We start from the raw sequence: 57671 nt of genomic DNA on the forward strand, positions 1-57671 counted from the left end.
GTCGCAATGACATAACACCTTCAGGGCATTCAGATTTCTTGACACCAAGACGTGTTCCCGATCACAGCAGGCCGCATTGAAACTGGTAGTATCGGATTTAAGCCCATGAAGTGCCCATATTGCGGATTTGCCCAGGATCGCGTCGTGGATTCCCGCGAAAGCAAAGAAGCGGATTCCATTCGAAGACGGCGTGAATGCGAGCGCTGCAACAAGCGCTTCACCACGTATGAGCGCATCGACGAAATTCCCTACATGGTGGTGAAAAAAGATGGCCGCCGCGAGAAGTTTGACCGGCACAAAGTGCTCTCCGGCCTCTTGCGCGCCTGCGAGAAGCGCCCCATCTCGGCGACGAAACTCGAGAACCTGGTGGATGAGACCGAGGCTTACCTGATGGACTCGGCGGAGCGCGAGCGCAGCACCACCGAGATTGGCCTGCTGCTGATGGAAAAGCTCAAGCAGCTTGATACGGTCTCTTATATCCGCTTCGCCAGCGTCTATCGCGACTTCAAAGACGTCAACGAATTCAAGGAAGAGCTGGAACAGCTCCTGACCTCAAAAGAACCCCTCAGCCGCAGAAGAACCGGCAAAGCAGGCAGCGCACAAGATGAATAATCAGAAAACACATGCAGTAACTCTTATTCCGGGCGATGGCATTGGCCCGGAAGTGACCGGGGCAGTCATCCGGATTCTGGAAGCAACGGGCCTCAAGTTTGCCTGGGAGCGCTATGCGGCGGGAGCTGAAGCGTTTGAGAAGTTCAAGACCTACATTCCCAATGACCTTTATGAGTCGGTGGAGCGCACCCGCGTCGCGCTGAAGGGCCCCGTGACCACGCCGGTGGGCGGCGGCTTTGCCTCGATCAACGTGACGCTGCGTAAAAAGTTTGACCTGTATGCGAACTTTCGCCCCATCAAGAATCTGCCGGGGATCAAGACGAACTATCCCGGTGTGGATCTGATCATCATTCGCGAAAACACCGAGGGGCTCTATGTGGGCCTGGAGCAGGAGATTGTTCCCGGCGTGGCGACGGCCCTGAAAGTCGTCACGGAAAAAGGCTCCACGCGCATTGCGCGCTTTGCCTTTGACTACGCGCGCAAGCATGGGCGCAAGAAGATTCACTGCATCCACAAGGCCAACATCATGAAGCTCACCGACGGCCTGATTCTGCGTTGCACCCGCAAAATCGCCGAGGAGTATCCGGAAGTCGCCTACGGGGAGCACATCGTCGACAACACCTGCATGCAACTGGTCACCAATCCTTACCAGTACGACATGCTGCTGCTCGAGAATCTTTACGGCGACATTGTGAGCGACCTCTGCTCGGCCTTTGTGGGCGGCCTTGGACTGGTGCCCGGAGCCAACCTGGGCGAGCACGCAGCCATCTTTGAGGCAGTGCATGGATCCGCGCCCGACATTGCCGGCAAGGACATCGCAAATCCGACCGCGCTGTTGCAGTCGGCGATCCTGATGCTGCGGCATCTGGACGAGGACCAGGCGGCCGACCGCGTGCACGCGGCGCTGGAAAAGGTCTACACCGAACAGAAGACACTCACGCGCGATGTAGGCGGAAACGCCAGCACGAATGCCTTTGCCGACGCTGTGATCGCGGCGCTGGAAATCGCCGGCAACTAAAGACAGACCGGAAAATCAACCGGGAGAGGTCTCGCCGAGTGCGGGACCTTTCTCTTTTTGGCACCTTTCTGCGCTTGCGGTGGAAGGATCGCAAGAATCGCGGGTCACAGAAAAGGCATCGCCGATTACACTATTAGCCATAGATAGCCCACAAGCGCTCGTTGTCTCCGTCGATGGCGTGGCGAAGCTGTCAAGTAACAGCGGTGCAATTCTCTTCAGGCAGGACCCTACACTCGATGCGGCAAAAGATTGGCATTCTTGGCGCGACCGGCATGGTCGGGCAGCGGTTCATTCAACTCCTGGAACATCACCCCTGGTTTGAGGTGGCGTGGCTGGCCGCCAGCGACCGCTCCAGCGGCAAACGCTATGGCGATGCCGTGCGCTGGAAGCTCGATACGCCCATTCCCGAGCGCATTGCCGCGATGGAGATTTCGCCCGCACAGCCCGAGGGCGCGCCCCAGGTGATTTTTGCAGCGCTTGACGCCGATATTGCGCGCGAGATGGAGCCGAAGTTTGCCGCCGCAGGATGCGCCGTGATTTCGAACTCCAGCGCCTTCCGCATGCAGGCCGATGTGCCGCTGGTGATTCCCGAGGTCAATGCCGATCATCTTGCCCTGCTGGAGCAGCAGGAATGGCGCAAGCAGTCGGGTGGCTACATTGTGACCAATCCCAACTGCTCGGCAATTGGGCTGGTGCTGGCGCTCAAGCCGCTCGAAGAGCGCTTCGGCATCGAGAGCATTTTTGTGAGCACCATGCAGGCCGTGAGCGGCGCCGGATACCCCGGCGTGGCCTCGCTCGACATTATGGGCAACGTGGTGCCCTTCATCAAGAACGAAGAAGAAAAGCTGCAGGAAGAGACGCTGCGGCTGCTCGGCAAGCTGCAGTCGAATCTGGTGCATCCGCTGGATGCGAAGATTACCGCTCACTGCAATCGCGTGGCCGTGGAAGATGGCCACACCGAGAGCGTAAGCGTGAAGCTGAAACGTAAAGCGACGCGCGAAGATCTGCTGGCCGCATGGCAGGAGTTTGCTCCGCTGGCCGGGCGCGATCTGCCGACGGCTCCCGCGCAGCCCGTGGAGACCATCGAGGCAGTGGATCGTCCCCAGCCACGGCTGGACCGCATGCGCGGCGCAGGCATGGCGGCGACCGTGGGCCGTGTGCGCCCCTGCTCGCTGCTGGACTGGAAGTTTACCGTGCTCTCGCACAACACCATTCGCGGCGCGGCCGGCGCGGCCCTGCTGAATGCTGAACTGCTGGTGTCTCTGGGCAAATTGAATCCGTCGGCGGTCCCCGCATGAAGCCTTTGGTCGTGATGAAGTTTGGCGGCACCTCAGTCGAGGACGCCGTTGCCATTGATCGCACCGCCGGCATTGTGCGCGGACGAGTCGAGCGGGGCCTGCAGCCCATCGTGGTGGTGAGCGCGATGGCCAAGGTCACCGATCAACTGATTGCCGCGGCGCAAGCTGCGGCGCGCGGCGACCGCAATGGCGCGCTGGCCATCACGGCGCGGCTGCGCAACCGGCATCTCGAAACCGCGGGCAAGCTGGTGCCGGCCGAGGCCATTGGCGAAGTCGAAGGCTGGATGGAGACCGAGTTTGCCGCGCTCGATGAGATTCTGCGCGGGCTATCGGCCGTGGGCGAATTAACGCCGCGCATTCATGACATGGTGGTCTCTTATGGTGAGCGCATCTCCAGCCGCATGATTGCCGCTGGCTTTGCGCATCGCGGGCTCAGCTCGGCGCACGTGGACGCGCGCCGCTGCATCATCACGGATGCGCAGCACGGACGCGGCATTCCCCAGGATGCACTGATTGAGGAGCGGCTGCGTGAGCATGTGCTGCCGCATGCGCAGGAAGGCCGTGTGGTGGTGATGGGTGGCTTTATCGGCTCCACAGTGGAAGGCGTGACGACAACGCTCGGCCGGGGCGGCTCTGACTTCACGGCGGCGCTGGTCGGCGGCGGCCTGGAGGCCGAGTCCATTGAAATCTGGACCGATGTGAACGGCATCATGACAACCGACCCGCGGATGTGCCCGGATGCGCTGCGCGTGAAGACCATCAGCTTTGAAGAGGCCGCCGAGCTGGCTTACTTCGGGGCGAAGGTGTTGCATCCGGCCACGATTCTGCCTGCCGTGAAGAAGAACATTCCCGTGCTGGTGCTCAATTCGCGCAACCCGCAGAATGAGGGCACACGCATCACGGCTGTGGCGCCGCACTGCCGCAGCCCCTTCAAGTCCATCGCGGTGAAGAAGAAACTGACCATCATCGACGTGGTGGCAAGCCGCATGCTGATGTCGCACGGCTATCTGAAGGCGATCTTTGACATCTTTGACAAGCACAAGTGCGCGGTCGATATGGTCTCGACCTCTGAAGTCAGCGTATCGCTCACCGTGGACTCAAACGAGAAACTACCCGAGATTGCCGCGGACCTGAGCAAGCTGGCCGACGTGAAATATGAGGGCAAGAAGGCGCTGGTCTGCCTGGTTGGCGAGAACGTGCGCGGCCACAATGGAATTGCCGGCCGCGTCTTCACGGCGGTCAAGGATGTAAATCTGCGCATGATTTCGCAGGGAGCCTCGGAGATCAACATGAGCTTCATGATCGAAGAGGATGATGTAGAAGAAGCCGTGCGCGCGCTGCATGCGGAGTTCTTTGCCGATGCCGACCCGGAGATTTTTGACCTGGACACGGTCAGCAAGACACAGGCCTGAGGCTCATAGAGAAGCAGAAAGGAAACTCCATGCTGTTGCTGGTGCTGGGACGCGGAAAGACGGGCAGTCTGGTGGCGAGCGTGGCGCATGAACGCGGCCACAGCGTGCGCGTGGTGGGCGAGGAAGAAAACCGCAACGCCGCAGCCCTGACGGCGCCGTTTCTGGCGGGCTTTGACGCGGTGATTGACTTCACGACTCCAGAAGCCGTGGTAGCCAACATGCGGGCCTGCCTGGCCAACGGCGCGCGGATGGTCGTTGGCACCACGGGCTGGTACCAACACCTGTACGACATGCGCTCCCTTGCGCTTCGCAAGAATGCAGCGCTGCTCTATGGCACGAATTATTCCGTAGGCGTGCAGACGCTCTTCCGGCTGACACGCGAGTTGGCCAAAGCGCTGCCGCAGTACCAGTACTCGATCACCGAGACGCATCACATCGACAAAAAAGATGCGCCCTCCGGCACGGCCTTGACGCTCAAGCAGATTCTCGAGAGCGAAAACCCTGAGCTCAAGGTGGAGATCACCTCGCATCGCGAGGGCGACGCCTCTGGCCTGCATGTGGTGCAGGCACGCTCAGAGAGCGACTGCCTGGAACTGCATCATGAAGCCTTCTCGCGCCGCGGGTTCGCCGAAGGCGCTGTGCGTGCGGCCGAGTGGATTGCCGACAAGCATGGCGTGTGGGAGTTTCAGGAAATTGCCGCGCAGCTCGGCTAATTTCCGGTTTTCTGCCGTGCTTGTGTCTCCTGCGAGCCTCGCATAATCTCCTGCGTCTTGAGCACGATGGTGTACTCATATATCGCCTGCAGATTGGCGTAAGTGATGCCGGCGGCGCCATCGAGAACCGCGCCGCGCACAAACATCATGTAGCACCACTTGATGAGCGGGCGGCCCGGCATTCCATAAAAGATCGCCTTTTGCGCGCGCCGCCGCTCATGAAAATCCCTGCCGAAGAGGGCTGTCTTCCACGAGGCTTCAGTACGGCTGACGCCTGCGGCGACTACCTGCGCCTCCATGGTGGAGTAGGTATTGTGCTTCTGCGTCCAGTGCGTGATGCCCTTTGAGAAAGGGAAATGGTCGAGCATCTCGCGCAGGTCGCCCACTTCCCCATCGATTTCAAGGATTTCATTTACATCGCGCACGTAGCGGGCTCGGCCCCGGCGCACCAGACGGATGTAGAACGGAGAAAGCTGGGCGTGCTTGAGCCAGGTTCCATTCAGAAAGTCACGGCGGCGCATGCGAAAACCGCCGATGGATTCCGGCGCCTGGGCAGCTATCTGCCGCATCTCCTCGGCCAGAGCGGGAGTGGGCCGTTCATCGGCATCCAGTATAAAGACCCAGGCATGGCGAAAGGGCAGAGTTTCGAGCGCCGCATTGCGCTGGCGGGCGTAGTTGTCAAAAGCGCGCTGCGTGAAATGGGCTCCGTGTTCGCGAGCGATCTCTGCCGTGCGATCCGTGCTCATGGAGTCAAAGACATGCACATCGTCTGACCAGGCGACGGAGGCGAGGCATCCGGGCAGGTCCTGCTCTTCATTGCGGGTAAGAATCAGCACTGAGATCATGGCGACTTAAAAGGTATCTTACCCTTCATCGCTTGCATTGCTATGAAGATTGGCCGCGGAAGCCGCTGCAAGCTTCTCTCGGCTGCGATAGACTCGTTTCGTGATGGACCTCTCTGGTTGCGGCACCGCACTGATCACTCCGTTTCGCGCGGACGAAAGTATCGATGAACCGGCGCTGCGCGCGCTGGTGGACTGGCAGATTGCCAGCGGAATTGATTGGCTGGTGGCCTGCGGCACCACTGCGGAAACACCTACGCTGACCCATGATGAGTGGCTGCGGGTGATTCGCATCATTGCCGAACAAGCCGCCGGACGCGTGCCGGTGTGGGCCGGATGCACCCACAACGCAACGCGCCAGGCCGTCGAAAATGCGCGGCAGGCAGCGCAGATTCCCGGCGTCACCGCCATTCTGGTAGCCAACCCCTACTACAACAAGCCCACGCAGCAGGGTTTGTATGAGCACTTTCTGGCCGTGGCCCGCGCTGTTGAACTGCCCGTGGTGCTCTACAACATTCCGAGCCGCACCGGCTGTAACCTTGAGCCGGAGACGGTGCTGCGCCTGGTGGGTGCCGCACCAAACATCGCAGCCATCAAAGAGTCGAGTAGCAATCTGCCGCAGATTGGCGAACTGCTAACGCGCGCGCCAGAGTCGTTTCGGGTCTACTCCGGCGATGACAACATGGCGCTCGGCACCATTGCGCTGGGGGGCGCCGGCCTGGTTTCCGTAGCGTCGAATGAGATTCCCCGCGAGATGGCCGAGATGGTGCGGGCAGCCGTACAGAATGACTGGGCGCTGGCCCGGCAACTGCATCGCAAGTACTTCCCCCTGCTGCAGGCTAACTTTCTGGAGACCAGCCCCGGACCGGTAAAGGCTGTGCTGGCCATGATGGGCAGGATTGAGGAGCGTTACCGGCTGCCGATGACTCCAGTCTCCTCTGCCACGCGCGCGCGGCTTGAGCGGCTGGCAGGTGAGCTTGGGCTGCTGGTGGAGACTCCCGTACCGCAGCGCTAGCAGCACCCGCACGAAAAGCTTCACGGCTGCCTGCCTCGCAAATTGATAAACTTCAAGGTGTGACCGAGAACCATCTTTACTCCCGCATTGAGAAGTATTTTGCCGCCGGTGCCGATGCCGTAGGCAACGCTGAGGCCATGGCGGCCTTTGAAGACCTGCGCAGCGCGCTCGAAGCCGGCACGGTGCGTGCGGCGCAGCCAGACGCGGCGGCTCCTTCCTGCTGGCGCGTGAATGCGTGGGTGAAGCGCGGCATTCTGCTGGGCTTTCGCCTGGGGCAGATGACGGCGTCCGGCAATGATCTTTCCTTCGTGGACAAGAACACTTTTCCTGCTCGCAGATTTGCGGCGCAGGATCAGGTGCGCGTCGTGCCCGGTGGATCTTCGGTGCGCAGCGGTGCTTATCTTGCGCCCGGCGTGGTCTGCATGCCGCCCATGTATGTGAATGTGGGCGCCTACGTAGACGAGGGCACCATGATTGACTCGCATGCGCTGGTGGGCAGTTGCGCCCAGATTGGCAAGCGCGTGCACTTGAGCGCGGCGGCCCAGGTAGGCGGGGTGCTTGAGCCGGTAAATGCTAACCCGGTGATTCTGGAAGACGATGTACTCGTGGGCGGCAACTGCGGCGTGTATGAGGGCACCATCGTGCGCAAGCGCGCGGTACTGGCCGCGGGAACGATTCTGACGCGCGGCACTCCGGTCTATGACGTGGTGAACGGTACGGTGATTCGCGCGGAAGGCGACAAGCCTCTCATCATCCCTGAGGATGCGGTCGTGGTTCCCGGCGGCCGCGCCGTCGGCAAAGGCATGGGGGCGGAGTGGGGCCTGAGCGTCTACACGCCGGTGATTGTGAAGTATCGCGATGAAAAGACAGAACTGAGCCTGGCACTCGAGGATTTGCTGCGATAGCGCGATTCGGAGCGGCACTCCCTGAATGGATATGGGAGAACTCCCTTCCACTTGCGACCGGATGCCCCAGGGTGCGGAGATTCATACGATACGGGCAAAAGTGCCGGTTGGGCACTGCTTGGTCGAAAGGAGGGGGATTCGCTGCCACGAAACGCATTTTGGCTCGCGAAGCGGCGGCGGAACCCTGCTAGCATCGAAGATAATTCATGACTAACGGAAAATTACAGATCATTCCTCTGGGCGGGTTGGGCGAGTTCGGCATGAACTGCATGGCCCTCCGCTGGCAGGACGATATCGTCGTTATTGACGCGGGGTTGATGTTCCCCGAGTCAGAACTGCTGGGCGTCGACATTGTGGTGCCCGACATTACCTACCTGATTGAGAACAAAGAGCACGTGCGCGGCATTCTGCTCACGCACGGCCACGAAGACCATATTGGCGGCCTGCCCTGGATTCTCTCAGAGCTGAACGTTCCGGTTTACGGCACCGAGTTCACACTGGCTTATGTGGAAGGCAAGCTCGAAGAGCACAAGATGCTCGACGAGACGGAACTGATTGAGATGATGCCCGGCGGCCGCTTTACGCTGGGGCCTTTCACCATTGAGCCGATTCGCGTCACCCACAGCCTGGTGGATTGCGTGGCCCTGGCCATTGAAACGCCGGTGGGCGTCGTGGTGCATACGGGCGACTTCAAGATCGACCTTTCGCCGCCCGACGGCAAGGCCTTTGACCTGCACAAGTTTGCCGAGTACGGCAAGCGCGGCGTGCTGCTGCTTTTGCAGGACTCGACCAATGTGGACCGGCAGGGATATACGCCGAGCGAATGGTCAGTGAAGCCGCGGCTGGATGAGATATTCTCGCGCACGAAGAAGAAGCTTTTCTTCAGTTGCTTTTCATCGTCGATCTACCGCATGCGCATCGCCATGGACCTTGCGTTTCATCACGGCCGCAAGGTGGCGGTGATCGGGCGGTCGATGGTGGAGTCTTCAGAGATTGCGCAGGACCTCGGCTATCTCGACATCCCTAACGGATTGCTGATCCACCCTGGGCAGATCGCTGATCACGCGCCGGAAAACGTAATGGTGCTGATCAGCGGCACGCAGGGCGAACCGATGAGCGCGCTGAGCCGGGCCGCCGTGGACAACCACAAGCACGCCCGCATTGCGCCCGGCGACACCGTGTTGCTTAGCTCGCGCGTGATTCCCGGCAACGAGAAGAGCATTTATCGCGTGATTGACCATCTCTACCGGCGCGATGCGCACGTCATCTTTGACGATGGCCACGCGGGATTGATTCACGTGAGCGGCCATGCCAGCCAGGAAGAACAGCGGCTCATGATCAACCTGCTGCGGCCGAAGTTCTTCATCCCCGTGCATGGCGACTACCGGCACCTGAAGAAGCATGCGGAAATCGCGCAGAGCATGGGCGTGGTGGATCTCGCCATGGTGATCGAAGACGGCGATGTGGTGGAGTTGACCAGGGACGACATTCGCAAAACCGGCACGGTCACGGCGGGGCGCGTCTGCATTGATTCCGGCTCTACCGCCGATGTGGTGGAAGATCTGGTCATTCGTGACCGCCGTCATCTGAGCGAAGACGGCTTCGTGATTCCCATTCTCACCATCAACAAGCTGACAGGCATGGTCGAGCGGCAGCCCGAGGTGATTTCGCGCGGGTTCGTCGGCGGCGACCCGGAACTGATCGAGACAGCGCGGCAGGTCGTGGCGCGCACGCTCGAAGAGTCCAGCGCGGAAGAAAAGGCTGATTACGGCGTCATCAAGGAAAAGATCCGCATCGATCTCAAGCGCTATATCCAGAAGAACACCAGCCGGCGGCCGCTGATCATGCCGGTGATTCTGGAGATTTAGGCGCAGGCACCGTTGTGGGCCGAGGATAACAACGTGTTGGTCACGCTCAGCGAGATTCAGGAGGCGCAGACACGCATACGCGGCGTGGCTGCGCACACGCCGCTGGTGCGGCTCACCGGGCCGGAGTTTACCGGAGATGTCTGGATCAAGGCTGAGGGGCTGCAGCCGATTGGCAGCTTCAAGCTGCGCGGGGCCTACAACAAAATTGCGCAGCTCAGCGAGGAAGAACGCCGGCGCGGCGTCATCACTTACTCCAGCGGCAATCATGCGCAGGGCGTCGCCTATGCGGCGCGAGCGGTCGGCACCAAAGCCGTCATCGTGATGCCCTCGAATGCGCCCGAGATCAAAAGGCGCGCGACCGCAGCGCTGGGCGCGCAGATCGTCATAGTTGGCCCGGCCAGCTCAGAACGCAAGCTCAAGGCCGAGGAGCTCTCCGCGCGCGAGGGCTACGTTGTGATTCCGCCTTATGATGACGCAGCCATCATTGCCGGGCAGGGCACCTGCGGACTCGAAATTCTGGAAGATCTGCCGGGCGTGGATCTGATACTGGCTCCGGTGAGCGGTGGCGGCTTGTTGAGCGGTGTGGCGGCCGCGGTGAAGCATACACGGCCTGAGGTGCGGGTGATTGGCGTTGAGCCCGCGCTTGCCGCGGACGCGCAAGAGAGCTTTCGCACGGGCACGCTGGTTGCGTGGCCCGCGGAGAAGACCACACGCACCCTCGCCGATGGCCTGCGCACGCAGAGCCTGGGCGAGCGCAACTTTGAGCATGTGCGTGCATTCGTGGACGACATTATCACCGTCACCGAAGAGGAGATTCGCGCGGCCATGCGCCGGCTTCTCTTTGAGGCTCGGCTCACGCCGGAGCCGAGCGGCGCGGTCACCACGGCGGCACTGCTCTTCCACGGCACAGAGCTGATTCCCTACCGCAAGGCTGCGGCCATCATGAGCGGTGGCAATGTCGAAGCGGCATTACTGAAGGAACTCATCGCAGACTGAGCGGCAGAGTTATGCTGAAGGCACTCGTGAGAGGCCCCATGCACAGGAGTCTGCTTTCGCTGCTCGCCCTTGCCCCATTGGCGCTTGCGCCCTGTGCACAGGCAAGGCGCCGGCCTGCGCCTCCTGCTCCGAACGGCGCGCTCGCCACGCTCATTGAGCCATTGAATCTTTACCTGCAGCCGGACTCCTCGTCGAGCAAGCTGACCACGGTGTCGCCGGGGCGAGAGGTCGTGATCAATGACGAGAACGGCTCATGGGTGCGCATCTTCGCCAAGGTGGACCAGCAGGAGTCCATCGCAATCGATGAACCAGAGTTGCCAGCGCAGACCCAGACCGTGCCGCTCTCCGGATGGATACGAAATCAGGGGCTCGTGACCGCAGCGACCCCGCAGGGCGACCAGATTCTCTTCGGAGCGGCGCAGGCTGAGGATGATGCCGCCTCGCACTTGGACCCTCCGCCCGGCGCGGCGATGGAAGCGCGGCTGCTCTACCAGCGCGTTTACCAGATGTTTCCAAAGTCGCCGCTGACACCAGAGGCCATGTGGCGCGCGGCGGATATCCGCTGGCAATTGCAGAAGGCCGATGCGGCCACGCTGCCCTCCGCGCACACGCAGCAGCCCTACATGCGCGAGTTGATGGACGAAAACGAGATGCGCGCCGTGATGCATATGTTTCCGCATACGCAATGGGCCTACGATGCGGCCTACGCACTGCTCGCTAACCAGCTTTGCGGCGACTGGCAAGGCTCAGAGAAATGTCCGGAAAGAGAGGCGCAAGTCTATCTGCATTATGCGGACAAGTACCCGGACTCGCCCCGTGCGGCCCGGGCGCTGTATGAAGCCGCATGGCGCGAGGCCGCTGCCGGAGACATGAGGGAGACCGACGGCAACGCAAAGCGCGCCGCTGAAGACCGCAAATATGCCAACGGCATCGCCGCCCGTCTGGACGCAAAATACCCAAAATCGAGCTATGCCACACGCGCGGCGGCGCTGCTGTTTGAGGTGAGCCAGGGCATGCCGGTCTACGGCAGTTCCCAACCTTAGACTTTCCCCTGCTGTTCTCTCTACGGATACCCTCCCGGCTTTTTTCGCAGAACCTTCGCCTATCTTTGGGATAATGAACTTGCTCTGGGGTTCTGGCATATTGCCTTTTCGGTGCGTTTATCAGAGCGCCGGAAGGAGATATGTTCGTGTGCCTATCCAAATGAAGCCCATACGCATTGTCATCACTCCGACGCGCAACCGCCGGCTCAATGAGCTGATCGGCTTCCTGATCCTCGTCACCGCCACGCTGCTGCTGCTGGCGCTGGTTTCCTACCATCCCACAGATCCCTCATTCGATACGGTGCGCGGCGCGGTACACGGCGCGGAAAAAGCCGCTCCCATCCATAACTGGATCGGAGTCACCGGCGCCTATCTGAGCGATTTGCTGCTGCAACTGGAGGGTCTCGCCTCCTTTCTGCTGCCGCTTTTGCTGGGGGGCCTTGGCTTTGCCTGGCTGCGTTCGCGGCCGATTGCCTCGCCAAAATCAAAGCTGCTGGGCGCGGCGCTGGCCTTGTTGTTTGTGCCGGCCATCTTTGGGCTCTTCCCTCACCCGGTGCCGGGGCTGCGCGGGCTGCCCGCCAGCGGCCTGACCGGCCGAATCGTTGCGGATGCGCTGGTCCGCCTGCTCAACGCAACCGGTGCGTGGATTGTGACGCTGGCGCTGACCGCCGCCTCCATTTACCTCTGCACCACCTTTAGCCTGAACACCGCCCGCGAATGGCTCGCCGTGCGCCTGGCCTTTGTGCTGGCCTGGCGCGACCGGATGAAGAACTGGCGTGAGGCACGCGCACGCCCCAAACAGGAAAAGATCGCAGCAAAACTCGCGAAAAAGCAGGAGCGTGCGCTCGCCCGGCAGAGGAAAGCTGGGGCCAAATCCTCAGGCCAGGAGCTTTCGCCCGAAGAAGACAGCAGCGCAGTTGAAAATCTGCCTGTTTATACCCGCCAGGCAAGATTCTCAGAGTTTGAAGAAGCAGCTTCTGCGCAACAGCAGCAAGCCGTGGCTCCCGCCCGCCCCTTTGCCATGCCGGATCTTCCAGCGGAGCCTGCCTGGGAGTCAGAAGCCGAACCGGAACCCGTGCCCGAGCTGCGCGTGGAACCACGTCCCCGCGCCGTTCGCCGGGAGCCCATGGAGGAAGTACCGGTAGAGCCGGTCTGGCAACAGGAACCCGAACCCGAGCCAATCCCTGTACCGGCTGCGCACATTGCCGTCGGCGAGCGCGCCGATGCCAGCCTGCGCACGGTGACCGTGGCTCCAAAGTCGGTGAGCGGATACCGGCTGCCGCCGAGCACGCTGCTGCACAAGAGCAATGACACGCAGGTGGTGCGCGAGGAGGAACTGCGCGCCGAGGCCCAGGTGCTCGTGGAAAAGTGCGCGGAGTTTGATGTGCGCGGGCAGGTGGTGCGCATCAATCCCGGCCCGGTGGTCACCACCTTTGAATTTCGCCCCGAACCGGGGGTGAAGTACAGCCGCGTCACCGGCCTTGCTGACGATCTCTGCCTGGCGATGCGGGCCGAGAGCATTCTGATTGAGCGCATGGCCGGCAAGAGTACGGTCGGCATCCAGGTGCCCAATGAGACGCGGGAGACGATCTGGCTGCGCGAGATCATTGAGGCCGAAAACTTTGCCAACGCCAAGAGCAAGTTGACGCTGGCCCTCGGCAAAGACATCAATGGGCAACTGGTGACCAGCGATCTGGCCACGATGCCGCACGTGCTGATTGCCGGCTCGACCGGCAGCGGTAAATCCGTGGCCATCAACGCCATGATCATGTCGGTGCTCTTCAAAGCCACGCCCGATCAGGTGCGCCTGATTCTTGTGGACCCGAAGCGCGTGGAACTGGGGATGTATGAGGGCATTCCGCACCTCTTCACGCCGATCATCACCGAGCCGAAGATGGCCGCGAACGCGCTCCGCAACGCAGTGCGCGAAATGGAGCGCCGCCTGAAGCTGCTGGCCTCGCGCAGCGTGCGCAATCTCGATCAGTACAACAAGCTCTTCGACAATCCGTCGCTCTTTGAGGACGATCCCGAGCAGAAGCCACTGCCCTACATCATGATCATCATCGACGAGCTGGCCGACCTCATGATGCTCGACAAGGCCAACGTCGAAGAAGCCATTACGCGGCTGGCGCAAATGGCGCGCGCCGTCGGCATTCACCTGGTGCTGGCCACGCAGCGGCCCTCGGTGGATGTGATCACCGGCCTCATCAAAGCCAATGTGCCGTCGCGCCTTTCGTTCCGGCTGGCGACCAAGGTGGACTCGCGCACCATTCTCGACTCCAACGGCGCGGAATCGCTGCTGGGCCGCGGCGACTCGCTCTTTCTGCCGCCGGGCACTTCGCGCCTGCAACGCGTGCATGCTCCTTTCGTTACGGAAAAAGAGATCTCTGCCGTCACGGAATTCTGGAAGAAGCAGGGTGAAGCCGAGTATGTGCAGGGCTTCCTCGATGCGCCCAAGGATGACCGGGGCCGCGAGCTGGATGGCGACGGCGGCGGTGATGATGACAACGACGAGCTGTTTGAGGATGCCGTGCGGCTGGTGCTGGAGTTCGGCAAGGCATCGACTTCGCTGCTGCAGCGGCGGCTGCGCATTGGCTATGGCCGCGCCGCGCACCTGATCGACATGATGGAGCGCGATGGCATCGTGGGCCCGGCTGATGGTTCGCGGCCGCGCGAGATTCTCAAGTCGCCCGACTGGCTCAATGAAGTCGATCAGGCGATACGCTGACACAAACGGGCGGCTGGCTCAACTGCTGCGCAGCTTGAGCCAGTCCCGCTGGTAAACAAAGCTCACCACCAGCAGCAGCAAGCCGAGCCCCAGAAAGCTGAAGACGCGCGACGTCTCGCTGAGCAGGCGAATGTCAAAGAGAAAGACCTTGGCCATGCTTAGAAACAGCAGGACCAGCCCCTGCCAGCGCAGGGCAGTGTTCCGGCGGCGAAATCCAACCGCCACCAGCACTGCGCCAAACCCCATGAACCAGAAGGAATAGCTGAGCTGTTCTCCAGTGTGCGTACCCGGCGATGAGGCTGCGCCGTGCCACAGCCGGTGAATGGCGAAGCTGACGGCGGACAGGAGCGCGCCATTTGCATTCAGATCAGTGACCCACGCGGGCATCGGATCGGCTTCGCGGCCTAAGTGCGTACGCGCCCATGCAAAATAAAACGTAGCGAGCAGCAGTATCACCATGACACGGGGCCAGCCGGTGAACAGCTCCGCCGCCATGACGATGCCGGCCAGCGCATTCAGACACGAAAGAGCCGTGAGGCTGGTACTGCGCTCTGGACGACCAGCCAGAAGGATCGGCAACCCGCTGAAGAGTGCAAATGCGAGCGCGCCAAATGCAAGAGTTACAGAGAACTCGGCCGGCCGATAATAGGTCCACGCCCAGCAGATGCCATAGAGCGTAGTGCCAACAAATGCGGTGAGCAGCAACGCATGCCAGCCGCGCAGCAGCGCCAGCACAGCCGCCCCCGCGGCCATCATCAGCAGATAGGCAAAGAGCGCGACTTCATGATTGTGATGATCGGCCACCAGTAGCGGAGTCAGCAGGCCGCCCAGCAGCGCATAATATGCCAGCACCCGCGAGTTCTGCCGCCAGGCGAGCAGGCCGTTGGCCGCCGTCACCAGCAACATGCCAGCGGCCACCAGCGGCGCGGACAATAGATGCAGCAGCGTAAAGGCAGCCCAGAGCGAGAGATAGAACACGCCAGAGCCGATGCCCTTCAGTGAAAACGAAAAGCCTGCATAGTTGCGCCGCCGGAAGAGTTCTGAGAGCAAATACAGCACCACTCCGCCAGCGAGCCCTACGGCCACGCGCGCTGCCGGCCCGAGCCAGTGGTTGTCAATCGCGAGTTTGAGAAAGAGCGCTACGCCGACCAGCACGGCCAGGATTCCGGCGCGATTGAGCCACTGCGAACCGATTCTGCTCTCCAGCGAAGGCTCCGCGAGCACGGCAGCAGGCTCTCCCGCGCGTGCTGCGGGCGCGGATGACGATTGCGCCGCCAATACCTCTTCCAAATGCGAAACACGGCGGCGAAGCTCGGCAATCTGCGCCTGAAGGTCGCTCTCTTCCGGATTCGGCGTTGCGGGATCGGCTGTCATAGTCTTCTCGCCACTTTAATGCAATTCGCCGTGGCCTGTTGGCTGTGGGATGCTGCTGCGAGCTTCGGAGAGCCCGATGAGAGAATTCCAGTTCACTTGCGCAGGGGACCATAGGGTGTGAAAGAATGCTCCTCGAATTCCTCGGGGCCAGGCATGCTGCCTTCTGTCACACCAAAGATCGAGACTCTGCGGCGCGTTCTGGTGATCGATGACGATCCGGTGAGCCTTTCATTGACTACGCTGCTGCTGGAGTCGGAAGGCGTTGAGGTGGAGCAGCGGGCCAGCGGCGAAAGCGCATGTCACGATCCATTGCCGGCCGGATGGCATCCCGACCTGATCCTCACGGACTTGCAGATGCCAGGAGTGCAAGGATCGGCTCTGGCCCGGCAATTGGCGCTGCGCTGGCCCGAAGCGCCTCGCATTGCCATGTCCGCCGCCACCCCCAGGGCGGTAGAAGGCTACATCGCGGTGTTACAAAAGCCATTGCCGCTGGAGGGCCTGCGAACCACGCTCGAAAACCTGTGCCGTTCTGCGCAAAACACGCTGAAGGACGCATCGCACGCCGAGATAAAGCCTGCCCGCAACCATCCGTTGGCCCCTCTTGATAAAAGCGTCTTTCTGAAGCTCAAAAGCAGCATGCAGATTGCGGCATTACAGGAATTTCTCGATGCCATGCTGGCCGACGCGGGCAAGCGCATTGAGCTGATCCAGCACGCGATGGACGCCGGCGACATGGCCGCCGCCAAACGCGAGGCGCACACCCTGCGGGGAGCGGCGGGCATGGCGGGCGCGCTGGCATTGAAAGAAGCAGCCCGCAACCTTGAAGTTGAGGTTGACTCTTTGGATGATCTCAAACACGGGTTGGCCAGATTGAAAGCAGAGTATGAGCGGGTATCCGTTATCCTTGCGAGTAAGTTGCTATGAAAACAAAACAGACATCTCCAACGACTTCCCCTTTGCGCCGCGGCGGCGCTTCTGCGATTCGCATTGTGCTGGCGGACGATCACCCGGTGGTCCGGATTGGCGTGCGGAACATGCTCGCCGGCGAAGAGCAGGTGGAGGTGGTGGGCGAGGCTGGCGACGGCGATGAGGCCATTACCCAGACACTCGAACTGCTGCCGGACATTCTGCTGCTTGACCTTGCCATGCCGCGCCTGCCCGGCCTGGAAGCCATGCGCTCCATTATGAGCGGCTCGCCTTCGGTGAAGATCATTCTGCTCACCAGCCAGATCAGCACACAGCAGATCATTGAAGCACTGCAGATTGGCGCGCGCGGCATCGTTCTCAAAGACGCGCTGGCCGATCATCTGACTGAGGCCATCTTCTCGGTGGCGTCCGGCGACTACTGGATCGGCGGCAAGCGCGTCGTCAACCTGGTAGGCGCGCTCCATGACCTCATGCAGAAGGCCGCCACGCCTGAGCGCAAGACCTATGGCCTTACTCCCCGCGAAATGGAAGTGGTGGGATGCATCGTCGAAGGCTGCAGCAATCGCGACATCGCCAAGCAGTTCACGCTCAGCGAGGAAACGGTCAAGCGCCACCTCTCCAACATTTTTGACAAGACGGGCGTCTCGACGAGGCTGGAACTCGCCATGTTTGCCATTGCCCATCATCTTGTCGATCCCAGCGCCTGAGATTGGCTCGCTGCGGCTCCGGGCTTACCCATCCGGCGGGAGATCCCCCTTCTCCCCTTCCAATTTCCCCCTATCCGACTGAAAACAGGCACCCTTCCCGGTAGTTCCGGCATCCATCTTGGATGGGCCGGGTCATGGCATGTAGCCTTATCATGTCCGCAGTTGGATCCGTGAAAGGAACAAAAATCGCAGATGCGAACCCTTTTGGCAACAGGTCTTCTGGCTTTGGTTTCTACGGTGGCCGCGACGGCGCAATCCGGGCCGGCCATTCCGCTTTATCAGGCAAAACAGGTCACACGCACCATTCCGGCAATGAACTATCTCATCCGGCGCTCCGTCAAGGTTCCCATGGAGAATACGACGCTGTTGCCCGGCGCGAGCGGCGAGGCAATTGTGAATGTGCGTGGCGGCCTCACCTCCATTCACGTAAAGCTCGATGGCCTCGTCCCGGCCTATAGCTTCGGCCCTGAATACCTGACCTACGTACTGTGGGCCATCACCCCCGACGGACGTCCCCAAAACCTGACCGAGGTGATCCCTGACCACAAAGGCCGCAGCAACTTCAAGGTGACCACCAGCCTGCAATCCTTTGGCTTGATGGTGAGCGCCGAACCCTATTTTGCCGTGAACATTCCCAGCGACGTGGTGGTGATGCAAAATGCATCCGCAAATGGTCAGCCGGGAACCACGCAATACTCCGTGCTGCCGCGCGGCGCTTATGTGCAAAGCGAAGGCAGTCATCTGGTGACTTATCCCATTGGCAGCGGCAACCAGTCTCCGCTTGAGCTTTATGAGGCCCGCAACGCTGTGCAGATTGCCCGCTCCGCCAAGGCAGGCCTTTACGCTGCCGGAGCTCTGGCCCGCGCCGAGCAAAACCTGAAGCAGGCCCTCGCGCTCGATAACGACCACGGTCAGCGCTCCGCTGAAGTCACCTTTGCCCGGGAAGCGGTGCAAGCCGCCGAGGATGCACGTCTCACAGCCGAGCGGCGCGCGCGGGAAGCCTTTGAGGCTCGCCAACGGCAGAATGCTCTCGAAGCGCAAAAGCAGGCCGCCGCAGCCTCGCTGGCAGCCAAAGAGGCGGCCGCCCAGCAGCAACAGGCCGAGGCAGAGGCGCAGGCGGCGCAACAGGCCGCGCAGCATGCACAGCAGCAACAGCAAGCCGCCGAGCAGCAGGCCGAGCAAGCCCAGGCACAGGCCGCGGCCGCCCAGCGGCAGACCGCTGAAATGCGCAACCGGCTGGAGCAGCAGTTGAACGCTGTGCTGGCCACGCGCGAAAGCGCGCGCGGGCTCATCGTGAATATGTCTGACGTGGTTTTTGCCACGGGCAGTTACCAGATCAAGACCAGCGCGCAGATCAAGCTGGCCCGCATCGCCGGCATTCTGATGACCTACCCCGGCCTGAAGGTGCAGGTGGAGGGCTACACCGACAATGTGGGCTCGGCAGCCTTCAATCAGAAGCTCTCAAATCAACGCGCGAATGCCGTGATGAAGTTTCTCATCTCGCAGGGCGTGAAGGCGAACAGCATCTCAGCCAAAGGCTATGGCGAGGCCGACCCGGTGGCCAGCAACAACACCGTTGCCGGACGCGCCAAAAACCGCCGCGTACAACTGGTGGTGAGCGGCGCCGCCATCGGAACGAAGCAACAGGCCCCACCGCCTGCGACCCCGCCGCCACCGGCAAACCCCACGGGAGTCTCTAATCCGCCGCAGCCGTACTGAGCGGCGACAACACCTCTTTCGGGCCGCAACAGCATTGCTGAGGCGGCCCGATGTTTTTATGAGGTCGGGATGAATTCTCCCGGCTTGATTCCTGCAAAGATTTCGATTCATCCAAAATAGCAGGCAAGTCTCGTTTCACTTCAAGACGAAGGAGCTTTATGCGCATCGCATTTCTGGGATTAGGCAAGATGGGGGTGGCCATCCTCAAACATCTGCTGCCGGGCAATGAAATCACTGTGTGGAATCGAACCCTGTCCACAGCGGAAGCCCTTCGCAGTGAAGGCGTAAAGGTCGCCGCAACTCCTCAGGAAGCGGTGAAGGAAGCGGAAGCGGTCTTCAGCATTTTGCTGAACGATGCCGCCGTGGAAGATGTTTTTCTTGAGCAAGGCGCTCTGAAAGCGATGCCCTCAGGAGCCATCCATGCCTGCCTCAGTACCATCAGCGTCGCCTCATCGCAACGCTTGACAGAAGCTCACCAGCAAGCAGGCAGGCCTTTCGTCGGCGCGCCGGTTTTTGGGCGTCCGCATGTGGCCGAGGCGGGCAAGCTCTGGAGCGTGCTTGCCGGTGAAGATGCCTCGCTCGCCAAACTGCGGCCACTGGTAGAACGCTACAGCCGCGGCGTGACGGTCGTCGGCGAGCAGCCCTGGAGCGCGCACGCCATGAAGGTTGGCGGCAATTTCATGATTACGGCCATGATCGCCTCGCTGACCGAGGGATTTGTCTTTGCCGAAGCGAATGGCATCGAACCGGCGACTTATTTGCAGGTGGTGAATCAAGGGCTTTTCCAATCGCCGTTTGTCGAGATGTATGGCGGACTCATGCTGCATCCGCCGGAGACACCCGGCGGCACCATCGCTCTTGGCGAAAAGGATGCGCGCCTGTTTCTTGAGGCCGCGCGGGGCGCGCATGTGCCCGCCCCATTGGCACATCAGTTTCATGAGCATCTGAAACAGGCGATGACGGAAGGAATGCAGGATGCGGACTGGGCGGGCGGCTATTACCAGCTCGCCAAAACGGTTGCGGGCCGCAAGCGTGGAAACAACTAAGTGCCCCCAGGAACTAAGCTAGGATGAATGCCATGAACAAATTGCAAGACACTGTCGTCTTCATTACCGGCGCCAGCGCTGGCATTGGTGAGGCCTGCGCGCACGCCTTCGCGGCCGAGGGTGCGCGGCTTCTGCTGGCCGCACGCCGCATGGAACGCCTCAAGGAAATGGAGCCGAAGCTCCGCGAGGCCGGTGCGGCCGATGTGCGCACCATCGAGCTGGACGTGCGTCATTCCGATGCAGTCGGAGCGGCCATCGGTGCGCTGCCTGAGCCATGGAGCAATATCGGCGTCCTGGTCAACAATGCCGGCCTGAGCCGCGGTCTCGACAAGCTTTACACCGGCAAGCTGCAGGACTGGGAAGAGATGATCGACACCAACATCAAGGGCGTGCTCTATGTTACGCGCTGTGTGACGCCCGGCATGGTGGCGCGCGGACGAGGCCACATCATTAACCTCGGCTCAACTGCCGGCGAAATGACCTACCCGAACGGCGCGGTCTACTGCGCGACCAAGGCGGCCCTTAAATCCATCAATGACGGCCTGCGCATGGACCTGCTTGGCACTCCGGTGCGCGTGACCAGTGTGGATCCGGGCATGGTCGAGACCGAGTTCAGCGAAGTGCGCTTTCGTGGCGACAAGGAGCGCGCGGGCAAGGTGTACCAGGGGCTCACGCCGCTCACCGCGGCCGATGTGGCGGATGCGATTGTGTGGGCGGCCACCCGGCCGGCCCACGTGAACGTGGCACACGTGCTGCTGACCTCCATTCACCAGGCCAATTCCCTGCTCTTTCACCGGGAGTAAAACGGCGATGGGCGCGCGGACCTCAGTCGAGCGTTTTGAGCTGATCTTCGATCTGCTGCAACGCCGCCTCGAGCGCCGCGCGCCGGTCAGCATGCGAGGTGCGCTGGTTGAGAATGTACTCCCGCTGCATCTCCAGATCGCGCCGCTTGCGTTCGCGTGCCGGGTCTTTGACCGCAGGCTTCACGGGGCTGACCGCCTGCTCCGCCATCTGCTCTTCCACCGATTTGCTTTCCCATCCTCGTGCCATGACTCCATGCTACGCCGCACGGCACTTTTCTGGTAACCAGCTTCGTTACGAATAAGGAGAACCCCTCATGCAAGCCTGGACAATCCCCGCTTTTGGCATTGAGAATCTGGCACTCACAGACCACCGCACGCCGCAGCCAGGGCCCGGACAGGTTCTGGTGGAAGTGAAGGCGGCCTCATTGAACTACCGTGACCTCATGGTCACGCTTGGCCTTTACAACCCGAAGATGCATTTGCCGCGCATTCCCGCATCCGACGGAGCCGGTATTGTTGCCGCCGTGGGCGAAGGCGTCACCCGCGTGCAGCCGGGGGATCGCGTCTGCGGCATCTTCATGCAGAACTGGCTCGACGGCCGTCCCACTCCAGAAAAAGTGCGCGGCGCGCTCGGCGGCGACATCGACGGCATGCTCGCCACCCATGTGCTGCTCAACGCCGAGGGCGTTGTCCATTTCCCCGAGTATCTCTCATTTGAAGAGGCCGCCACCCTGCCCTGCGCCGCGCTGACGGCCTGGAACGCACTGGTGACGGCAGGCCATCTCACGGCCGGAGAAACTGTGCTGATTCAGGGTACGGGCGGCGTCTCCATTTTTGCGCTGCAATTGGCTAAGGCCATGGGAGCGCGGGTGATCGGCACCTCCGGCAGCGATGAGAAGCTGGCCCGCGCCCAAACGCTGGGGCTCGATGCGGGCGTCAACTATCGAACCACGCCGGACTGGGCGAAATGGGTTCTGGAACAGACCGGCGGCCTGGGGGCCGATGTGGTGGTGGAAGTGGGCGGTGCGGGCACCTTTGCACAATCGCTGACGGCTGTGCGCATGGGCGGCACAGTCGCGCAGATTGGCGTCCTCAGCCAGTCGAAGGAACCCGTGCATATTCCGGCCATCCTGCACAAGCAGGTTCATTTGCAGGGCATTTACGTGGGCTCGCGCGCGAATTTTGAGGCCATGAATCGCGCGCTCGCGCAGAATCACATTCGTCCTGTGGTCGACAAAGTCTTTGGTTTCCGCGAACTTCCCGACGCTCTGCGGCGCATGCAGGCCGGCGAGCACTTCGGCAAGATCGTCCTACAGACCACGGACTAAGCCCCGTGAGCGACTTTATGAGCCCGGCCAGCATCTTATATCTGCAACAGTGCCCTCGGATATTTCGAGGGCGCGCAGAAAGTGAGGCTGGGCATGCAATTTCTGGCAGACGTCCTGGCAAAGATCGTAAGCTTCTTTTTTGGATGCCATCATGAGCGTCTGACCCGCATGTTTACACTCGAGCAGGAGACCTACAAGGTCTGCCTGGACTGCGGCTCCCACATTTATTACTCCCTCGAAACCCTGCGGCCCTTGAGCCCTCGCGAGTTGCGGCGCATGCGTGCTGCCCATGCCGGTGAGGTACGCGTGATGCCGGCCTCTGCCGGCTCGCCTTCCATGCTTTCGTCCTCAGAAAATCATGCGGCATAATCCGCTCTTGATCCCGGCAATTTTGGTTTGACCGTTACGACGCCCCTAAGGCCGCCCGTATCGAGCATTTTCCCTGTAGATGTATCGCGAAGTGATCATGCCGATGCAGCTTTTCCGTCAAGAAAAGCTGCACCGTATTGCATTTAGAATCCCTACAGGAACAGGGAAAATGCTCTAATGTGTCGAAACCTTTTTCCGGCAGGTCACGATTGATCGTCTCGATAGAAGCGCTCAGCAAGATCTATGAGGACAAGCAACAGCGAGTGACGGCAGTCAATGGTGTCGATCTCTCGGTAAAAGAAGGCGAGCTATTCGGGCTGCTCGGGCCCAATGGCGCTGGCAAGACCACGACCATTGGCATCTGCACCACGCGCATTCTACCAACCAGCGGTACCGTCAATATTGCGGGGGTAAACGTTGTCGAGCAGCCCGCTCTGGCGCGGCGCAGCATTGGCGTGGTGCCGCAATACAACACCCTCGATCGCTCGCTGACGATCTACGAAAATCTCTACTACCACTGCCTCTACTTTGGCTTCTCTGCCCGGCAGGCACGCGAACGCGCAGAAACGCTGCTGAAGCAGTTTCTGCTCTTTGAACGGCGCAAAGCCTTCCCCGTGCAGCTTTCCGGCGGCCTGCAGCAGCGCATTCAAATTGCACGCGCCATTGCGCACCGGCCCGCCGTGCTGTTTCTGGATGAGCCAAGCGCGGGGCTCGATCCGCAGAGCCGCATCGCCATGTGGGATGCCGTGCGCGCGCTGCGGCAGGAGGGCATCACAGTCGTGCTCACCACGCACTACATGGAAGAGGCGGATGAACTGTGCGAGCGCGTGGCCATCATTGATCACGGCAAGCTGCTCGCACTCGACACTCCGCAGATGCTCAAGCGCACGCTGGGCGCGGACCGCATTTTAGATCTGAAACTGTTACAAACTGAGCTTAGATCGCTCCAGCAACAACTGGAGCAGTTGACCGGCGTGAACTGCGTGGAGGCGACACCCGAGGGATTGCGGCTCTTCATGCAGGGCTCCGGCGAAGCCTCCGGGGAGCATCTGCCGCAAATTGTGCAGATGGCGCAGCCTTATGGCGTTCGCGACATTGCCATCAGCGAGCCATCGCTGGAGACCGTTTTCATTCGCCTGACGGGGAGGGACCTGCGTGAGTAGCGAACATCGTGTTTCCTTTACCACGGCTTTTCTGGGGCTGGTGCGCCGCGATTTGCGCGTGCTGAGCCGTGAGCTGGGCGCGTTCATGGTGCGAGTGGTGATGCAGCCGCTGCTGTTTTTCTTTGTCTTCACCTATCTCTTTCCCAAGATCGGCCAATCGAGCGCGATGGGAGGTGCGGGCTTTGCCACGGTTCTGCTGCCCGGCCTCATGGCGGTCGCCATCATGTTCAGCGGCATTGCCGGCGTGGCGCTGCCACTCTCCACTGAGTTTGGAGTAACGCGCGAGATCGATGATCGTGTGATGTGCCCGCTGCCGGTCAGTGCTGTTGCCATTGAGAAGGTCTGCTTCAGCGCCATCCAGAGCATTCTGGCCGCGCTGCTGGTACTTCCGCTGGCATACCTGATTCCTGCCTCGCCGGTGAAGGTACACATTGAGAACTGGTTCATGCTGGCGGCCATACTACTACTTTCGAGCCTCGTCTCGGGCGCGATGGGGCTCACTATCGGCGCCAACGTCAAACCGCAACAGATCGGCTTGATCTTCTCGATTGTCGTGGTGCCCATCACATTTCTGGGCTGCGTCTACTACCCCTGGGCGCTGCTGGCCAAGGTGCGCTGGCTGCAGATTGCCGTGCTGTTCAATCCCATTGTTTATATGAGCGAAGGGCTGCGCGCCGCGCTCACGCCCAATGTGCCTCACATGAGTTACGCTGCGATTGTGGGCGCATTGCTGCTTTCGCTGGCTGCGCTGGGCTACTTTGGCGTGCGCGGATTTCTGCGGCGGGTGATTTCATAAATTGCCCGCTCGCCGCTGCCGCTTGCAGCCGTTGAGGAAGCGGTTTCCAATGAAGCCTCGCAAACTTTCGCATTTGTGGCCGCAGCTGCTCAGTTTGCTGCCCCTTGGTCTTCTGGCCCTCGCTGGCTGCGGAGGTTTAGGCTACTCCCCAGGCGTGTCTCAAGCAGGATTTTTCATCACCTCCACGGCCTCGGACATGAGCACCAATCAGCAGGTCTCTCTGAGCGCGCTTGCGCTCAGCGGTGAACCTGCGCCGGTGCGCTGGTCAGTGGAAAGCGGTGACAACGCAGAGACGCTCGGCGAGGGCCGCATCAGCGCCAAGGGGATTTACACTCCCCCGAATGCCTTGTCGCGCAATCTGGTTACGGTGCGGGTGACCGCCGCACTCCGCAGTGATCCCTCCCGTTCAGTTGCCATCGCCCTGCGCATCCATCCGGGATTTGTGCAGCCATTGCTTCCAGAAGTCGCCACTCTCTCGCTTCGGTCTTCCCTGCGAGCCAGCGCCCAGATCACTGAAGTCGGCGCAGGCAGCGTCAACTGGTCGCTCTCCTCCGATGCAGCAGGCACCGGCTCAAGCAGCGGACTAGGCGCGCTCACGGCCAACAACTGCGAGCACTTTGACCAGCAATACACCACCTGCACGGTGACCTACACGGCGCCGGAGAGACTTCCCTCCTCGTCCGCGGTCTACCTCATCGCCGCCGTGAACGGCACCCAGACCATCGCCTCCAGCAAAATCCTCATCAACGATCATGGGCTCAACAGCACCCCGGCCGCGCATCAGGCCGTGCAGGGCAAGCATGCGCTGCTGGGCAGCTCCGGAGGCAATGACAACGACTACGACACTTACACCACGCCAGCGGGCAAGAGCTACATCGCCGACTGCTGCGGAGGAACACTGGGCGCATTGGTAGAGGATGACGCCGGGCAAAAATTCATTCTCAGCAACAACCACGTCTTTGCCGAGTCCGACCAGGCAAAGATCGGCGACGTCATCGACCAGCCCGGCCTGATGGATGGCGCATGCATCCCGCTCAGCGACGCATCGACCCGGCTGCATGCCGTGGGCAGACTCCGCGCTTATTTGCCGTTGAGCGCGCGATCTACCAACGTCGATGCGGCATTGGCCAGCATCGATCCGGGAGCCATCGACTCCAGCGGGGCCATCCTTGAGCTAGGTTCCTTGCATGATGGCATTCTTGCGCCTGCTCCGCCCATGACGGGTGAGGGAGAGACACTCGAGCCCGATAACTTTGACATGCCAGTGGTCAAGAGCGGACGCACCACAGGTCTGACCTGCTCCCACATCAGCGCGGTTGAGCTCGCCGTCAAGGTGAACTACTACAAAGACTGCGCGGAGACGCAGCCCTACGGGGCCAAAATTTTTCATGGGCAAATCGCCATTGAGGGCGCGGACTTCACCGACAGCGGAGACTCAGGCGCACTCGTGCTCGACGCAAGAAATGCCGAGGCCATTGGCATGTATTTTGCCGGAGGCACCAACGGAGACGGCAAAACTCTGAGTCTCGTCAATCCGATTCATGATGTGCTTTCAGAATTGGGCGGTGCCGTGGGCAGCCCACTGCAACTGGTCGGAACGACGAAGCCGCATGCCATCACATGCATTCACTACGGCCAGGGCGGAGGGCGCCAGACTCCTGTGATTCCTGAAATCTGGCGGCGACGCATACAGTCCGTTCTCTCTTCCACGGAGTATCAACAGTTTCTGCATCGCGTCCCAGCCGGAAGCATTCTGGGTGCAGCAGCCGGAGCCAGTCTGGACGAGCGCGGAAAACCCGCACTGATTCTTTACGTCAGCGCAGCTCACAGCAACATGCCCGTTCCGCTGGTGCTGGATGGCGTGCGCACGCAGGTCATCGTCTCTACGCCTGCGGCCATCGCGCAAGGCAAGGCTCCCCGAGCACCTCTGCCGCCGAACGGACTACATCTCTCCCCCAGCAGCCTGGCGCATGCCAGGCAAATCGCGCAGCGGTACACCGGGCAACTGATGCACGACCCGGCCATTCTGGGAGTGGGCGTAGCGCAGAGCCTGGACCACCCTAGCGAAGCCGCGCTGCTGGTTCTGGTAGAGGTGGGGCGCATTCCTCGACATCAACCTACGACGCTGGATGGCCTGCGCGTGCGCTATCTGCATCTGCAGCGTTTTCACGTCACCCGCGAGCGCAGCCAGCAGCGCCCTGCCCCCTCAAGCTGTTCCCTATCCCGGATACAGCCCAGCACCTGGAAGCCACAAGACTAAACTGCCGACGCTATTCCGGAGCGGAGGCAATGGCCTTTGGCTCTTCCAGATGCGGGAAAAAGATACGAAAGACCGTGCCCGTGGCCCTATTGTTGCGGTCTCCCTTAGCGGCAAAGCTGCGCAAAGCGACGGCTGCCTGATGCTTGCGTAAAATCTGAGCGCTCACCCAAAGTCCCAGGCCAGTTCCCGTCGCATCCTTGGTTGTATAGAACGGCTCAAAGATGTGCGGCAGATGATCGCCGTCAATGCCGCACCCGGTATCGGCAATCGTGACCAGCACGCCACGCTGGCCGGGCTCTCTCTGGCTGCGGGCGGGGCGAATGCGCACGGTAAGATGGCCCCCGCCGGGCATCATGGCATCTACCGCGTTGGTCACCAGATTGGTGAAAATCTGCCTCACTTCGCCCGCAAAGCAGAAGAGTGGCACGGTGTCTTCGTATTCACGAATCACCTTGATCTGCAAAGACACCAGCCGCCCCTGGTGCAGCGCCAGCACGGAGTCCATCAATTCGCTCAGCCTGGCCTCGCTCGGCAAAGTGGATTGCCGGTAGAACCGCAGCGTCTGCTGCGCAACCTCAGAGACGCGAGCTACCTCATGCTGCGCCATCGCGACATAGCGCGCGGAGTCTTCGTCGAGGTCCGCCTGATGCAGCAGATAGAGCAGATTGGTCACAGCTTCCAGAGGATTGTTGATTTCATGCGCGATGGAGGCAGCCAGACGTCCAGCCGCTGCCAGCTTCTCGCTCTTGCGCAGCGCTTCTTCAGCCTGGTGCCGCTGGGTCGTGTCCACCAGAACGGCTCCAACCCAGCGAACCTGTTCGTCTTCGGTATGAATGGGATAAAGGTGAGCAATCCACGTTCTTGCGCGGGCCGCGTTGCCCTGCAAGCTTGCGGTCAACTCAAGATCGCGCACTGGCTCGCCGCTGGCAAGCACACGACTCACCGCTTCTTCGAGGCTCGCGCCTGCTTCTCCCGGAAATATCTCCACTGCTGTTTTGCCGACATACCGGTAGAGATGATGCGCATCCGTTCCGGCCAGAAAGGTATTCACGCGCACCACATGATGCCGCCGGTCAAAAAAGATAAACCCGATCGGCGCATTCGCCAGAATCGAGTCCAGCAGCGCCAGTGTTTCGCCTGACTGGGCGCGCTGTTCCTGCACAATCATGATCAAGCGATGAAAGGCTGCCGTGAGTTCTCCAATCTCGTTGTCGACATTGGCCGGGAGTGGCAAAGCGGTCTTGTCTTCAGGATTGAGAATCAACTGGCGCGTGGCATCCAGCAGGCGCACCAGAGGACGCGCGAGGCTATTGGCAAGAATGCCTGCCAGCCACGTACAACCGGCCAGCGCGATCACCGCGGCAAAAAATGTGATGCGCAGCGTGGAATGCAACTCATGACGATCGGCGGCCTCAGAAGGCAGCACGATCACATACCCATACAAGGTGCCGTGAACACGCATCGCCGCAATGGCGGCGTTGACCTTGCCGTGGTGGTCAATGCTGAGCAGCGGCTTGTTTGAGCCTGCTGCCTGGCTCAGACTCAGCGCCGGGAAGGGAGATTTACCCGAGAGACTGACGGCCAGCACTTTGCCCGAGGGGTCAAGAATCTCGATGCCCTGAATTCCCGGATCGTGCCGTGCTCCTGCAATCACGCCTGCCAGGTCTCCGGTGTCGCCATCTCGCAGCGCGGCTGCGGCCTCGGCTGCCGAGAGGCTGGCTTCATATATGGCGCGCCGCCCTGTACGCACGCGCAGCTCAGACTGCTCGGCACGCAGCAATAGCATGACGAAGAGTCCCAGAACCACGAGTTCCAGCACAACCAGGCCGACGATGAGTTGCCCGCGCACCGAGCGAGGACTCACCCTTCGCAGCCACGACGCCAATCGGCTTTTCATCTTCCCGGTCGCACCTCCGCAACCGATTGCGGCTGCGCGCCAAGTTTAATCGCCAGATCGCTGGCAATCTGCCGCCCATGAAAGCGGCCATTCTCTATAAAGATTTCATTGGTGCGCGCACCGGCGACAATTACGCCTGCCAGATAGATGCCGGCCACATTGCTCTCCAGGCTCTCGGGATCAAAGACCGGCATACGGTCCGGCCCTTCGATCCGCACGCCGAGCGATTCCAGAAATCTGAAGTCCGGTTTGTAGCCCGTCATGGCAAAGACAAAGTCGTTCGGCACAATCTTCAGACCATCTGGCGTTTCAAGCGTCACCGTGTCGAGTCCAATCTCCACGACGCGCGTGCTGAACAGACCCTGCACCTCGCCATTCTTAATGCGGTTTTCAATGTCCGGCTTGATCCAGTACTTCACGTGCCGGTGCATCTCGGGCCCGCGATGCACCAGAGTCACACGCGCGCCGTGCCGCCACAGCTCCAGCGCCGCAATGGCCGCCGAGTTCTTGCCGCCGATCACCAGTACATCCTGATCGTAGTAAGGATGAGGATCGGTGTAATAGTGCATCACCTTCGGCAACTCTTCGCCGGGGACATTCAGATTATTCGGAAGATCGTAGTAGCCCGTGGAAAGAATCAGCTTGCGCGCAGTGTATGTGCGTTCACGTCCGTAGCGATCAGATGTCAGAATGCGAAAATCCCCATCCTCCCCGTCCACCGAGAGAACGGTCTGATACTGCCGCACATCGAGCCGGTAATGCATCGCGACCTTGCGGTAGTATTCCAGCGCCTCATTGCGATTCGGCTTGGCATGGGGACTCGGGAACGGGATATTCCCAATCTCCAGCAGCTCTGACGTCGTGAAAAATGTCATGTGCGACGGATAGTGGAAGAGCGAATTGCACAGGCACCCTTTATCGACCACCATCACGCGGTAGCCAGCCTGTTGGGCATCAATGGCGCAGGCGAGTCCCGTGGGGCCGGCGCCAATCACCAGCACGTCGGTGCTGTAGGACCTGGAGCTTTCCATACCAGTAGCTTAGACGATGCGGAGTCCGGCTGGGCCCATTCCTGAAAGCACAGCCGTAACTCGCTATACTCAAAAGTTGACATTCAACGGCTGTTTTGCACTTTTTTGAATTTCACATTGCCATTCGATCAGGAGAATTGTCTGCATGACGGAGTTGCGTAAAGAGAAAGATTCACTGGGTTTTGTCGAGGTTCCTGCAAATGCCTATTACGGCGCACAAACCGCACGGGCCGTGGAGAATTACCCCATCTCGGGCATGCGTGCGCATCCGCAGTTGATCCGCGCCTTCGGCATGGTGAAGCAGGCCGCCGCCGAAGCAAACCAGGAGCTGGGCCTGGTCGAAGCGCCCCGCGCCGAAGCCATCCGCAAGGCCGCGCAGGAAGTCATGGACGGCAAGTGGAATGCCGAGTTCGTGGTGGATGTTTTTCAGGCGGGCGCGGGCGTCAGCTTCCACATGAACACCAACGAAGTCATCGCCAACCGCGCCAATGAGATTCTGGGCGGCAAGCTGGGTGAATACGCGCAGGTGCATCCCAACGACCACGTCAACTACGGCCAATCGACCAACGATGTCTTCCCGACCGGCATGCGCGTGGCCACTTTGCTGGCTCTTGAAACGCTCTACCCCGTGCTCGACAAGCTGGCCGCAACCTTTGAAGCCAAGGCAAAAGAGTTCCATGATGTGATGAAGTCAGGCCGCACGCACATGCAGGACGCGGTGCCGATTCGCCTCGGGCAGGAGTTCGCGGCCTATGGCCTGGCCATCGAAAAGGGCAAGAAGTTCCTCACGCTGGCGGCCGATTCCCTGCGCGAACTGGGCCTCGGCGGCAGCGCCGTCGGCACGGGCATCAATACACATCCCGATTACCGCGCCAAGGCCGTGGCCGCGCTGAGCCGCATCTCCGGCCAGAAGCTGACCCCGGCCGCCGACATGCGCTGGGCGATGCAGTCCAACGCCTGCATGGCCGATGTAAGCGCCGCGCTGCGCGGCATTGCGCTCGAAGTCATCCGCATCTCAAACGATCTTCGCCTGATCTCCTCTGGGCCCAACACCGGGTATGCGGAGATCTATCTGCCCAGCCTGCAGCCCGGCTCCTCGATCATGCCCGGCAAGATCAACCCTGTCATGCCCGAACTCGCCGCCATGGTCAGCTTCCAGGTCGTCGGCAACGACACCGCCGTCGCCATGGCCGTGCAGGCGGGTCAGCTTGAGTTGAACGTCATGATGCCCACCATGGCCTACAGCGTGCTGCAGAGCATCACGATTCTGGCCAACATGCTGCGTCAGTTCAATGACCGCTGCGTGGCCGGCATCACGGCCAATGCCGAGCGCTGCGCGCAATATGCGCAAAGCACCGTTTCTCTGGCGACGGCGCTCAACCCCTATATCGGCTACGCCAAAGCGGCTGAAATCGTGAAGGAATCGGTCGCCACCGGCCAGTCCATCATCTCCATAGCCCGCTCGAAGGGATTGCTCAGCGAACAGGAGATCTCAGAAATTCTCGACCCGGTGCGCATGACCGAGCCGCAGTATCCTCTGGATGCAGCCAAGGAGCGCGACAAAAAGGTGAAGTCGTAATCCATTCCCAGATCGGTACCAAATGAGAAAGGCCGTGCGAAAGCACGGCCTTTCTCTTGCGCTAAATCGCGCGTCTACTTCCGGTGACGGCCAAACGTGTAATTCCGCCGGTGCTTGAAGCGGTACACGAGATCGATCTGCCACCCCTTGTTGTACTGCATCTGGCTGCCATAATTCGTGATAAGCATGTTCGGAGTCAGGCGCAGAGCCAGCCCAGGGCTCAGGTTGTAGTCCACCGAAGCGCCGACGTTAATCGCGGGCGACCACTGATCCTTGTAAAGCCCCACATCCTCAGGAGGCAAGCCGTTGGTATCGATGCTGAACTTGCCCTGCCCGACGCCACCGAGTACCTGCGCCGTCCAGCCCCAGTGCTGCCCATGGTAAAAGCGGTACGTCGGGCCAGCCATGTATACATACTGGGTGATGTTTGGCTGGTAAGCACGGTTCACGCCGTTCGGGTGTGCGTTCGTGTAGGCCGAGCCGTAATAGCCACGAACCTCTGCCGTGATGCCCAGATCACCCTTCAGATAATCGGTCAGCCCCAGATTCCAGGCCACTTCCTGATTGTGCTGCAAGTATTGCCCTGGGCGAAAACGCAGGTATCCGCCGCCGAAGAAGAGCTCATACTTGTGGTTGTACGTCTGAATATCTAGCTGATGAATGCGCTGCCGGCGGCGCGCATCCAGACGGCGCTGCGCTTCCTGTAGCACCAGGGCGCGCTGCTGGGTTGCCTGCGGCGGCTGGTACTGCTGCATCTGATCCTGCGAGGAAGACGGTGTGAGCGACTGCTGCGCGCGCGAAAGCTGAGGAAAAGCGAACGCCAGGGCGAGAGCCGGATACACGGCGTACCCGAAACACTTGCGAAACCACATGAACCTGTAAGCCCTCCATGACTCACTGCCACTCGGGGACAGAAAAGCCAGAAATTTGCCTGTGCTCTCATTAAAGCATTTAGCGGGCATCCTTGGCTGCTTTTCCCCGGCGAATCGGCGGAAAAGAAAATGGCGCCGGGAGAACTTCCCGGCGCCATTTCCAGTGGAAAACCCTAGAAGTCATACCGCAGGGCAAACTGCATGCGGCGTGACTGGGTCAGGGTATTGCTCGCAATTCCCAGGTTCCCTGAGGTCAACTGGCTGCCAATTGAAGCAGGGTCAAAGCGCACCGAATTGGTGACGTTATAAACCTCCCAGGAGAACTCCACCTTGCCGTAAGGCAGCGAGAAGTTCTTATCCAGGCCCGAGTCGATGTCAAAGTACCCATCGCCCCGGAACTTGTTGCGCTCGCCCGTCTCGCCGGCATAAGGGAGACGAATCGGACCGCCGGTCGAGACGCCCTGGTTGATGGTATTGACATTCTCAAAGTACTGCGGGTTCCCGTTGCTGTCGAAATGCTTATGCACCTTGACCTTCCCGGTGACAATGCCAAACCCCGGCTGCTGCCAGTTGGTCGTGTATCCCGGCTCAAAGACCGAGAACGGCAAACCGCTGCTCACACGGCTGATGCCTGTCAACTGCCATCCGCCGATAAAGAAGTCCGTGATCGCGTTGTCGTGTGCAAACAGCGTACGGCCACGGCCAAACGGAAGCTCATACACCCCGTCCACCGTGAGCAGGTGCCTGGTGTCGAAATCAGAAACCGCGCGGTTCAGTTCCGGCTTCCATGTGTTGATGATGGAGCTGAAGGAACCATTCGGATTGCTGAATTCCGTGTTGCGCTCGGCGTCAGAGCCCTCATCGATCGACTTCGAGAAGGTGTAGCTGATCGTCATCTGCAACCCATGCGAGGTGGGATGCCGCAGAATGATCTGCCCCGCATTGTAGTAGCTCATGCCCATGGCCGAGAGCGCATACAACGAGGAAAACTGCTGCTGCCAGAAGTGCGGCACCCAGTTGCTGGGGGCCGGATAAAAGCCCTGCAGCGGACCGAAGAAATCAACATCGGCCAAAGCAGTGGTCGCCCCCAAATTGGAGCGGTAAGGTGCCCACTCATTCGTATAGATTGCCTGCGTTGCACTCTCGCCCTGGTAGTCATAGTTCGCCATCCAAGGGAAAACATCTTCAAAGTACTTGATGGGAGTGACTTGGGCGCTGGGGCTGCCACCGTTCTGGTCCGCATCCCGGGACAGTTGAGCCCCGGCAGCGTAATAATCGCCGCCGCCCTGTGTATCCACAAAGTCTGGAGGCTCAGCCAGGTCAAGCGCCTGCAGCAGGTGCCGTCCCAGGGTACCTACATAGTCTGTCTCCAGCGTGAATCCGCCAGGCAGAATGCGCTGCACTGAGAAGTTGAAGGCTTCAGTGTAGGGGGTCTTCATCTGGCTATCGAGTCCCCAGGTAATGGCAAAACCATTCAAGCCGGAAGGAGGCGCGTAAGGAAACGTCGCGGACGCAGCCGCAGCGCCGTTGCTAAAAGGCAGCGTGCTTCTGCTAATGAATCGCGGCGCGGTATTGGTCGTGTATGTGTTCGCAGGATCAGTGATCGAGCTACTCACGCCAAAAGAACCATTCTGGTCAAAGGTATTCACCAAGGCCTCGCCAAAATGGTCATAGTACATACCAAAGCCGGCGCGAATCGACGTCTTGCTTCCCAGCGCGTAGGCAATCGCAAGCCGGGGTGCAATATCGTTCTTCCGCATTGGGTAGAAGCCAGGCTTGCCATAGTAAGGCCCCGTGGGAGCGAAGCTCAGATTCGGTTCGTAGATTTGTCCCTGCAAGGCAGACGCTTCGCGCTGCTGATACCAGGTGTGCGTATCAATCGTAGGCGCAACTTCTTGCCCGCTGGTCTCCCAGGGCGTTCCCAGCAGTGTGTGGCGAATACCAAACGTCACCGTCAGGTTCGGCGTCGGCCGCCATGTGTCCTGCAAGTAGTACTCCAGTTCCTGCGAGCGGTAGTGACGGTTGATGAAAGCGCCATCCGCAAGCAGCGTGCCTGAGGTCGGACCGGTGATCTGGTAGTTATAAATGTTCGTCACCGAGGGCACGGTACCCACCAGGTTGGCAAAAGCAACCTGGTAAGAGTTGGAGAAGCCTGTATCCACTGGGTCCGCACCCAGCATCGCATTGGGGTCCGGCGGGCTGCCGCCGAGCCAGTAAGGATTGCTGGTCGCGCTCTGGAAGGAGTTTGCGTCCGACGACCGGTTCTGCGTGATGAAGCGATAGTTCACGCCAAACTGGAAGTTGTGACGTCCCTTGTTCCAGTTGAGGTTATCGACAATGTTGTGCTCTGGAACGGAAACAATCGTGGTGCGCGTCTCGGCCGTTGTCGTGGAGAGGAATCGGAAATCCACGTAATCTCCGGAACCGACACCGCGATCACTGTATCCCTGGCGGATATAGCCATAGCGAAGATCATTTACCAGGTTCGGCGAAATGATCCAGGTATCGCCCGCGATGATGCCCTTGCTGTTGTCTTCATTCACAGATGACGGCCCCTGCCCCGGGAACTGCTCAACATCATCCGTCGTATCCTTCTGTAAGCCGCCGCGAATAAACAAATGCTGATTGGCGGTAGGCGTCCAGTCGATCCTCGCGATCATGGTGTTCAACGAGACCGGATTGGGAGAAGCAAATGTGTAGGAGCCTTCGTTGACCCCGTCTCCCGTCAGTTGCCCGTTTGGCAGCGGCATCGAATTGAAGTACTGCTGCGCGGCAGGGTCGGGACCCGGTCCATACGGATAGGCAGCCGTATTGCACACCTGGCAGCCAGCATCCAGTTGCGCCACCTGCGAGGGCGAAAGAACCACATTCTCCGTGCTGCCGTTGGCGGTGTCACCGGTATAGGTCAAATACCCCTGACGATAGGCAGCCGTCGGAACAGTCTCGGTGACCTCTGTATCCTCGGCCTTTCTGAAGCCTTCATAATTTGCAAAAAAGTACAGCTTATTCCTGCGAATCGGGCCGCCCACATCCATACCAAAAATGTTGCGCAGTACTTTGGCCGGAATATTCGGTTCTCCACTGGCAATTTGTGCCTGCTTGTTGAACCAGTTGTTCGCCGCCGTCAGCGGTGGGCGATAGTACTCATACGCAGCGCCATGAAATTGATTGGTTCCGGATTTGGTGACCATCGCCACCTGCGCACCGGCCGAGTAGCCGGCATCGGCATTCGCATTCCCCGTCGTCACGCGAAATTCCTGAATCGAGTCCTGCGTCTCGCGCAGAATGCCCGTGAAAGCATAGTTATGCTGCTGATCGTTGTCATCAATGCCGTCAATGGTGACGTCGCTCTGATCAGAGCGCACGCCGTTGACTGAGCCGCTGCGGCTGTCTCCGGCAGCGTTGCTTTGCTGCGGCAAATAGAGCACGCCCGGCTGCAGCGAAAGCAGATCCGGCACATTGCGCGTTTCGCTCGGCAGCGCCTGGATGGTCGCATTGTTCATCGCACCACCCAGCGAAGCATCGGTGGTGTTCAGCGTCTGCGCCTCCGCGCTGACGTTGACGACCTGTGTCGAGGCATTCAGTGACATGGTGAAGTCAATGGTCGCCGGCTGATTGACCAGCAGCTCGGCTTCCTTGGTCTGCGCGGCAAAACCGGTGGCATCCACTTGAATGGTGTAGGTCGCCGGAGTGAGCTGCACAAAGTTGTATCCGCCCTGGCCATCCGTCGTGACGGAGAGAGCCTTGTGATCGACTGTATCTGTCAGAGTTACTTTTGCGCCTGGAATCACTGCGCCGCTGGGATCATGCACGACGCCATGAACCGAAGTCGTGGCCACCTGGGCCCAGCCCAGGCTCGACATTACGCAAAGGAAGAGAGCAATAACGAGACCGCGATAGAACCGTGTCACTTTACCTCCAGGAAAAATACTGCAAAATCACGAAATCTCCGGCCGATGAGTGCCTATGGCCGAATCTGTAGCTGTGTGAGAGTCCTCATTCTGAGACAGGACTCATGAGAATTCAAGAAAAAATAAATAGGAGATTACCTATGGGAGGAAAAGTTGACGTAGAGGTTGCTTGCCATCTTGAAACCTCATGTAGTCACGGATAGAATTCGGCGCTCCGTTTGAGAGCTTTCATATAAGCAAAAAACCCCTGCATTTGCAGGGGTTTTTATATTCAGAACTGTGACCGGTACGATTATCAGATTGACAACGGCGTCTGCATCTTCAGAGCCTCGGCATACCATGCGACCGTTCGCCGCAACCCCTCTTCAAAATTCACTTGCGGCTGATACCCCATCTCGCGCGCGATCAGGCTGATATCGGCCAGCGAGTGCAGAATGTCGCCGTTGCGAGCCGCACCAAAGACAGGCGCGCCAGCGAAGCCTGTCATCTCCGCGAGAATACGAAAGGTATCCAGCAGCGAATGACGCTCTCCGCAGGCGAGGTTGTAAACCTTGCCGCTCACAACGTCTGCCGGAGCTGTGGCCGCCAGAAAATTGGCATCCACCACATTGTCGATGTAGGTGAAATCGCGGCTTTGCTGGCCGTCGCCAAAAATGGTCGGCGCTTCGCCCTGCAGCAGCGAGGTAATGAACTTGGCCAGCACGCCCGAGTAAGGCGAGTCCGCAGCCTGAAACGGCCCGAAGACATTGAAGTAGCGCAGGCAGACCGTCTCCATTCCATACACGCGCTGGAAGGACTGCATGTAATACTCTCCCGTCAGCTTTTGCACGGCATAGGGTGAGATCGGCGCGGGGATCATCGCTTCATGCTTCGGCAGGGTTGGCGACTCTCCATACGCCGAGGACGAAGCAGCATAGACCACTCGCCTGACCTTTTGCTCTTTCGCCGCGAGCAGCACGCTGACGGTGCCTTCCACGTTATGTTCATGACTGGTGAGCGGATCGAGCACCGACTTGGGGACAGAGGGCAGCGCCGCCTCGTGAAAAATAATTTCCACGCCGCGGCACAACTCCTGCATCTGTTCACGATTACGAATGTCAGCAACGCGAAAATCAATAGCGGCATCGATCGCGGCCAGATTCTCGCGATTTCCCGTGATCAGATTATCGACGCCAATCACTGAATGACCTTCCGCGACGGCCCGCTTGGCAAGCGAAGAACCAATGAATCCGGCCGCGCCTGTGATCAGAATCCTCATGCATGCATCCTTTCGAATCTTGCTTAGCAACGTACCACGTTGCTTGCGGTCAAACCGCCGGTGGCATTGCGAGTATCCACCACCAATTTGGCTTCACGCACAATGCGCGCGTAGTCGTAATCCGAGTGATCGGTCGCAATCAAAATGCAGTCATAGCGATCCAGATTCTCGAGCGGCGTGCAAGTCATGTTCAGGTCGTAATGCCGTCCATGACCCACCTCCGGGAAGAACGGATCGTTATAGTAGACGTCTGCCCCGCGCTTGCGCAGCAGTTCAATCAAGGCCAGCGAAGGTGACTCCCGCAGATCATCAATATCCTTCTTATACGACAGCCCCAGCACCAGAATGCGGCTGCCCTTCAGCGCCTTGCCGTGATCGTTTAGCGCGGCAATCACTGACTCCACCACGTGATACGGCATCGACGTATTGATTTCACCGGCGAGGTCAATGAAGCGCGTCGAAAAATCCACTTCCTTGGCTTTCCATGAGAGATAAAACGGATCGATAGGGATGCAGTGGCCGCCCAGCCCTGGCCCGGGATAGAACGCCTGAAAGCCGAAGGGCTTCGTGCGCGCCGCGTGAATGATCTCCCAAATATCGAGATCCATGCGCTGGCACAGCAGCTTGAGCTCATTGACCAGCGCAATGTTCACGCAGCGGTAGATATTCTCAAGCAGCTTCGTCATCTCTGCCGCGGCAGCGCTCGATACCGGAACAATCGTCTTGAAGATGCTGCGATAAAGCTCGCCGGCCAGGGTCCGCGTTAACTCTGCAGGAGCGCCAATCACCTTCGGAATGTCCGCACGCTCGACCGTGGTATTGCCCGGATCTTCGCGCTCGGGAGAATATGCCACATGAAAGCAGCAGGCTTCGTCTCGGCCATCACGAAATGCCCGCAGATCCGCCGCACTTGTCTGCTCCAGTAGCGGAATCAGCACTTCCTCGGTGGTGCCGGGATAAGTGGTGCTCTCCAGAATGATCAGCTGACCGGCACGCAGATGCGGCCCCATGGCCCGCGCCGTGTCTTCGATATAGGTCATGTCTGGTCCCTGGTGCTCATTGAGCGGAGTCGGCACGCAGATCATCAATGCATCCATTTGGCTGATGTCGGCGTAATCCGTCGTCGCCTTGAAACCGATCTCGCGCAGTTGCTCGATCTCTTCCGGCAGGATGCGCTTGATATAAGAGCCGCCGCTGTTGAGCGTCGCGACCTTTCCGGGATCGACGTCAAACCCGGTGACCTGAAATCCCGCGCGGGTATACATCATTGCAAGCGGCAGGCCGACATAGCCCAGGCCGATCACGCCCAGCCGGGCCGTGCGCTGGCGAATCGAGGTCTGTAATGGATGTGCTTCCAGCATGGTGGACATAGACTTTGTGCTTCCCTGACTGCTTCAAAATACAGGACTCGGAGCGGGCAGCCCCTTCCTGCGCGTAACCTCCATTGTCTCATTCCAGGCTGCGACTTTCCCTTTTCTGGCACTTCCTGCACTGGCACAATGAGAGACAGATGAGCCAATCCGCACCAGAGCCTTTCCACACAAGCCCTTCGAGGCCAGCACCACCGCCCGGCGTCCTCCATGTCTGGCTCTGGCAGGTCAGTGACAGCCCTCTGAGCGAAGACGAAATACTGTCTCTCAGCGCAGCCGAGCAGCAGCGTGCGAACCGCTTTCGCGTGGCCCGGCATCGTGCCCTCTGGGTGCGGTCGCACACCGGCACGCGAGAGATTCTCGCCGGGTATCTCGGCATCTCCTCCGCTCAGGTACGGTTCCGCAAAAATGCGCACGGAAAACCCAGTTTGGATGCAGTTCCCGCAACCACTGGAGCACTTGCTTTTAACCTGAGCCATTCTGAGGCCTGGTGCGGGCTGGTCATTGCTTGTGACGCCGAGGTTGGGCTAGATATTCAGGTGCCGCACCCGATCGATCCGCATCTCTGGCGTCGCGTGCTCACACCCTCTGAGCATCAGGAGATGAACGCCCTGCCACGCAGCGAGCAGGATGCCGCTTTTTTCCGTGACTGGACGCGCAAGGAAGCGCTCGGCAAAGCCGAGGGCCGCGGCGTCTACCCGCATCTGCGCCGCACCACCACCGGGCTAGCCCCGTTCACTGGCCTTTTCCCGGTGGACGCAGAAAATGGGGACGGAGCAATCCTTCGCTGGCACCTGCAAGATCTGCCTTCGACACCCGGTCTCTTCGGCGCGGTCGCGTCTTCGCGTCCAGCTAAGGTGGAGCTTCGCCATCTCACATTCCGGGCCTGAGGCCGAAAGTATCTCCGGTCAACCAGCAGAAGCGGGAGAGGCAATGCCCCTCCCGCTTTTGCACCAATCCCATCATCGTCCGCTAAAAGCTGAAGCGCGCCTGCATATCTACGATGCGTGAGCCAAGAGCGCTGCGCGCCTGGCCAAAGGTGGGGTTACTCACAAACGTGGAGCCACTCTGATTCGCGATGCTCGTGTCGATGCTTCCGGGATTAAGGTTCACCGTGTTGAACACATTGAATGCGTCCACACGAAATTCCAGCGCCGCGTGGTTGCCGAGAATCCTGTTATCCGGCAATCCAAACGCCTTCGTAATCGTCGCATCCAGATCGCGATAGTTCGGCCCTGTGAAGGAATTGCGTGCGACCCCTGGCGGCGGAGGCGCGGCAAACTGCGCCGGGAACGGAGCCGTCACCGGGGTGTAAGACGGAATCGCGAAATAGGCGAGACTGCCCTGTGGATAATTGACGTTCGGGTGTCCTGCTTCAAGAGCCGTATTGCTCATGTCATGCCCGTTTCCGCCGAGATACGCTGCGGGCCGCAGCGTTCCATAACCGCTGCCGCTGTAATAGAGCTGGCCATTCTGCACGCCATTGAACGTAGGCGTCCACGGAAAACCCGTGTCGAGATTGAGAATCCCGCTCAGAGTCCATCCACCGAGTGTCTTGGCCAGCAGACCATTCTGGTTATGGAAATAATTCGGCTGCCACAGCCCATAGAGCCGGAAGGCATTCTCCACGTTGTAGTCGGAGCGCCCCCACGCAAGCCGCGGATCATAAGGATACGGATCCTCGTAATAAGGCTGCGAGCCGTCGTCCATGCTCTTGGACCACGTGTATTGCGCCTCGGCCATAAACCCGCGCGAAAACTGATGCTTCAGCGTAGCCAGCATTGCGTTGTAATTGGCATTGCCCTCATTGCTGAAATAGTTGATCACATCCACCGCGGGATTAAACGGGATATGCAGAGCGTCCGCATAGGCGTTGAGGTTTTCCTGTGTGATGGTGTGGCGGCTGGTGCTGCCCTGGTACCCGAGTGTGGCCACCCACTCTTTCCCAAACTGCATCTGCGTATCCAGCGAATAGTGATAGGTGTATTGCGTAGGAATGCTTGCAGGAAACGCCGCCAGCACAACCGTACCCGAACTCGGCAAGTGGGCAGAGTTGAAGCTGACAATGGCATTTGGATTGGCCGGGTAACCTAGCAGCGAATGCACGTCGCCCGGCACGCCGTACACAATGTCAGGATTGATCTGCGTGGGAGACGTGCTGTTGAAGCTTGAATTCACCACAAGCGGAACGTTGTTGACTCCGCTGGCGGCAATCGCAATCTCTTCCTGGTTATAGTTCAGTCCAAATCCGCCGCGAAATACCATGTGCCCGTTTTCGCGGGCCGGGCTCCACGCAAAGCCAAACTGCGGACCCCAGTTCTGCTTCTGCGCGTTATAAAGGTTGCCGCCAAGGCGCATATGCATATTCGTGAGCATGGCCGGCCCCGAGCCAAACTCCACAATGCTGAGGTTGTTCTCCTTCGAAGAGAGTGGACCAAAGTACGACCAGCGCAGGCCCAGATTCAGCGTCAGAGTGGGGCTCACCTTCCAGTCATCCTGCACGAATGCATCCCAGAGATCTTCGCGATCATCCTGGCGATTGATGGTGGGTGTACCCGTAATGGGATTGAAGGTCCCGGACTCCGCCTCCGGCGCATCATTGAGAAAATCCCACACGTTATAGAACGTATAGTTCGGGCGCGCCGAGTAAGGAACTTCACTCAGGTAGTAGAGGCGCGTGAGGCCCCCTCCGAACTTCAGGTTATGATTGCCCGCCACCTTGGTGAGCACATCGTCATAGCTGTAAGTCCACTGATCAAAAACACTGGGACCTCCCGCACCAAAGTAGTTAAAGGTCGTGCCGGGCGAGCTGTTATTCAGATTGCCGATCTGCGAAATGTTGTCCTGCGGCAGCCCAAAAGGCGCTTGCGGATTGGACTGAATCTCATTCCACCGCCAGCCTGCGGCATTGGCGCGAGCCTCATTCAGCAGTGTAGGCGAGAAGGTGTGATCCCAAATGCCAGAGAAAGCATCGTTAATGGAATCGTGATGCCAGAAGTTATAGGGCCGCACGGTGCCGTTGTAGTTCGTTGTCGTCTCTGGCACCCAATAGATCGTGAAGGTGGCGCGATCCTTCGCGCCAATGTCCGCATCAAAGCGGCCGTTGTACTGTGCGTCGTTGATCGTCGTAGGATTCGCCGTAGTGTACTCCGCAATGTCCGGCGTGCTGCCCAACCCATTGCCCACGCCCGGATTGCTGGCGCTGGTATAGCTCGTATCCTGATGGCCAAGCCCGTTGGTGAGCGGCGTCCCGATATTGAGACCGCCATTGACGGTGCGGCAGTTTTGCCCCTCGACAAGCCCGGCCTGATCGCAGGTAACAGCAACCTGCCCCAGATTGCTCACGCCTGCGCCTGCAACAGTAAGAAACTTTGAGGCAATGCTGCCGCTGGGCGCCAGGCCGTCGAACTGCGGCGTGTCATACCATCCGAGCGAAGTGGTGACAGTATTGTTACGAAGCGTCTCGTAGTTGAAGAAGCCGAAGAGATGATTCTTCCAGAAAGGGCCGCCGATGCTGCCTCCCCACTGGTTGTAGCGTTGCGTGTCTTTCGTCAGGCCACGCGAAGCGGGCGTGCCGGCGGCAAGGCTTCCCGGGCCATTCCACGCTTGATAAGCATTCAGTCCAGGACGATAGGCGAGCAGAAATGCGCTGCCATGCACGCGGTTTGAGCCGGATTTTGAAATGACCTGAATCTGCGCGCCGCTGAAGCGTCCGTTCTCCGCATCGTAGGAATTCGTAACAATCTTGACGTCTTGAATCGAATCCTCGCTCGGCGTAATCACGGATGCACCGCCCCACACCGCGCTCACCGTGCTGATACCGTCAATTGAGATTCCATTGTTCTCGTTTTGATTGCCGTTGGCGACCACCTGCGGCGCGTTCTCCGTCGTGAAGATGCCGCCTGCGGCGCCCGTCGAGCTTCGATTACTACCTGGGAGTGAGGAGGCACCCCCGCCCGCAGCCTGCGCTCCATTGCCAAAGGCACCGGGTGCGAGCTGCGCCAGTTGAAACGGATCGCGCCCAAACGAAGGCATGTGCTGAATCTCGCGGCTGCTGATGGTGCCGCCAATGCTGGCAGTGGAGGTCTCCAGCAGCGGCGTCTGATTGCCATTCACCGTCACTGTCTGCGCCGCGGAGCCGGCCTGCATCTGCACATTTTTCGTGTTGGGCTGTTCAGGAACAATGCCCACATCTGGAAGCACTTTGGTGCGAAATCCCTTGCTGCTGACGGTCAATGCAAAATGGCTGGGCGGCAGTTGGTTAAAAACGTACACACCGCTGCGATTGGTTTTGGCCGTGAGTGTGTGGTTGGTAGAGAGGTCGCGCAATGTCACGTTCGCACCCGGAATCACAGCTCCGGTCGAATCTGTTACTGTGCCCGACAAAGAACCGCGAAACTGACCAATGGCTCCAGGAACAGCGACGGCAATTAAAACGGTGAGGAGAATGCAACGAAGTGCAATCCCCAGAGATGGACGGGGGAAAGATGAACTCATCTCGGGCGCTCCAGTAAAGGAAGAACGTGCCAGTTGCTGATTCAGACCCTGTCTTGCAACTTGCTGGAGCTGGTCCCATAAACCCTCTTCGGGCAGAAATCCGCGGATGAAATCCGTCAGGGATACAGGGTGGGGCTTCGCGACGATAATTTGTTTTCGTTTACGACACCAACTCTAGTTGTACTGAGAAGAGATTCGCATCGAAGAGGTTGGCCTGCGCCGCAATGAAATGAAAACCCGTTCTCGACCGGGCATAGCAGTGTCCCGCCCTTGCAGCGCACAAATTGCCTTTGTAACTGTCAGATAGCACTACTTGTTGCCGCGCATGAATATTTTTCGCGACACAGGTAATTACGGATAATTCCCCTTAGGAGAATAGGAGGCAAACCCGGCAGCCGCCATTCCGCGCCGTGCTTCAGGATTTTTCATGAAGGTCTCCCACACAAATCCGCTGCGCGCATTCTCAGCCATGAGCATAATGATGCCCACATCAATTCCAATCACGTCTGTGTCATACCAGCCGGTCAATGGATTGAAGGCATCCACAAACCCGTAACGGCACCATGCTTTGGGGTAATGATCGTGAATATTGCGCAGCACCCGCATCGTTTGCGCCGGCAGAAACGGCAGTGACCCGCCGGCAGCGCAAGGCACGACGGTTCCATCAATCGGCCCCATCGCGGGCGGACCACCCCAGATCACATACCCATGCTGCGAGTCAGAAGCAGTGATCCCCCAAAGTGAGTCACTGTAATCAGAGAATTCTTTTCTCAACTGCAAGCAAAAAATACGATGAGCATCGGTCGCAATCACCGAGTTCAGATAGTAATCAGCAAATTTGTCGTGCTTATTCCTGAAGTCAAACCACGCCTGTGAATATTGGTGAACGAACAGAGGCGCATACGAGCCGATGTAGCGAAGTCCATCGTACTCGAAATAGTTACGTTTCCAGGCCAGCCACGTATCCGGCGGCAAAGGATGCGTATAGGACCCCATGCCGAGCAGATAAATCATCATCAACTCGCTGTACTGTCCCCATCGCGACGGAATGAAGCCCAACTCCGGCGTCCACCCCATCGACAGCAATTCGGTATCTTCTGAAAGCCACGTCCAATCCACACGGTCAAAAATCGCATGCGCCAGCTCGCGAATATCCCTGTCTTTGTAGAAGTGGGCACGGCACATCAAAACACCGCAAAGCAGAATCGCGGTATCCACTGACGAAAGCTCAGAGTCCCACACGCGTTCGCCCGTGTTGATATCCGCGAAATGAAAGAAAAAGCCGCGATGCGTGGGCATCTTGTGCCACAGAAACGCAAGCGACTGCACCACGCGCAGCCGCGCTTGCTCATAAGGAATGAAGCCCCGCTTCTCCGCGATACAAATGGCCGTCAGCCCAAACCCGCTCGACGCAATGCTGGCCACCGTGCTCGTGTCATTGCCGGTCACCTTGCATCGATCCTTGATCAGGCCGGTCTTTGCGTTCGCCTGTTCCCAGAAGAAGCGAAAGCTGGCCACCTCAAGATCGTTGAGAAACTTGTCATCCTCATCGGTCAACTGTGAGGGCGGGGGCAGTTTCGCTGGCTGCGGGCCGCTGTCCTGGTCTGCCCCCTCATCCCCGCTATGTCTTGAAAACCCTGGCGCAGACTGCGTCATCGGTAAAGCAAGCGAAGCATACGCCAGCTTGCGCAGCAGCTCTCTTCGAGTCATCGCGGACTCAATGTCTCTCTGGCGCGGATCGTTTCGCATCCCACCTGCCCAACAGAATCCAAGGTGCTTTTCCTGCGGCCGGTCCATGATTCAGCATCTGCATGCCGGCCCTAGGGTCATTGGATGCACACAGATAGCCTCACGATATTCGCAAACACAAGCCGCCCGAATCCGCCCAGAGAGCGTCATATAAGTTGCGGAGATTTTGAACCAATGCGGCGAAAGAGAGGCATCCTCCTTGCGGTGGTCCTGGCAGCGGCAGCACTCCTGGCTGTCGCGCTTACCATGCTGGCCACCCACTGGCAGCCCAGACTCATCACCATTCAGGGCACCGTGATTCGCAGCAACGTAGACCCGCGCAAGCAGGTCGCCATTGATCGCGCCAATGTCACCGTATCAAACGGCACTACGCTTGCCAGCGCGGAGTCTGACAAATCCGGCTTTTTCAAGCTGACATTTCGCGCAGGCATCCGCCTGCCTAAAAACGCCGCGCTTATTGTCCGCAAGAGCGGATACGCGCCCTACATCACGAACCTTCCGCTGACGCCCCGCTCCAACCTCAGAAAGCTCTATGTGATTCCACTCAAGGAGCAGGATGCGCACTCAAGCAATGCCGAAAAGCGCAATCAGACAGTTGTTTCCAATGTGATCATCCGGTACACGGTGAACGCACAGGCCATGACGAATATCGGGACGGCTGTGAAAACCTTTGAGGTTATCAATCAGGGCAACGTCCCCTGCCACAATCAGGCTCCCTGTTCTCCTAATGGATTCTGGAAGGCGGCCAAGGGAACCATCACCTTGAAAGCCGGCTCCAACAATGAATTTCGCAACGTGCGCGTGCTCTGCATCGCCGGGCCTTGCCCTTTCACCCGCGTGCATCTTCATCAATCGGGCAACGCCACAAAAACCATCTTGGTCTCCGCAGTGGACTGGTCGGATACCACGACATTCCTCGTGGAAGCAGAGGTTTACCGCAACTCCATCTCTTCCCAGCTACGAGAGTCTTATCCGGTCATCTTCGGTAGAGATATGCATTTCACGCTGCCCCCCACCGCAGAAGGCCCCAGCATTCTCGCCGAGATTGGCAACCGCTCCATAGTTTTCCCTCTCTCGAGCGGCCTCTACATGAGCTGGGCAACCTGCAACTCTCAGCAGAGCAAACAGAGTGAAAACTCCACCGTCTTCCAATGCGAATTAAAACCGGATTATCGCTTTTAAGCTCTACGCCCGGCTACTCCACTGTCACGGATTTTGCCAGATTTCGTGGCTGGTCCACGTCGCAGCCGCGCCGCACCGCGATGTGATAGGCGAGCAACTGCAGCGGCAACACATCCAGCACCGGCAGCAGCAGCTCCGGCGCTGCGGGGACATAGATCACCTCATCGGCCACCTGTGCAATGTCCTCATCGCCATGCACCGCGACTGCAATCACTTTGCCAGATCGCGCCGTCACTTCCTGAATATTTGAGAGCGTCTTCTCATAGCGCAGGCACGAGCCCGCATCCTTCGGATCTTTCGTGGCGACCACCACTACGGGCAGTTTCTCGTCAATCAGTGCATTCGGGCCGTGCTTCATCTCCCCGGCGGGATAACCCTCGGCGTGAATATAGGAAATTTCCTTGAGCTTGAGCGCGCCTTCGAGCGCCATCGGATAGTGAATGCCACGCCCAAGAAACAGAAAGTCCGTAACGCTGGAGTAGACTCGCGCCAGCCGCTCACACTCCGCATCACAGCTGCGCAGCACGTCCCGCACCTTGCCCGGCAGAGCGATCAACTCCTCCAGAAGATGCCGGCTCTCATCCTCGGTCACAGAGCCTCGCACCTGCGCCAGATGCAGCGCAAACAGAAACACCGCCACAAGCTGCGCGGTGAAGGCCTTCGTTGAGGCCACGCCAATCTCAGGCCCCGCATGCGTGTAGATCGTGCCTTGAGCTTCCCGCGCCAATGCCGCGCCCACCACATTGCAGATGGCCACCGTCTTTGAGCCTTTGGCCATCATTTCGCGCTGCGCGGCCAGCGTATCGGCCGTCTCACCGGACTGCGAAATCAGCAGCCCCAGTGCATGCGGATCGGCAATCGGATCGCGGTACCGGTATTCGCTCGCATAATCCACCTCCACTGGAACGCGGGCCAGCCGCTCGATCATGAATTTGCCGGCAATGGCCGCATGCCAGCTCGTACCGCAGGCCGCGATGTTGATCTTGGTCGCCGAGCGAAACTCTTCTTCCGTGATCTGCATTTCGCTCAGAAACACCTTGGCGCTATCCAGCGAAATGCGGCTCAACGTAGTCTCGCGAATCGAGCGGCCCTGCTCAAAAATCTCCTTGAGCATGAAGTGCTTGTAGCCGCCCTTTTCCGCCTGAATCGGGTCCCACTGAATCCGCTGCACTTTGCGCTCGACCGGCTTGCCCGCAAAATCCATCAGGCGCACGCCCTCCGGCTTCAGCACAGCCATGTCACCGTCTTCCAGAAAATACAGATCGCGGGTGTGATGCAGAATGCCCGGCACATCCGAAGCCATAAAGTTCTCACCGTCGCCCAGACCCACAATCGCGGGCGGCCCATTGCGCGCGGCCACAATCGTATCCGGCTCATCGGCACTGATCACGCCGATAGCAAAAGCTCCCGCCAGCCGGCGAATCGCCCGGCGCACCGCTTCGTCCAATGCCAGCGCATTTCCGGCATCCTTCGCCTCGTGCAGCTCCTGTTCAATCAGGTGCGCAATGATTTCTGTATCTGTCTCGGTAACAAACTTGTGACCCTTGGCCGTCAACTCATGCTTGAGTGCCAGGTAGTTCTCCACGATGCCGTTGTGCACGACCACAATGCGGCCCGTGCAGTCACGGTGCGGATGCGCATTTTCCTCGGTGGGGCGGCCATGCGTAGCCCAGCGCGTGTGGCCAATGCCATAGGTGCCTTCGAGCGGACGCTCGCGAATCACCTCTTCCAGCCGGCGCAGCTTGCCGGGGGCGCGGCGCAGCTCCAGTCCGTCACTAAGGCCGCCAATGGCGATGCCCGCCGAATCGTAGCCGCGATACTCCAGGCGGCGCAGCCCCTCAATGATGACCGGAACGACGTCTTTCCGCTTACCAACGTATCCAACAATGCCGCACATAATTCAGGGAGCCTTTCCTGCATGGGCAGGCACGCTCGCTGCGGATGGCTACGCTGCAAGGCATACGCCGGACCGCACCGCGCCCGTCCCGCGTCTACTTCGAGTCTTCCAGATGAAAACGGAACTCTTCAATCACCGGATTGGTGAGCACTTCGCGTGCGATCCGCTCTACTTCTTTCTGGGCCGTCTCGGCGTCCAGAGAGTCATCGAGGGTCAGCACAAAATACTTGCCCTGCCGTACGGCTTCCACACCGCGATACTGCATCTTCTTGAGTGCGTTGTGGATCGCCTGGCCCTGAGGGTCAAGCACAGTAGATTTTAACGTGACATGGACATGCGCCTTCATCGTGCTTGATTATAAAAGGTTCTATACCCAAACGCCCGAACAAGACGTATCGGGCTATAACCAAGACTCACCAAGCAAGGAAATTTATGGCTAATTATTTGGAATTGCCTCCCGGGGAAAACGTGCCTGAAGTCGTCAATGCGGTCATTGAAATACCGCTTGAAGGCATCAACAAGTATGAATACGACAAAGAACTTCACGTCTTCCGCCTCGACCGCAACCTCTACTCACCGGTCCACTACCCAGGCGATTACGGCTTCATCCCCTCCACGTTGAGCGATGACGGCGACCCTCTGGACGTGCTGGTGCTGGTCGATGCACCCAGCTTCCCTGGCTGCCTGCAGCGTGTGCGCCCCATTGGCGTGCTCGAAATGCTTGACCAGGGCGTGCTCGACGAAAAAATTCTTGCGGTGGGCAAAAACAATCCCCGCTACAGCGACGTCTGGAACTACTCGGAAATCTATCCGCACATGCTCAAGGAAATCACCCACTTCTTCTCGATCTACAAGGATCTGGAAGGCAAGCGTGTCGAAATTCAGGGCTGGCATGACGCAGCCTACGCGCGTGACCGTGTCGTCCGCTCGGTGCAGAATTTCAAGGATGCAAAGGCCGCCGCGGCGTCGGCCAAAAAGTAGCCATCAATCCTGGGCGGCGGGCAACACCCCGGGCTGCGCCGCCCACCTTCTCCCCCACCGGCTCATCAGATAGGCAACCGGCCCTCCACCAGCCAGCAGTGCGGCAAACAGCAGCGCCGGCATGCCGGCCATCTGCTCTCCACGCGATAAATATCCCGCAAACACAATCAGCCCTGCCGGAACCACCCCCAGCAGCACCGCGAACGCCAGACTGCCCGCGCGGAACGGCCTCTCCAGATGCGGCTCGCGCAGCCGCAACGCCACCAGCGCGGCAAACTCCAGCATCAGGCTGCCGCCATACAAAATAATGTCAATCGAGAGCAGCCGCTCAAAGCTCATCTGGGCCGCCCATGCCCATCCCACCGCGCAGACCAGCACGGCCATCCACGGAACATCCCTCCGGTTGCGCCGCGCCAGCACACGCGGCAGCATGCCATCTTCCGCCATCGCATAGGGCAGCCGCGTATACGAGAGCATCAGCACGTTAAACATGCCTATCGCGCTCAGCGTCCCGCTGGCCACAATCGCCACTCCCAGCCAGCGCCCGGCCAGGTGCGTGGCCGCATCGGCCCACGCGCCTGTCTGAAAGTCCGTGCAATTCACCCCCGCCATCCGCATCGCCGCCAGAGGAATCGCATACGTCGCCGTCACCAGCACAATGGCCCACACCATCGCGCGCGGATAGTTCCGCTGAGGGCGCTCCACCTCCTGCGCCACCGTGGAGGCATTGTCCCAGCCCATGTAATTCCACAGCGCTACCAGAATCGCCGTGCCCATCCCCGCGCCGCCGCAATGCTCGGCTACCGCCAGCGAAGCCCCATGCTCCATCCCGTGCATCACCGCATAGCCGCACAGCACGGCAAAAGGAGCCAGCAGCAACCCAAACATCCAGGTCGCGCCATCGCCCACCGGCCGTGCGCCCAGCAGGTTCCACAGCGCACAGATTCCAATGATCGCAACAATCCACAGCTCCGCGCGATGCCCGGCCGTCAGCGCCGGAGCCAGCTTACCGAGATACAGCACAAACAGCGCCGGATAAATCGCCATGTCAAAAATGCTCGCCGTCAGCGAAAGCCACGCCTCCTGAAAGCCCCAGAACGGCCCAAGCCCGCGCCGCACCCACACATAAAACCCGCCATCGGCCGGAATCGCACTGGCCAGTTCGCCAATCATCAACGCCGTCGGCAGGCTCCACACCAGCGGCAGCAAGATCAGAATCAGCAACCCGCCGGCAAAGCCCGCGCCGCCCAGAATGTCTTCAATCCCATAGGGGCCGCCCGACACCATGAAATAGGTGGCCATCACCAGCGGCAGCAATGTGAGTTTGCGCCCTCGAAACGGGCGCGAAGACAGGGCCATCGGCCTCCCTTTCACGGCAAATGCAATGAGTCGAAGAATAAATCAAAACGCTCTCAAAGCACGCCCGAATCGCGGCTACAAGCAGATTTCCGTGAAAGGCTTTCCGCGAATCCCCGGCCATCCTATATACTCGTGATGGCAACCCCGGAGAGATGGCCGAGTGGCTGAAGGCGGCGGTTTGCTAAACCGTTATAGGGTCAAAAGCTCTATCGGGGGTTCGAATCCCCCTCTCTCCGCCATACCTTCCCGCAATTCCTGAAAAAATCCAGTTCAATCGAAGCAAGCCACGGGCAAAGCTGCCTTTATGTGCGTTGAATGCGGCCTGGCGCGCCGTTGCAGCGCCGCCAGGCCGGCATCCTAGGCGTGCTGCTCCACAGGATCTTCTTCTTCCATCGGCAGTTTGTCGTTCGGCCCCGCAAGAACGACATACAACGTCGGCAGCAGGAAGAGGCTGATCACCAGGGTCAGCGTGAGTCCGCCCACAATCACAATCGCAAAAGGCCGCTGAGCATCTGAGCCGATGGCGTGCGACATGGCGGCCGGCAGCAGGCCCAGCGTGGCCACCAGCATCGTCATCAGGATGGGGCGCAGACGCACACGTGCGGCTTCGAGCGCAGCCTCCTCAATCGAATGCCCGCGAGACCGCAACTGGTTGATGTACTCAAGCATGATCATGCCAATCTGAATCGACACGCCAAACAGCGCCAGCAAGCCCACACCGCTCGATACGCTGAAGTAGGTATGCGTGACCAGCAGCGCCAGCAATCCTCCCAACGGTGCAAGCGCAACGTCGAGCAGAATAATGAATACCCACTTGAATGAATTGAATGCAAAATACAGCAGCAGCGCGATGCCGATGATCGCGATGGGAATAATCTCATCCAGGCGATGGTCCGCCTGTTGCTCGCTCGTGTATTCGCCGGCCCACACAAAGTGATAGCCCTGCGGCAGCTTCACTTTCGACTGCACCACCTGCATCGCCTGCTTCACGGTCGATCCAAGATCGCGGCCGCGAACGCCGAACTTGATGGGAATAAATCGCTCGTTATTGTTGCGGAAGATCGTCGAGGGGCCCTCTTGAATACTGATATGGCAGAGCTGCCCCAGCGAAACACGCGCGCCCGAGGGCGACAGGATGCGAATCGACGCAATCGCCTGCACCGAGGTGCGGTCCTGCTTCTCATATCGCACCGAGAGCGGAAAGCGTTCATCTCCGCGCAGAATCTGGCTCACCACCTTACCGCCCACCGCGCCTTCCACGGCCTGACGTATCGCGCTGACGCTGATGCCATAACGGCTGGCCAGGGAGCGGCTGACGGTGATGTTCACATTCGGCTGCCCCATCACATGATAGATACCCGTATCCACCACGCCCGGGACCGTATTCAGAGCCGCCTGCACCTCTTTCGCCTTCTCCGCGAGCACCTTCAAGTCAGGCCCGAAGACCTTCACGCCGTTCTCGCCGCGCACGCCGCTGACCGCTTCATCTACGTTGTCCTGAATCGGCTGGGAGAAGTTCCATCCCGCATAAGGAATCTCTTCCTTGAGCTTCTTGTCCATCGCTTCAATCAGCAGAGCCTTGCTGGAGCGGTACGGCATCGGCCATTCCGACTGTGGCTTCAAGCCGACATAGTATTGCGTATTGAAGAAGCCGGAAGCAGAGGTGCCATCATCAGGCCGGCCATCCTGGCTGACCACCATGGTCGTTTCAGGAAAAGACGCAAGGATCAAACGAGTCTTGTGAGCCACCTCGGCGCCCATGGTCGGCCCGGTGCTCATCGGCAGCATGCCGCGCACCCAGATGGCGCCTTCGTCCAGATGCGGAAGAAACTCTGACCCGATGACGCCGCTCATGCCCAGCAAAACCATAACGAGAAACAATCCGCCCGAAGACCACAGCACGGCACGGCGATGCTGCAGACACCAGCTCAACCCTTTCGCGTACTGCGTCTCCAGATACACCAGCACGGGGTTATGCCACTCACGCATGCCCGGCTTGAACAGGAAACTAGAAAGCACCGGAGCCACAATCAGCGCAAAGATCAGCGCTCCCAGCAGGGCAAACGATACGGTCCAAGCCATCGGAGTAAACAAAAGCCCTGACACGCCGGGCAAAGCAAAGATGGGCAGATAAGCAACGATGATAATGATGACCGCAAAAAATACAGGACGCTGAATCTCGTGCGCTGCGAATCCGATGAGCTCAAACTTGGTGAGCTTCTTTCCGTCGTCATGACAAAGAACGCGAAAGATGTTCTCGACCATCATCACAGTGCCGTCTACCACCATGCCGAAATCCAGCGCACCCAGTGACAGCAGATTCGCCGGAATATGGCGGGTATTCAGGCATGTAGCCGCAAAAAGCAATGAGAACGGAATAGTTCCCGCAACGATAAACGCGCTGCGAGCATTGCCGAGAAAAATGAAAAGAATCACCGTCACCAGCAGAAAGCCGATCGTCAGATTCGTCAGCACCGTGTGCGTCGTGAAGTGGATCAGCGTGCTGCGGTCAAGATACGGTACGATCTTGACTCCCTTGGGCAGCACATGAGCATTGAGATATTTGACCTCTTTCTCAATCCCCTTCAGCGTCGCCTCGGTCGGAGCTCCCTTCTGCAGCAGCACGATGCCTTCCACCACATCGTTGTTGTCTACAATCGTGCCACCGGACTTGCGAACGGTCTCGCCAATGCGCCCTAGGCGCACGACGTGTCCCTCAACCACGCGGCCCACATCGCTCACATGCACCGGCGTGCCATTCACCTGCTTGAGCACGGTATTGGCGATGTCGGTGGTGTTCTGCATCATGCCAATGACGCGCACATCAAACATCTGCTGGCCATGCTCAATGAAACCGCCGCCTGCGTTGTAGTTGTTCTCCTTGAGCGATTGCTCTACGTCGCCGATAGACAGGCCATACTCCGTCAGCTTGTCCGGATCCAGACGTACCTGGTACTCGCGCGTCATCCCCCCAAAGCTGGAGTCGCCCACCACGCCGGGCACCGACTTCATACGCCGGTTGATGACCCAGTCCTGCAGCGCCTTCAACTCCATTGGGTCATATTTCGGATTGGTGCTGCGCAGCGTGTACCAGTAGATCTGCCCCACAGGGCTGTAATCCGGTCCTATTTGGGGCGTCACACCATTCGGCAGGGTGACATCGGAGAGCCGCTCCAGAACCTGCTCACGATTCCATTGATCGTTGGAGTGCCCGCTGAACGTCATGCTGATCACGGCCAGCCCGAACATCGTGTGCGAACGAATGTTCGTCATGTTCCGGATGCCGTTCATATGAGTCTCGATGGGCAGCGTGATCTGCTTTTCGATCTCCTCCGGTGCGTGCCCAGGCCACTGCGCAATCACCTGCACCCATTGCGGAGCAACATCCGGGTAGGCCTCAATCGGCAGGTTATAAAAAGAAATGGCACCCCAGGCCAGCAATAATGCGCCGATAGCAAGAATAAGAAAGCGCTGGCGCAAAGCTAAATCAACAATTTTCTGAATCATATATATCCCCGGCAGTTCGCTATGCCGTTAGTTCTCGAGCGATGCGGCGGCTGAGAAGCCCAACGAGTTGGCAACCACACTCTGGTGCGCCTGCAATCCTGCGGTAACCACCTGCCATCCAGGACTCACCACCGCCCCCACTGTGACAGGCACACGGCGAAATACTCCGGGCTTGACCGGCTCAAATACCCAGAACTGGTCGTGCAACTGGAACAAAGCCGTAACCGGAACAAGAACCTGCGGCGACTTGCGAACCGAAGTGAAGCCGGCCGTTACAAACATGCCTGGATTCAGCAATCCCTGAGGATTATCCAGCACCACGCGCACCTGAGAAGTACGCGTTGCCGGGTCGAGGATATGGGAGATATTGCTGACCTTGCCCTGCAGCTTCAGGTCAGGATAAGCAGAGACTTCTACCTGCGCCGCATCCCCTACCTGCACGCGCGAGAGATCATTTTCATAAAGGCTGCACAGCGCCCACACGCGCGACAGATCCGCAACCTGGAAGAGGTAAGAGTTCTCGACCGCCTCGCCACGAGAGATCTTCTGCTCGATAATGGTGCCGCTGATCGGAGATCGCACCGTAACGAACGGCGAGGGCGACTCGAGCGATCCGCCAAGAATTTCAATCTCCCTCGCCGCCGACTGCTCATCAATCTGTGCGTGCTGCTCAGCAAATTGAGCCTGCTCCAGCGCCTTGCGTGGAGCCGCTCCATGACGATACAGCCCCTGTTCGCGGCTCAGCTCTTTTCCACTCAGATCAAGCTGCGCCTTCGCGGTCTGGTACACGCTGATCGCCTTGGCAAGATCAGGACTATCCACCACCGCGAGCACCTGCCCCTTGGTCACCTGCTCACCCAACTGCGCAGGAACCTTCACCGCAAAGCCATTCGCAAGCGAGAACACGCTGACAGTACGGCTGACATCGGGCGCAATCACGCCGGGCGCTGAGAACTTGTCAGGCATATCAATCGCGCGCGTCTGCGCAAGCTGAAAATGCTTGGCCACCGATGGATCTAACGTGATGACCGAACCATCAGAGGACTGTTCAATCACCTGCGTCTTTCCCGTGGACGTCTCTGCATTGGACTTATGGCCGCATCCGGCCAGGCCAAGACTCATCGCACCCACAGCGGCGGCCATCAGGCAATAGCCCTGCCAGTGAAACATCCTTCTGCGAACCCCTGCAGTCTGAAAAACATTGCTCACACTACGACTTTGCTTCATCATCAATGAACCTTTCCCGAAGGCACAGACATACCAATGGACTCTTCCAGGCGCTGCTCTGAAAGCATGGCCGTGGCAAGAGCCTGCCGATAGTTCAACTCCACCGTGCGATAGCTACGCTCGGCATCAAGAAAATTGAGCAGGCTGGTGTCGCCACGCAGATATGCATACTGGCTGATCGAAAGCGACTGCTGCGCTTCTTTCAAATAGCCGGACTCGTACAGGTCCACGACCTGCAGTGCGCTCTGTTGCCGGGCGTACGCACTGCGTACTTGCGTCAATACCAGCTGCTCGGCGGCGCGCTCCTGCTCTTGCGCCTGAGTGATCTGGGCACTGGCCTTTGCAATGTTTCCCTGGTTGCGATTGAAGATCGGAATCCCGATCGTGGCAAAAGCGCTCAGATCGTTATTGCCGGCCAGATGCGTGTAATCCACTGTCGTTCCAAGATCAGGATGAGCATCAGCTTTCGCCAGATGAAGTTGGCTCTGAGACTGCAAAATAAGCTGCCGCGCCGCCTGCAGATCGGGCCTGCTTTTCAGCGCATCCGCTTCCATATCCATCAGGCCGAGCTTCGGCTGCGGAGCTTCCAGCTTGCCGATCACATCATAGTTTTGCGGAACCGAATCAAAGCCCACCAGTTGACGAAGATTGTCTTTCGCCTGAACAACCGCCACCTGGGCAGAGGTCACGTCCGTCTGAAAAAGCAGACGCTGCAACTGCAACTTGAGCAAATTGCCATGGCTGATGCTGCCAGCCTGGTATTGCTTTTGACTGATCGAGAGGCTCTTGTCAAAAGTCGCAAGATCCTGCTCAGCAAAGCGCAGCTTTGACTCTGCATACAACACGTTGATGAATTGAGTCGCTACTTGATAACGCAACTGCCGCTCATCGTTGCTAATTATCGATGAAGTCACAACAGTCGCAGCCCGGGCCGACTGAATGCGCGCCTTGCGCTTGCCATACAACTCAAATTTGTAGCTGAGGCCCGCGTCAAACTGAGCGCTGTTATCCATGTAGTCCGAGTTCAAATTGCTCGGAGAAAAAAACGGAATGAACTGCGCATCCGTGTCAAACACCGGATTAGGCCGCAACCCGGCCGTAATCTCATTTGCCTTGCTTTCCGAAATCAACATGAGATCGGCGCGCAGAGTGCGATTGTGGGCCAAAGCCATCTGCTCCGCCTGATCCAGACTTATGCGCACGTCAGGCTGGGAGCTTCCCGCCTGGGCAGTGGCAACGCCGGTGAAAGCAATGGCCGCAAAAAGGAAGCCCGCTCCGCAAAAGCAACATTGCCGCTTCAAAAACATAACAAGACGATTCTTGAAAATCATTCTCTCCTCAAGCCCGCACCCGCACCGCCTCGCTTCCGTAGCGAGCATGTCTGGCCCGGGCGAGAAAAATTAACATCCGCGCAACAGCTTTCTTGTGCTGACCGCCGCCAACGGCAGCTTCCCTGCCAGCGGCACATCCATCCGTCCCGATCGAAATCGGCACACACACGAACCCTGTCACGCGTTTAGGAGTCGCGCGACAACTTCTCCCTCTTGGTCGTCAAGAGAGTAGAACTGGTAGATTTATGTCCAAGGCAAAGAAGAAAATACAGCTAAAAGTCAGGACCGACTCGAGTCGGTTCCCTAATACCTACCCTCGTTAACCCCTTGGAAACATTTCTCCAGGGGTTCTTCATCAGGCAGGCTTGTTTCGTTACACACGCGGAGTCACTGCGATGTGGACGTCTCAATCTATCAGTCGTTAGCTGAAAACTGAAAATACTTGGCCTCAGTCTAACAGAAGGAGCCATGGCCACGAATCCGCTGAAGACGCCAGCAGCCTGTGATTTCTATTCACCGCGTATCGATAATATGACTTCCGGCTCTGCTTCATCTCCATCCACACGGACAAATCCGTAGGACTCGAGCTGTCTCACCGGAACCCGCAACGAAGGAAGCGTCGTCAGCCTTGTTCGCATCAACAGCTTCGCATTGGAACCGGCTCTCGGGCACGGTCTGCGCTTTCGCCTGTCTCTACTCTTGATCAGATCCCTTATCCAAGGCGAATAGAAAGACCACGCCCCCAGCCCCTCATACACGGCCCGCGCATCCCCGTTGGCGACCAGCAGAATTCTTACTGTCGGGTCACCATTCAGATTTCCAGACATCCAGATCAGATGAGCCCAGCAGTTGAATTCCTCAGCATAAGCTCGACGCCGCATGACACGTGCCCCTCGTTCCACTCTTGCTTCCCTCGGCCATTCATTTCACATGCACCACAAACTTCATCCTGTCGTGGCCCGCGCCACAATAATGCGTACACTCTCCACGAAAGTCTCCCCTTCTACTGGGAGTAACTACGATTTCCGCCGGGTAACCGCGCCGGATTGGCAGATCAATTCCCAGGCCAGGAATGGTAATG

Annotated in this window: 43 protein-coding genes and 1 tRNA gene (1 of these 44 cut by a window edge); 26 read left to right on the top strand and 18 right to left on the bottom strand. The window is 59.3% G+C overall.

The window, feature by feature from the left end:
• Positions 1 to 105: 105 nt before the first annotated feature.
• The 5 genes from nrdR (at position 106) to ACP_RS07015 (ending at position 5053) form a co-directional block, all read left to right on the top strand.
• On the top strand, positions 106 to 612 hold the full coding sequence (gene nrdR, locus ACP_RS06995; RefSeq protein WP_015896594.1) for a transcriptional regulator NrdR: 507 nt from the start codon (positions 106 to 108) through the stop codon (positions 610 to 612).
• On the top strand, positions 605 to 1630 hold the full coding sequence (locus tag ACP_RS07000; RefSeq protein ID WP_015896595.1) for an isocitrate/isopropylmalate dehydrogenase family protein: 1026 nt from the start codon (positions 605 to 607) through the stop codon (positions 1628 to 1630). Before nrdR ends, ACP_RS07000 begins: the two co-directional genes overlap by 8 nt.
• A gap of 236 nt (positions 1631 to 1866) precedes the next feature.
• Positions 1867 to 2928: an aspartate-semialdehyde dehydrogenase gene (gene asd / locus ACP_RS07005; protein WP_015896596.1), complete on the top strand. Its 1062-nt coding sequence runs from the start codon at positions 1867 to 1869 to the stop codon at positions 2926 to 2928.
• On the top strand, positions 2925 to 4340 hold the full coding sequence (lysC, locus tag ACP_RS07010) for a lysine-sensitive aspartokinase 3 (protein WP_015896597.1): 1416 nt from the start codon (positions 2925 to 2927) through the stop codon (positions 4338 to 4340). Before asd ends, lysC begins: the two co-directional genes overlap by 4 nt.
• Positions 4341 to 4369: 29 nt before the next feature.
• The gene (locus ACP_RS07015) at positions 4370 to 5053 is read left to right on the top strand and encodes a 4-hydroxy-tetrahydrodipicolinate reductase (RefSeq protein ID WP_015896598.1); all 684 of its coding nucleotides are present in this window, start codon (positions 4370 to 4372) and stop codon (positions 5051 to 5053) included.
• Here ACP_RS07015 and ACP_RS07020 read toward each other — a convergent pair.
• The gene (locus ACP_RS07020) at positions 5050 to 5898 is read right to left on the bottom strand and encodes a glycosyltransferase family 2 protein (RefSeq protein ID WP_015896599.1); all 849 of its coding nucleotides are present in this window, start codon (positions 5896 to 5898) and stop codon (positions 5050 to 5052) included. The two genes, ACP_RS07015 and ACP_RS07020, sit on opposite strands and share 4 nt — an antisense overlap.
• 103 nt (positions 5899 to 6001) lie before the next feature.
• On the opposite strand from ACP_RS07020, the gene dapA reads away from it, so the two are divergent.
• The 6 genes from dapA to ACP_RS07050 all read left to right on the top strand — a co-directional run bounded on the left by dapA (position 6002) and on the right by ACP_RS07050 (position 14450).
• Positions 6002 to 6910 carry a 4-hydroxy-tetrahydrodipicolinate synthase gene (gene dapA / locus ACP_RS07025; RefSeq protein ID WP_015896600.1) on the top strand — a complete coding sequence of 303 codons (909 nt, stop codon included), beginning with the start codon at positions 6002 to 6004 and terminating at the stop codon, positions 6908 to 6910.
• 59 nt (positions 6911 to 6969) lie between these two features.
• Positions 6970 to 7815 (top strand): 2,3,4,5-tetrahydropyridine-2,6-dicarboxylate N-succinyltransferase, encoded by an 846-nt coding sequence (locus ACP_RS07030; protein WP_015896601.1) that lies wholly within the window; start codon positions 6970 to 6972, stop codon positions 7813 to 7815.
• A gap of 206 nt (positions 7816 to 8021) precedes the next feature.
• Positions 8022 to 9683 carry a ribonuclease J gene (locus ACP_RS07035; protein ID WP_015896602.1) on the top strand — a complete coding sequence of 554 codons (1662 nt, stop codon included), beginning with the start codon at positions 8022 to 8024 and terminating at the stop codon, positions 9681 to 9683.
• Positions 9684 to 9719: 36 nt separating this feature from the next.
• Positions 9720 to 10679: a threonine ammonia-lyase gene (locus ACP_RS07040; RefSeq protein ID WP_015896603.1), complete on the top strand. Its 960-nt coding sequence runs from the start codon at positions 9720 to 9722 to the stop codon at positions 10677 to 10679.
• 38 nt (positions 10680 to 10717) lie between these two features.
• The gene (locus ACP_RS07045) at positions 10718 to 11722 is read left to right on the top strand and encodes an SH3 domain-containing protein (protein ID WP_041840047.1); all 1005 of its coding nucleotides are present in this window, start codon (positions 10718 to 10720) and stop codon (positions 11720 to 11722) included.
• A gap of 160 nt (positions 11723 to 11882) precedes the next feature.
• The gene (locus ACP_RS07050; RefSeq protein WP_015896605.1) at positions 11883 to 14450 is read left to right on the top strand and encodes a DNA translocase FtsK; all 2568 of its coding nucleotides are present in this window, start codon (positions 11883 to 11885) and stop codon (positions 14448 to 14450) included.
• Between the two features lie 18 nt (positions 14451 to 14468).
• Here ACP_RS07050 and ACP_RS07055 read toward each other — a convergent pair whose 3' ends face one another.
• Positions 14469 to 15824, bottom strand: a complete 1356-nt coding sequence (locus tag ACP_RS07055) for a DUF2339 domain-containing protein (RefSeq protein WP_015896606.1) — start codon at positions 15822 to 15824, stop codon at positions 14469 to 14471.
• A gap of 153 nt (positions 15825 to 15977) precedes the next feature.
• Here ACP_RS07055 and ACP_RS07060 point away from each other — a divergent pair, with 153 nt between their 5' ends.
• The 5 genes from ACP_RS07060 to ACP_RS07080 all read left to right on the top strand — a co-directional run bounded on the left by ACP_RS07060 (position 15978) and on the right by ACP_RS07080 (position 21026).
• Positions 15978 to 16748 (top strand): response regulator, encoded by a 771-nt coding sequence (locus ACP_RS07060; RefSeq protein ID WP_015896607.1) that lies wholly within the window; start codon positions 15978 to 15980, stop codon positions 16746 to 16748.
• Complete coding sequence (locus ACP_RS07065) at positions 16745 to 17458, top strand: response regulator transcription factor (protein ID WP_015896608.1); 714 nt, start codon at positions 16745 to 16747, stop codon at positions 17456 to 17458. The genes ACP_RS07060 and ACP_RS07065 overlap by 4 nt, the downstream gene beginning before the upstream one ends.
• A gap of 204 nt (positions 17459 to 17662) precedes the next feature.
• Positions 17663 to 19177, top strand: a complete 1515-nt coding sequence (locus ACP_RS07070; protein WP_238525672.1) for an OmpA family protein — start codon at positions 17663 to 17665, stop codon at positions 19175 to 19177.
• A gap of 158 nt (positions 19178 to 19335) precedes the next feature.
• Positions 19336 to 20223 carry an NAD(P)-dependent oxidoreductase gene (locus tag ACP_RS07075; RefSeq protein WP_015896610.1) on the top strand — a complete coding sequence of 296 codons (888 nt, stop codon included), beginning with the start codon at positions 19336 to 19338 and terminating at the stop codon, positions 20221 to 20223.
• A 32-nt stretch (positions 20224 to 20255) separates the two neighbouring features.
• On the top strand, positions 20256 to 21026 hold the full coding sequence (locus ACP_RS07080) for an SDR family NAD(P)-dependent oxidoreductase (RefSeq protein ID WP_015896611.1): 771 nt from the start codon (positions 20256 to 20258) through the stop codon (positions 21024 to 21026).
• 22 nt (positions 21027 to 21048) lie between these two features.
• On the opposite strand, the gene ACP_RS07085 is transcribed toward ACP_RS07080, so the two are convergent.
• Positions 21049 to 21273 carry a hypothetical protein gene (locus ACP_RS07085; protein WP_148215075.1) on the bottom strand — a complete coding sequence of 75 codons (225 nt, stop codon included), beginning with the start codon at positions 21271 to 21273 and terminating at the stop codon, positions 21049 to 21051.
• 67 nt (positions 21274 to 21340) lie between these two features.
• Between ACP_RS07085 and ACP_RS07090 the strand changes: the two genes are divergently transcribed.
• The 5 genes from ACP_RS07090 to ACP_RS07110 all read left to right on the top strand — a co-directional run bounded on the left by ACP_RS07090 (position 21341) and on the right by ACP_RS07110 (position 26942).
• Complete coding sequence (locus ACP_RS07090) at positions 21341 to 22354, top strand: zinc-dependent alcohol dehydrogenase family protein (RefSeq protein ID WP_015896612.1); 1014 nt, start codon at positions 21341 to 21343, stop codon at positions 22352 to 22354.
• Positions 22355 to 22447: 93 nt separating this feature from the next.
• Entirely contained in the window at positions 22448 to 22723 is a 276-nt protein-coding gene (locus ACP_RS07095; RefSeq protein WP_015896613.1) for a hypothetical protein, read from the top strand.
• A 179-nt stretch (positions 22724 to 22902) separates the two neighbouring features.
• Entirely contained in the window at positions 22903 to 23886 is a 984-nt protein-coding gene (locus tag ACP_RS07100) for an ATP-binding cassette domain-containing protein (RefSeq protein ID WP_015896615.1), read from the top strand.
• Positions 23879 to 24682: an ABC transporter permease gene (locus tag ACP_RS07105; RefSeq protein WP_015896616.1), complete on the top strand. Its 804-nt coding sequence runs from the start codon at positions 23879 to 23881 to the stop codon at positions 24680 to 24682. The genes ACP_RS07100 and ACP_RS07105 overlap by 8 nt, the downstream gene beginning before the upstream one ends.
• Before the next feature lie 154 nt (positions 24683 to 24836).
• Positions 24837 to 26942, top strand: coding sequence for a chymotrypsin family serine protease (locus ACP_RS07110; protein ID WP_148215076.1), 2106 nt, complete (start codon positions 24837 to 24839; stop codon positions 26940 to 26942).
• Between the two features lie 10 nt (positions 26943 to 26952).
• Here the strand turns inward: ACP_RS07110 and ACP_RS17295 are convergent, their stop codons facing one another.
• Together ACP_RS17295 and ACP_RS07120 are read right to left on the bottom strand one after the other, a co-directional pair.
• The gene (locus tag ACP_RS17295; RefSeq protein ID WP_015896618.1) at positions 26953 to 28839 is read right to left on the bottom strand and encodes a two-component system sensor histidine kinase NtrB; all 1887 of its coding nucleotides are present in this window, start codon (positions 28837 to 28839) and stop codon (positions 26953 to 26955) included.
• Positions 28836 to 29870, bottom strand: coding sequence for a YpdA family putative bacillithiol disulfide reductase (locus ACP_RS07120; protein WP_015896619.1), 1035 nt, complete (start codon positions 29868 to 29870; stop codon positions 28836 to 28838). The genes ACP_RS17295 and ACP_RS07120 overlap by 4 nt, the downstream gene beginning before the upstream one ends.
• A 145-nt stretch (positions 29871 to 30015) precedes the next feature.
• Between ACP_RS07120 and ACP_RS07125 the strand changes: the two genes are divergently transcribed.
• Positions 30016 to 31449 carry an aspartate ammonia-lyase gene (locus ACP_RS07125; RefSeq protein ID WP_015896620.1) on the top strand — a complete coding sequence of 478 codons (1434 nt, stop codon included), beginning with the start codon at positions 30016 to 30018 and terminating at the stop codon, positions 31447 to 31449.
• Positions 31450 to 31523: 74 nt separating this feature from the next.
• Here the strand turns inward: ACP_RS07125 and ACP_RS07130 are convergent, their stop codons facing one another.
• The 4 genes from ACP_RS07130 to ACP_RS07145 all read right to left on the bottom strand — a co-directional run bounded on the left by ACP_RS07130 (position 31524) and on the right by ACP_RS07145 (position 38860).
• On the bottom strand, positions 31524 to 32321 hold the full coding sequence (locus tag ACP_RS07130; RefSeq protein ID WP_041839379.1) for an outer membrane protein: 798 nt from the start codon (positions 32319 to 32321) through the stop codon (positions 31524 to 31526).
• A 173-nt stretch (positions 32322 to 32494) separates the two neighbouring features.
• Positions 32495 to 36232, bottom strand: a complete 3738-nt coding sequence (locus tag ACP_RS07135; protein ID WP_015896622.1) for a TonB-dependent receptor — start codon at positions 36230 to 36232, stop codon at positions 32495 to 32497.
• Positions 36233 to 36527: 295 nt separating this feature from the next.
• A complete protein-coding gene (locus ACP_RS07140; protein ID WP_015896623.1) occupies positions 36528 to 37490 on the bottom strand; it encodes an SDR family oxidoreductase in 963 nt (320 codons plus the stop codon).
• A gap of 23 nt (positions 37491 to 37513) precedes the next feature.
• Entirely contained in the window at positions 37514 to 38860 is a 1347-nt protein-coding gene (locus tag ACP_RS07145) for a nucleotide sugar dehydrogenase (protein WP_015896624.1), read from the bottom strand.
• 140 nt (positions 38861 to 39000) lie between these two features.
• Here ACP_RS07145 and ACP_RS17300 point away from each other — a divergent pair, with 140 nt between their 5' ends.
• The gene (locus ACP_RS17300) at positions 39001 to 39750 is read left to right on the top strand and encodes a 4'-phosphopantetheinyl transferase family protein (RefSeq protein ID WP_015896625.1); all 750 of its coding nucleotides are present in this window, start codon (positions 39001 to 39003) and stop codon (positions 39748 to 39750) included.
• Between the two features lie 82 nt (positions 39751 to 39832).
• Here ACP_RS17300 and ACP_RS07155 read toward each other — a convergent pair whose 3' ends face one another.
• Entirely contained in the window at positions 39833 to 43357 is a 3525-nt protein-coding gene (locus tag ACP_RS07155; RefSeq protein ID WP_015896626.1) for a TonB-dependent receptor, read from the bottom strand.
• A gap of 351 nt (positions 43358 to 43708) precedes the next feature.
• Positions 43709 to 45106: a glucoamylase family protein gene (locus ACP_RS07160; RefSeq protein WP_015896627.1), complete on the bottom strand. Its 1398-nt coding sequence runs from the start codon at positions 45104 to 45106 to the stop codon at positions 43709 to 43711.
• A 174-nt stretch (positions 45107 to 45280) separates the two neighbouring features.
• Here ACP_RS07160 and ACP_RS07165 point away from each other — a divergent pair, with 174 nt between their 5' ends.
• Positions 45281 to 46288 carry a hypothetical protein gene (locus ACP_RS07165; RefSeq protein ID WP_015896629.1) on the top strand — a complete coding sequence of 336 codons (1008 nt, stop codon included), beginning with the start codon at positions 45281 to 45283 and terminating at the stop codon, positions 46286 to 46288.
• 13 nt (positions 46289 to 46301) lie between these two features.
• Here the strand turns inward: ACP_RS07165 and glmS are convergent, their stop codons facing one another.
• Both glmS and purS read right to left on the bottom strand, forming a co-directional pair.
• The gene (glmS, locus tag ACP_RS07170) at positions 46302 to 48185 is read right to left on the bottom strand and encodes a glutamine--fructose-6-phosphate transaminase (isomerizing) (RefSeq protein WP_015896630.1); all 1884 of its coding nucleotides are present in this window, start codon (positions 48183 to 48185) and stop codon (positions 46302 to 46304) included.
• Between the two features lie 94 nt (positions 48186 to 48279).
• Positions 48280 to 48531, bottom strand: coding sequence for a phosphoribosylformylglycinamidine synthase subunit PurS (gene purS, locus ACP_RS07175; RefSeq protein ID WP_015896631.1), 252 nt, complete (start codon positions 48529 to 48531; stop codon positions 48280 to 48282).
• 86 nt (positions 48532 to 48617) lie between these two features.
• On the opposite strand from purS, the gene ACP_RS07180 reads away from it, so the two are divergent.
• Positions 48618 to 49166, top strand: coding sequence for an inorganic diphosphatase (locus ACP_RS07180; protein WP_015896632.1), 549 nt, complete (start codon positions 48618 to 48620; stop codon positions 49164 to 49166).
• A 3-nt stretch (positions 49167 to 49169) separates the two neighbouring features.
• Here ACP_RS07180 and ACP_RS07185 read toward each other — a convergent pair whose 3' ends face one another.
• On the bottom strand, positions 49170 to 50525 hold the full coding sequence (locus ACP_RS07185) for an APC family permease (protein ID WP_015896633.1): 1356 nt from the start codon (positions 50523 to 50525) through the stop codon (positions 49170 to 49172).
• Positions 50526 to 50671: 146 nt separating this feature from the next.
• On the opposite strand from ACP_RS07185, the gene ACP_RS07190 reads away from it, so the two are divergent.
• Positions 50672 to 50764: transfer RNA gene (locus ACP_RS07190), tRNA-Ser, on the top strand.
• 118 nt (positions 50765 to 50882) lie between these two features.
• Here ACP_RS07190 and ACP_RS07195 read toward each other — a convergent pair.
• The 4 genes from ACP_RS07195 to ACP_RS07210 form a co-directional block, all read right to left on the bottom strand.
• A complete protein-coding gene (locus ACP_RS07195; protein ID WP_015896634.1) occupies positions 50883 to 54032 on the bottom strand; it encodes an efflux RND transporter permease subunit in 3150 nt (1049 codons plus the stop codon).
• A 27-nt stretch (positions 54033 to 54059) separates the two neighbouring features.
• Entirely contained in the window at positions 54060 to 55202 is a 1143-nt protein-coding gene (locus ACP_RS07200; RefSeq protein WP_052294726.1) for an efflux RND transporter periplasmic adaptor subunit, read from the bottom strand.
• A 59-nt stretch (positions 55203 to 55261) separates the two neighbouring features.
• Positions 55262 to 56638 (bottom strand): TolC family protein, encoded by a 1377-nt coding sequence (locus ACP_RS07205; RefSeq protein WP_083770545.1) that lies wholly within the window; start codon positions 56636 to 56638, stop codon positions 55262 to 55264.
• Between the two features lie 873 nt (positions 56639 to 57511).
• On the bottom strand, positions 57512 to 57671 hold the 3' portion of the coding sequence (locus ACP_RS07210) for a cupredoxin domain-containing protein (protein ID WP_052294727.1). The gene runs 215 nt beyond the window's last position; the window shows 160 of its 375 coding nt (coding positions 216-375); the start codon falls outside the window, past its right edge — the gene reads right to left on this strand; its stop codon occupies positions 57512 to 57514.

Source organism: Acidobacterium capsulatum ATCC 51196 (assembly GCF_000022565.1).
Lineage (GTDB): Bacteria > Acidobacteriota > Terriglobia > Terriglobales > Acidobacteriaceae > Acidobacterium > Acidobacterium capsulatum.

Coding starts and splice junctions, on each gene's coding strand:
- nrdR (WP_015896594.1), top strand. CDS start 106: ATGAAGTGCCCATATTGCGGATTTGCCCAGGATCGCGTCGTGGATTCC.
- ACP_RS07000 (WP_015896595.1), top strand. CDS start 605: ATGAATAATCAGAAAACACATGCAGTAACTCTTATTCCGGGCGATGGC.
- asd (WP_015896596.1), top strand. CDS start 1,867: ATGCGGCAAAAGATTGGCATTCTTGGCGCGACCGGCATGGTCGGGCAG.
- lysC (WP_015896597.1), top strand. CDS start 2,925: ATGAAGCCTTTGGTCGTGATGAAGTTTGGCGGCACCTCAGTCGAGGAC.
- ACP_RS07015 (WP_015896598.1), top strand. CDS start 4,370: ATGCTGTTGCTGGTGCTGGGACGCGGAAAGACGGGCAGTCTGGTGGCG.
- ACP_RS07020 (WP_015896599.1), bottom strand. CDS start 5,898: ATGATCTCAGTGCTGATTCTTACCCGCAATGAAGAGCAGGACCTGCCC.
- dapA (WP_015896600.1), top strand. CDS start 6,002: ATGGACCTCTCTGGTTGCGGCACCGCACTGATCACTCCGTTTCGCGCG.
- ACP_RS07035 (WP_015896602.1), top strand. CDS start 8,022: ATGACTAACGGAAAATTACAGATCATTCCTCTGGGCGGGTTGGGCGAG.
- ACP_RS07045 (WP_041840047.1), top strand. CDS start 10,718: ATGCACAGGAGTCTGCTTTCGCTGCTCGCCCTTGCCCCATTGGCGCTT.
- ACP_RS07050 (WP_015896605.1), top strand. CDS start 11,883: ATGAAGCCCATACGCATTGTCATCACTCCGACGCGCAACCGCCGGCTC.
- ACP_RS07055 (WP_015896606.1), bottom strand. CDS start 15,824: ATGACAGCCGATCCCGCAACGCCGAATCCGGAAGAGAGCGACCTTCAG.
- ACP_RS07060 (WP_015896607.1), top strand. CDS start 15,978: ATGCTGCCTTCTGTCACACCAAAGATCGAGACTCTGCGGCGCGTTCTG.
- ACP_RS07065 (WP_015896608.1), top strand. CDS start 16,745: ATGAAAACAAAACAGACATCTCCAACGACTTCCCCTTTGCGCCGCGGC.
- ACP_RS07075 (WP_015896610.1), top strand. CDS start 19,336: ATGCGCATCGCATTTCTGGGATTAGGCAAGATGGGGGTGGCCATCCTC.
- ACP_RS07080 (WP_015896611.1), top strand. CDS start 20,256: ATGAACAAATTGCAAGACACTGTCGTCTTCATTACCGGCGCCAGCGCT.
- ACP_RS07085 (WP_148215075.1), bottom strand. CDS start 21,273: ATGGCACGAGGATGGGAAAGCAAATCGGTGGAAGAGCAGATGGCGGAG.
- ACP_RS07090 (WP_015896612.1), top strand. CDS start 21,341: ATGCAAGCCTGGACAATCCCCGCTTTTGGCATTGAGAATCTGGCACTC.
- ACP_RS07095 (WP_015896613.1), top strand. CDS start 22,448: ATGCAATTTCTGGCAGACGTCCTGGCAAAGATCGTAAGCTTCTTTTTT.
- ACP_RS17295 (WP_015896618.1), bottom strand. CDS start 28,839: ATGAAAAGCCGATTGGCGTCGTGGCTGCGAAGGGTGAGTCCTCGCTCG.
- ACP_RS07120 (WP_015896619.1), bottom strand. CDS start 29,870: ATGGAAAGCTCCAGGTCCTACAGCACCGACGTGCTGGTGATTGGCGCC.
- ACP_RS07125 (WP_015896620.1), top strand. CDS start 30,016: ATGACGGAGTTGCGTAAAGAGAAAGATTCACTGGGTTTTGTCGAGGTT.
- ACP_RS07130 (WP_041839379.1), bottom strand. CDS start 32,321: ATGTGGTTTCGCAAGTGTTTCGGGTACGCCGTGTATCCGGCTCTCGCC.
- ACP_RS07140 (WP_015896623.1), bottom strand. CDS start 37,490: ATGAGGATTCTGATCACAGGCGCGGCCGGATTCATTGGTTCTTCGCTT.
- ACP_RS07145 (WP_015896624.1), bottom strand. CDS start 38,860: ATGTCCACCATGCTGGAAGCACATCCATTACAGACCTCGATTCGCCAG.
- ACP_RS17300 (WP_015896625.1), top strand. CDS start 39,001: ATGAGCCAATCCGCACCAGAGCCTTTCCACACAAGCCCTTCGAGGCCA.
- ACP_RS07155 (WP_015896626.1), bottom strand. CDS start 43,357: ATGAGTTCATCTTTCCCCCGTCCATCTCTGGGGATTGCACTTCGTTGC.
- ACP_RS07160 (WP_015896627.1), bottom strand. CDS start 45,106: ATGCGAAACGATCCGCGCCAGAGAGACATTGAGTCCGCGATGACTCGA.
- ACP_RS07165 (WP_015896629.1), top strand. CDS start 45,281: ATGCGGCGAAAGAGAGGCATCCTCCTTGCGGTGGTCCTGGCAGCGGCA.
- glmS (WP_015896630.1), bottom strand. CDS start 48,185: ATGTGCGGCATTGTTGGATACGTTGGTAAGCGGAAAGACGTCGTTCCG.
- purS (WP_015896631.1), bottom strand. CDS start 48,531: ATGAAGGCGCATGTCCATGTCACGTTAAAATCTACTGTGCTTGACCCT.
- ACP_RS07180 (WP_015896632.1), top strand. CDS start 48,618: ATGGCTAATTATTTGGAATTGCCTCCCGGGGAAAACGTGCCTGAAGTC.
- ACP_RS07185 (WP_015896633.1), bottom strand. CDS start 50,525: ATGGCCCTGTCTTCGCGCCCGTTTCGAGGGCGCAAACTCACATTGCTG.
- ACP_RS07195 (WP_015896634.1), bottom strand. CDS start 54,032: ATGATTCAGAAAATTGTTGATTTAGCTTTGCGCCAGCGCTTTCTTATT.
- ACP_RS07200 (WP_052294726.1), bottom strand. CDS start 55,202: ATGTTTCACTGGCAGGGCTATTGCCTGATGGCCGCCGCTGTGGGTGCG.
- ACP_RS07205 (WP_083770545.1), bottom strand. CDS start 56,638: ATGCTCGCTACGGAAGCGAGGCGGTGCGGGTGCGGGCTTGAGGAGAGA.